Genomic DNA, 51,537 nt, shown 5'->3' with positions numbered 1-51,537 from the left:
ACGATGCCGAGTTCCATCGTCTGCGCGGACTCGCCGTCGATTATATTGAGGAAGCCGAGCGGCTCGAGGCCGAGCGCAAGGGCCGCCTGGACGAGTCCGATGAATTGATCTCGGCCGCGCTGGATGCGGTCGCGAGGGATTACTTCGTGCGTGCCGTTACCCGCGCGAAGACGCGAGGCAAACGCTAGCCGCGGCGCGGCGGCTCACGCCCTTCTTCCTGGCGCCGGATACCTGAAGCTGCTGCGGCCTTGGGACGTCGAGCGCAAGATCCACATTCGCGGACGTTTCTCCGCGTTGACGTCGCTCACCGGAAAACGCCCGGCGTCGATCGTGCCGGATGGACGGACTCTTCAACTTGAAGTCCCAAGACTGGCCCGTGAACGAAATTTCGAAACTGGCAGGCGCTTCCGCAGCGAAGCGTGCGATAAGGCTTGCGGCCGCTGTCGCTCCTGACGTTCAACATGAACACGAATTCTATTTTGGGGGTGCCGAGACGATAGTGGCTTCGTTGTCGCTGTAGGTCTTGCCGGCAACTCTTTGGTAGCGGGACGGGTTTACCGGCCGTTGTCGTTCAACCCGGCCTTCCGCTTTCACTGTAAGAGTCTGCTGGTTGCGGTCGGCATTGCCCGGACCTCGCGGCGAAGGCGGGGTATTACGTCGGCGCCCGGCGCCAGCATCGCGGCTGCGACGGGTTGCCCGCCGCATTGCTTTGCTGCGGAGCAGCAAGATTTCCTAAATTTAATTTGGCCGTGGTTGCGCCAGCCTCGCCGCCCGCGCGTTTGTACACCATCTATTGAAACAAAGTGATTGGGAATGAAACGATGAAGCGCGGAATCACGGTTCTGGCGTGCGTCTGTGCCTTGGGCGCCGCGGTCTATTTTGGCGTCAGCAAGTGGGGCATCCGGCACGACACGGTGAATTGGCTCGATGAAGCGCGGCAGCGGCCGGTCTCCGTCGACCTCGCCGTGCGGCGGGATTACGAGATGAAGGCGGATGACGGCTACTGGAAGTTGCCGGTCGCCATCATCAGCAACGGCAACACCGTCAAGAACACCGAGTATTCGTTCCTGGCCAACGTCTTCGCCGCACGCGGATATCTGGTTGCCAGTATCCAGCAGGATCTGCCGACCGATCCGCCCTTGATGACCAAGGTCGGCATGCCCTATGTCGGCCGGCAGGGGGTGTACGAAAAAGGCGAAGCCAACATCCTGTTTGTGCTCAAGGAATTGAAGAAATTGCAGCCGAATGCCGACTACGGCCACCTGACGCTGGTCGGACATTCCAACGGCGGCGACACCGCCATGTATTTCGCCAAGGAGCACCCCGAGTTGGTGTCGAAAGTTGTCACGCTGGACAATCTGCGCGTGCCCTTCGTGCTCAGCGACAAGATGAAGATCCTCTCATTCCGCTCCAAGGATCCGAACTTCCAAACCGATCCCGGCGTGCTGCCGACCCCGCAACAGGCCAAGACGGACGGTGTCGATATCATTGATACCCAATTTCAGCACACCTGGATGAGCGACCGCGGGCCGGATTCAGCCAAAGAGAGGATTCAGGCCACGCTCGACCAATTTCTGAGCAATGGCAGTGCTAGCGAGCTGGCGCCGGCCGATACCGACAATTTGATCGTTACCAATGCCGGCGCGCCGCTCCCTTGAAACACGCGTCTGCCGGCATGAAGCGGAACGATCGCGGATCTCGTGCTTTGGTCGGAGTTCGAGGGTGGACAAGCTAGCTGGATTCTGGAGAGGCGATGTCTGGAAAATGGGCGGTTCTGGTTCTGGCGATCGGCCTGGCGACGACGCTGCTGAATCTGGCGATTTTGGCCGGGCAAATAGCGACGCCGGCGGCCGCGCGCGGCGCATCCAATGCCAGCAAACTGCTGGACGATGACGATTTCACCGATGGCCTTACCAAGATCATCCGCAGGACCGTTCGCGATTATTGCACCGTCGGCAAGCGAAACGGCATCGACTGTTAGGGCGTTTTCACGCGATGCCATGCTGTCCCGCACGTGACGCGATGTGGATACCGGCTCGTCGCAATAGAATCTCAGCGGAGCAATCCGACGCTTGCCCATATTTTTAGCATCGTCTCATGGAACGGGGAACGCCCGTTTTCATTCTTTCGAGCGCCTGTCGTCAATCTTGCCAGGCGTTTGTTATAACAGGAGACCAAAATGAGAAATCTGTTTATTGCGGCGTGCTGCGCGGCCCTCGTGGGAAGCGTTTCGATTGCATCCGCCCAGAACACGGCGCCTGCCGCTCAGGATTTCATGAAGACCGATAGCCCGATGAACGCCAACGCCAAGATGAAGAAGAGCTCCAAGAAGACGACAAAATCGAAGTCCGGCGACAGCATGAAGAGCGACGCGCCGAAGGACGACATGAAAAAAGACGCGAAGTAGCCTTCCGCGAACCCGAACGATAGCCGCGATGCCTTTGGGGTGTCGCGGTCTTTTCTGTCAGGCCATTGAAACAAGCCGCGCGGGCCCGGTCGGTCGCCGGAGGACGCCGAAACTACAGCCAAAGGATCGGCGGAAAGCTCAACCGCCGCCTTTCCAGTTCCTGGCGCAGACCCGCCGCATATTTCTTGACGCGGTCGCCATTGGCAAAGAAATGCGTGTGGCCGCGCCGCATCGAATCGCGGTCGGCCTCGACTTCCTTGCGCACACTCTCATAGAAGCGCAGGAGGCTCTCGTCACTTAGGGCGGACAGGCTCATCGATCGCCGACGCCCGCGCTGGACGGCTGGGCTCTCCCGGTTCGGTTCGGCATTCGCGCCATGTACTCAGTCTGGAGAGAAGCGGTTTCTGTTGTTGGTGCGAGTTCGTACGCAAGAACGTTGAGAAACTCAATCGACGGCCGCCGCCAGCGGCAAAACCCGCGCGGCAGGATCGGATTATCCCCATTATCTTTCCGCACCTATCATCCCGCCGATCCGGGCGTCGCCATCATCTCCCTATGGCGCTGAGTCGGACGTCGCAATCGCGTGCATCAGCCACATCGTGGCGAAGACCACGAAAAACGAAAAGCCGCGGAATTCGCTGAACGACATGTGAAACAGCCGCAGCAGCCAACCGACCGGAAGGCCGGTCGCCGAGAGCGCCAGAACGGCCAGGAACGCAACCGTGACGGCATGCAGGCCGCTCAGTACCATCATCTTGGAGGTCATTCGGGCCCGCCCTCATCGCATGGTTGTGAATTTGACGTTGCGATGACGATGAATGGCGCTTTCCGGGCTTCCGCGATAAGCGCCGAAATCCTTGCGTTCGGCTTCAGAGAGATTGCGGAGTGCGAACAGCGTGACGCGATGCTCGCGATAGGCGATCGCGGCGGCCACCCAATCATTGATCATCCGCAGGAGGTAGCGGGACAATTTGCCCGCTCCGGCGTGAAATCGTTCCCGCAGGTTTGGACCTGCCGGGCCGAACGCTTCAACAGCCCGCATTTGGTGTAAGACGGCGACGAGCATCGTCACCGCCGTCATCAAGCAGATATTCTTCATGAACAGCGCTTTCCTGGAATCAGTGGCGGGCGAGTCCCGCGCTTGGCGCAGGAACTAATTCCGCGACGGCCGCGTGTCTTGTCTCAAAACGACATCTCATTGGACAAAAAAGACAGCCGCGCCTGTGAGGTGGCTGACCCTGGATCAGACCCTGTCGCCCCTCACCTCACGCGGCGTCAGGCCGTACAGACGGCGAAAGCGGCGATTGAAGTAGGACAGGTCGCCAAAGCCGACGTCGTAGGCGATCGTGCTGATCGCGGCGTGGGTGGAATCGGGCTCGCAAAGCCGCCGGTGAGCCTGCGCGAGTCGCTGCATGACCAGGAACTCCGAGAAGGTGGTGCCGTCCTCCTCGAACAGACGCTGCAGGTACCGCGGAGTCACGCACAGATGCGCGGCAACGCTGCCGACGGAAATATCGCGCCGTTCGCTGTGTTCGACGATATAGGCCTTCGCCAGCTTCAATCGGGCCGCGCGCAGGCCACGCGTCCGCGCGACTTCCTTGAAATCGTTCGCCGCGCCGAGCGTCAGCGCCAGCAAATCCTGGATATGCCGTACCGAAAGACTTGAGAGCTCGGGGTCCAGCGATGCGCCAACCTGGAGCAGCCAGCCGGCGTAGCGCGACAGCAGCCCGAGTGCGCTGCGGTTGCGAGGTATCAAACGCATGGCGGCATCGTCGGCGTCCGCGACGATCGAGCGGAGCATCGCCCGTGGCACCCGCAGGGTGTAGGAGTGCCCCGGACTGGTCCGGTGGAACGATGTGGGCTCGTTGCCCATCATCAGGATGGCTTCCTGCTCCTGCAGAATTTGCTCGCGGCCGCCCGACCGGACGGACGCGACCCCCCTCCGGTTGATGGCGAGCACGGCATCGTCGTTGCCGTCCGCAAGATATATTCCGGTGCGCGAAATTCTTGCCGGCGATGACGAGCCTTCGACCAACTGCAGTCCGGGGAGCGACAGCGATGTCATACAGGCCTGGAATGCAAGGTCTTTGGCCGGCTCCAGATCGACGCGGAGCATGACGTGCCCATAATGTTCACGCCAGTAGGCGATCCGATCCTCTTCGGGGAGGAAATCGGTCGAAAATTCAACAATGCGGGCGCAAGTTTCTGTCATGAAAATTACTCTGATGATTGAAAAGGCGCCGCCGGCTCGCGCCTGGCGCTTTCGTTAATGGTTACCAGTAGCGCCGCGAGTGCCGTTCGGCGTCATCCGTTCAGATGAGGGTTCGGGGGCGCTCGCCTGAAGGGGCGCTGCCGGGCGGTCACTATTGCGTCATCCGCGCTCCGGCGGCCGCGTAACCAGCGGCCGCGAGGGCCTGTCGCTGAGCGCCAAGGATTGGTCGCGGAAGTCCAAGACGCGCGGCCATCCGGATGATTGCTGTGCGCGGCCAGAAACCCAGCTGCGACCCAGCGCAATGTGCGCCCCGGGGTCGGCGCATCGCCATCAAGCAAGGAAACACGTATGAGCCTGACAGGAAAATGCTTTTGCGGCGCGGTAGAACTCGAAGTGACCGGCTCCCCGGAGGCGATGGGCTATTGCCATTGCAGCTCCTGCCGTTCGTGGTCCGGCGGTCCGGTGAACGCCTTCAGTCTTTGGAAGCCCGAGGCGGTGCGGATCACGGCCGGCGCCGAAAACGTTGCGATGTTCCAGAAGACCAAATTGAGCCAGCGGCAATATTGCGCCAAATGCGGCGGGCATCTCATGACCAATCACCCGCCATTCGGCCTGGTCGATGTATTCGCCGCCACCATTCCCGGCCTCGCCTTCGCACCGGGGGTTCACGTCAACTATGCCGACACCGTGCTGCCGATGCGGGACGGCCTGCCCAAACTGAAAGACTTCCCGAAGGAACTCGGGGGATCCGGCGAAATGGTCGCTGAATAGCAAGCCGGCAACAGGGCTCGGGGCGGGAAACCGGCCCGAACTGGCGAGGCGGACCCCGCCCGCATCCGCAAGTTTGTTATGCTCGCGGCCCCCACAGCGACGGCGCCGGCCGCCTTGCTCCTGCCACGTCGCGCGGCGGGTCGAGCAGCCGCTTGTCGAACCTTATGACGCGCCAATCGTCCGACCGGGCGACCGCGAAGCCGGCTTTTCGGGCCAGCGACTTCATCTGATCGTTTGTCTTGAATGTTTCGCCGAACAGACCGAAATACCCGAGACTGACGGCGCGGGATTGCAACGCCGACAATAGCGCCGAGCCAAGCCCCCGGTTTTGCCAGCCATCACATACCGAGATGGCAAACTCGCCCAACCCGGTGTGGTTATCGACGGCGTAGCAGGCCTCGCCGATGACAGCCTCCCGCGCATCGTGCTGCATTTCGGCAATCAGCGTGAAACGATCCGGCTTCCGGTTACGCACCAGGCAGTCGAAGGCGATCCTGGAAAAATCGCTGACCGTCCCCATGAAGCGGTTGTGTCGCGACGAAAACGACAACGCCGCGAAATATTCCGCCAGCCTGTCGACGTCCCGCTCGGCGGCGGTGCGGATATGAAGCCGGCTCGTGCCGTTTCCGGTCATGCCTTCCGACCATGGAATGATGAACATCAAGCTGCCTCCGCTGTCACTGCCCCGACTTCGATCTCCGTTGGACGGCGCTCTGGTCGGCGCGGTTCAAGTGGGCATATTCCTGAAACACCTTTGCCGCTGCGCGCATCCGGGATTCGCGCAAGGCGCGCAGCAGGGCGTGTCCGGCGCGCCTTGGAAGCCATCGCCAGGAAAATCTCCAAAGCGGCCTTCGAAAACGGAATCGAGTCGAACCAGACCTCACCGACAATATGGTCATTGCGATTCTCTCTGACGTGATGTGGAAACCGGAGAACGGGCCGGCGCATCGGAATCATGCAGCGACCGACAACCACGCATACGGGCGATGTGGCAATAGCGCTTGGACGGAAGCGCCAATCATTCGGTCTTGCGCGAAGCAATGGCGCCGCACTGCCGGTAGCAATGACTCAGTGAAAAATCTTGTGGCGCGGCTTTGAACCTGAGCGCGGTTTCCGCGACTAAATCGTTTCGGCGACCAAGATCGGGAACTTGCTTCCGGCCGGGCGGGACCCGAGGCCGGGTCGATGGCACGATCGGCATGCGGGCGCGCAGTGCCATGGTTTCGCAGGGACAGGCCGACTATTCGTCCGGGTCGAAGACCATAGCAGGACCATCGTTCCGATAGCGATCCCCGCTACGATGCGGAATCAGTTGGGTCATGCGGCGCCCATCGGGAAGTTCGATGGTGCGCAAGGTCATCATCTCCAGCGGTCGCTTTTCGGAATGGCGGCTTGCTTGCCGAATTTGCGGCCGCTTCGCCATCCTCGCGGCCGACGCGATCGAAGTCGGTGTTTGGGCGTTGCCCGGCGACACGGCTGGGGCCGGTTGCTTTTCTTGCTTTTCTTCTTCGTGCCTGGCCGGGGCTTCGGCCGGCGGCGGTTCGACCTGCTGCCTGGCTTCCTGGTCGGTTGCGGTCTGAGGCATCTCGGCGTGGGCCGAGCTGTCCTGTTGATCCTGCGCCGGCCCTGCTGTTTGCGCTTTCGCCTCCTGCCGGCTCGCCGCTGCGGGCGGCTCCGGCTGAAGCGACGGCGAAGGCGATGCCGGTTGATCGATCGATACAGCCTGGTCGGCTGAGGCAGCTTCGCCGCGGTCGCGATTGTCGATCCCGGTTCTGCTTGCGACCTCAGGCTTGGCCGAGCTCGCCTCCGCGGCAGCCGGTTCGGGGTGTTCGGCATAATGCGGCGTTGGCGCCTTCGGTGTTGCCTTGGCCACCGCCTTCACCGGCTCCGGCGTCGCGAGCCAATTCAGCGCGCCATAGCCGCCTCCGAGAAGAAGCGCGACCGCAATCAGATAGGCGAACAAGGCGGGCATGCGAGCCTCCACCGGAGAATTGCTTCCCCGCAACAAAGGTTAACGGCCTCGCCGAAGCGAGGCCGTTACAGGCTTGGGGTTAGTCGATCACCTGGACGATCCGGTGCGTCGAAGGATCGACCAGCACGGTCCGATCGTTAACGACCGTATAGCGATATCTGGTCACGCCGTATTCGCGCGGCACTTCGTAATAGGTGACACCGGCCGATGGAAGATCCTCGCCGACGCGAACTTCGTGCTCGTAGCGGTATGACGGAACATGGCGCTCCTCGACATAGCTGCGGAAGCGCGGCCGCGTATCGTCCGCGATGCCGCCTGCCACCGCGCCGACGCCGGCCCCTACCGCAGCTCCGACCGGGCCGCCGACGATTGCGCCGGTAACCGCTCCGGTGGTTGCGCCGGCCGCCGCGCCGTCTTGCGCTTGCGCTGCGAGCGGAAACGAAAGCGCAGCGGCGAGGGTGATGCCTGCAAGCAGTTTGGTGTTCATGATGTCCTCCAGTCCTCTGTGTGTCAGTTGCGATGTGCGGAACGGAGAACGTCAGAACCTGACAGCTGTTCCCCTGCCGGATCGGGTTCCTGGCTGGAACTTTTCGCGCGTTCCCACATTCTCATCACCACTCACTGAGTAGCCTTGACGACGAATGACAATCACCTATCCCGACCCACACTGGAGACTGAAGATGAAATCGAAATATCTCGCCGTGGCATTGCTCGGCAGCGCACTTCTGACCGGCGCGGCCCTCGCTGAAACCGCCACCACCGATCGTTCCAACATCAACACCGCCGTCCACAAGGAAGGCCAGTGGCGGTCTTCCAAGCTGATCGGCGTCAATGTCTACAACGACAACAATGACAAGATCGGCGACATTCAGGAATTGATCGTCGACAAGTCCGGCAAGGTCGAGAACGTCGTGCTCGGCGTCGGCGGCTTTCTCGGCATGGGCGAGCACTATGTCGCGGTGCCGATGGAGAAGCTGAAATGGGTCAATGAACCCGTGCGCACCTCTTCAACGACCGCGCCCGCTGACAAGTCGACGGTTGGCGCCAACAACCGGCCCGCGCGTGCCACGGATGAGAAGTGGTATCCCGATCACGCGGTCTTCAATGCGACCAAGGATCAGCTGAAGGCGATGCCGCAGTTCAAGTACAACTAAGTCGATCGAACGAACCGCCCCGCCAGCGGCGGCGGGGCGGTCCTTGCCATGCAGCGTCGCGGCGTTCGCGAGGCTACGCGGCAACTTTCAGAGCTTTCGTGGCAAGCGCCGGGCGAGCCAGCCGCAGGTGGGCCTTCCATGCCTCGATGGCGACGGCCAGCGAGGTGATGGCCCAAAACACCGGATATTCGTATCCGCCGGTATTCCAGGTCCAGCCGAAGCCCTTCACGACTTGCAGCGAGTAGACCGCGACTCCCAGCAGCGCGGCAGCGCCCACCGCTGCAAAACGCGTGCAGATGCCCAATATCAACGCCACGGCCGCCGCCGTCTCGGCGATCGCCGCGACGTAGACCCAGACCTCCGGCGGGTGAAAACCCGCTTTGGCGAAGAACGCCGCCGTTCCTGCCGAAACGGCGCCGGCCGCGAATTTTCCCATCACGTGGGGAAACATGAACAGCCCGCAAATAATGCGAAGAATATTCAGACCGTTCGTCAGATCGAAATTCTCCGATCTGATTTGAAAATCGTCTTTTGAGATCCACATGCCCACTGCCCCTGTCTGGTCCGGCCATTCCAATCTGGCGGCATCACGGGCGGAGGCTTTGCGGCAGATCAAGCTCGGCGAAAAATCGTCGATCCATGCGGCGTCGTTCGAAAACGAGCCGCTCAGAAGCACCGTCAAGCCGGCGTCGCCAGCTCGCCTTCAGCCCGCTCGCTCGGAATCGGGCTCGCGATTGGGGGCACCGGACATGGCTGGCGACTTAACCGCTGCAGCTCCACCTCCTTGGCGACGGCGGCAACGGAGTTACCCACCTTCTCGACGATGGCTTTCAGTTCATCCGACGGCACACGGAGCCGCCGGGTCCAGGCGCGAAGCTGAGCCGGATCGGCCGTGTTGATCTTGTTGCGGATAGGCGGATATTTGATGCGTTGCATGGCGGCACTTCCCTGACTCGAGGCATCAACGGCACGCGAGGCCCTTCGTTCCCTCACGCCTGAAACCCGCCGCGAACGATCCGCACCTCCCGATACGACAAGGGCCGCCCGAAGGCGGCCCCATCGTCCGACGGTCCAAAGATCAATCGCGCTCGATGATGACCCTGCGGCGGTCGTGATCGATATCCCGGTCATGATCGCCCTTTCTGATGATAACCGTGTCGCGGTCGCGCCGATCGTCGCGGTCGCGAACCACTTCCCGTTCACGAACGACGTCGCGGTCACGATGACCTTCGCCGATGGTCACACCGGCCGGCCCCACGCCGACGCCAATTTCCTCTGCAGATGCCGGCAACGCGGTTCCAATCAGCGCGACAGCTGCGATAACAGCCAAACCCAATTTCATTTCAGTTCTCCATTGCCAAATATGTGACGACAACCTCCCCGAGCATCAAAGGTTCCCGGATTAGAACGCAGGCGGGGTCGCGTCCGGCCTGAAATGTGCGGGGCCTCCAGTTGAGGCAGGTCAAAGCACGCTGCCGCGGCGGCGTTAGCGTTTACAAATGGGTAAGCTCATTTTTAGATGCGTCCAGACCGGAATGAACGTTCAGATGTGGCTGCCCGAAGCGGCGCCGACCGATCGAACGGACAGCTATGAGGCTGTGAGATGCCCGTCCTGCGGCCGGATACACCTGGTCAACAAGATCACCGGCAAGATGTTAAGCGACCATGGAAAGTAACCGACGCGCAGGCCAACACCTTCGATGCTGGGCCAACACCTTCAATAATGGCTGCGCCGATGGGGAACACCGCCCGGTCGGGCCCACAAGCGAGATTTAGCCTTTATCGGGAAAACAATCCTGTACCTTGACTAAAATCAAGCGCAGGCGCCTCGAATGGCGTAGCTAGTGTCAGATCGAAGGAGAGCACCGGATGCCCGCGTATTTCAGACTAGCCCAGGTTTTGGTTGTTGCAGCCGCCGGTCTCGGCGGCTCGGTGGCGCTGGCCGCCGACGCCAATCACGGCGGCGAACTCGCCAAGCGCTGGTGTGCCGCCTGTCACTTGGTCGACAGCACGCAGAACCAGACAAGCACGGACGCTCCCCCGTTCGACGCTATCGCCCACAAGTCGGATTTCACCCCTGAAAAGGTGGCCTTCTTCCTGCTCGACCCACACCCGAAAATGCCGAATTTTCCGCTGAGCCGGAACGAGGCGGCCGATCTCGCTGCCTATATCGGCTCGCTGCGCAAGTATCCCGTCCAATAAGACGTTCTCGGAACAAGGCGCCAAATGCAAATCCCTGCCGGTGATAGCCGACAGGGATCAGCAGAAAAGTCGACGGACGGCGAGTGGCATCACCCGGTGGCCCGTCAAGGACCTGCGCAATGATTAAAATCTACCGCGCAAATCGATGCAAGACTAATTTGTGGGCGGCAAAGAGTGGCGCCGGCGCACCGCGCACGCCCAGATTTAGAGTTTGCCTTTGGTCGCGTCCTTTGCGGCGGACATGAGGCCGCCGGTGATCTGGCGCATATGTTCACCGGCATTGGTGAACTGGCTCTTCAAGAACTCCGACTGGATGCGCATGGCCTCCTGAAGATCGGTCGCGTGAACCAGCTTTCGCGCGTGTTCGAACGCGGCCTTGATATTCTGTTCGGTGAGCGACAGCGCCTGTTTGGACATCTCCGTTCCCGGCGTCGGGATCGACGCGATCGACTTGTTCGCTGCGTCGAAAAACATTCCGAACGCCTTTTCCGCCTGGTCGATGGTCTTTTCGGCCATGTCGCGCAATTCGGCCGGCACTTCCAGTTTCGGTTCGGTCATCTCGCGATCCTCCGGGTTGGACCGACAGTTACCACACTTCCGCAGCGGCGTCTGTGTAGTATTGGCCCCCGATCGGCGTCAGGGTTGTTTGGCCTGTCCTGGCTGATCATCGATCATCGTCGGGATGAACCCAGGGATAGGGCGCGATCTTCCGCTCTCTTGTCAGCCGGATCAGGTGCACCGGCGGCGCGTATCGGGGGGTGGCGCAGGAGCGGCATTTGAGCGCCGCTTCCAGCTTCCAGATCGGCGTATCGCGCGCCCGGCGGATAGTATCGAGCGGCAGGCTGGCGCGGGTCTCGCAGCGGTGGCACATCACCTCCAGCCAGCCATATCCGCCATTGAGGCATTGCGCGATCGTGGGCGACGGCTGCGCCGGGCCGCCAAAGCCTTCCATCTGCTCCGACCACAGCAGACACTCGGCAGCATCCGCCTCGCGGATGGCCTTTTTGGCCTGTTCGCGCGCGTTCTGCGCGTTGATCCGCGCGCCCTGGACGCGATCGCCAAAAATCCGTTGTCGGCTGCGGCCTCCCATCGGGCCATTATCGGCGGCGTTTGCGGGGTTGCGCAATCCACTAGGAATGGAGGCAGGGAACGGGCGCGCACCCCTACCGGATGGCAGAGCTGATCACGTCGAGGAAACCAGGCAACTAGGCGTAGTCGAACAGCGCCATAAATCCGAAGTCCATATGCAACTGTTGATGACAGTGGAACAGGGTTCGGCCAGGATTGTCGGCCACAAAGTCGACTTCCACCTCCTGGTAGCCCCCCACCATCACAACATCCTTCATGATCCCGGCCGTCGTCTTGCCAGCTATGCGGGTCAGTTCGAAGCTATGGCGATGCAGATGCACGGGATGGATGTCGTCGCTGGCATTGCGCATGCGGAGGCGATAGCGTTTCCCTTGGCGCAGATGGAACATCGGCTGCATTTTTTCCATGGAAAACGCCACGTCGTTGATACGCCACTCGTTGAAGCCCTGATTGGCGGCATTGTTTTTGGTGAACGTCATGTCGATCGTTTCATCGGGAGCTTGGACGTTAGGCGCCGCCCGCCCGAAACGGCTGTAGTCCCATTTGAATGAAGGCGGCTTGGTCCATTTCGGCTTTCCCGTCTTGCCGGCGTATTCAATCACGACGCCCATACCCCTTGCGCGGTCATCGTCGGCGAGATCGCCCATTACCCATACTCCGGGATGATTCATCTCGACCACAGCAGAGATTCGCTCTGCAGTCCCCAGCCACAGCATCGGGACCCGTATCGGCGTTGGAACGGGGTTGCCGTCCAATGCGATCACTTCAAACGTGTGTCCCGGTAGCGCAAGGCTGCGGATTTCGGTCGCGCTGCCGTTGACGATATGAAACAGGACGCGCTCGCCCGCATTCACGCGAATTGGGTCGCCATGTCCCAGCATGCGGCCATTGATCGAGAACAGGCTGTAACCGACCTCGAAACCGTGCGGCATTCCTTGAGCCAATGACGCCCGCATCGTGGCCTCGCCAGCCTCTTCGAGCGCCTTGACCCGCGTTGCGGGCGCAAGAAAATCCATGTCCATATCTCCGCCGCGACTGAGTACCGGCTGGAATTCCTTGAGCATCAGGAACACTTCGCGATCGTGGCGGCCGGGGTCGTTTTTCGGATCGATGTAAACTGTGCCTACCTGTCCGCCATATTGTCCGCCGGACAGATCGGCGCCGGGCGTAAGGTGCGTGTGATAGAATCGCAGCCCTGCCGGCCCGGGCGTAAAGGCGATGCGGCGCATGCCATGCGCCGGGATGAAAGGTGTTCCTTCTTCCGATGCGCCATCGACATCGACCGGTATGGTCTGGCCATGCCAGTGCAACTGTTCGGGCGTATCGGTGTCGTTATGGATATCGACAACGACCTGCTGGCCTTCCTTGAAGCGCAGCAGCGGACCGGGAAACTGTCCGTTATAGGTCGTGGTGGAGATGATGCGATCCGGCGCCAATTCAACAAGCCCGTTACCAATCCGGATCGTGTGATCCGCGGCGCCTTGGGCTGCTCCCTGGGGACTGCCGACAGGCTGAGCCTGGGCGAATCTGGAGAGCGCGGCCGAAAGCGCCACCATTCCTCCGCGTTGCAAAAGTTCCCGACGGGCCATCGACATGCTGATTTCCCCGGTTGGCGTTTTCGCTATTGAATTTCATTATCGAACTGCGATAGTCAAGTTCGATCAAATCACAACCAAGGCATCATGCCGGAATGGATCATCGCGACCTCCTCAGCGGCTTCATTCGCCTGCATATTCTCCATCACGCCGCCGAAGGGGAGCTGTATGGCCAGTGGATGATCGAAGAGCTGGCGCGTCATGGTTATCGGTTGAGTCCGGGAACGCTTTATCCATTGCTGCACGGCCTGGAAAAGAAAGGCTACTTGGTCTCACGCATGGAGCGCGAGGGGCGAACAGCCCGAAAGTACTATCGAGCAACCCCTCTCGGCCGCAAGGCCATCAAACTGGCTACCGTGAAGGCAAAAGAGTTGTTTGGCGAAATCGTTCCAGATCCGCGGCAGTCAAAACGAACTGGCAAGAGGTCTGGTCTATGAATGGCTCTTCGGCCGCCGACGCGGAGACAAACGATCGCGAGCCCGTCGCGAAAAATAGCGTGGTCCGCGGTTCGACCGGCGAGGTCTTTCGGGTTTTTCTCAAACTTGGCATCACCTCGTTTGGCGGCCCCATCGCGCACCTCGGCTACTTCCGCGACGAGTTGGTCGTGCGCCGGCGGTGGATTGATGAGGCGGGCTACGCCGATCTGGTGGCACTGTGCCAGTTCCTCCCCGGACCGGCCTCCAGCCAGGTCGGCTTTTCCCTGGGTATCCTGCGCGGCAATGGGCTTCTCGGCGGACTGGCGGCCTGGTTCGCGTTCACGATGCCATCCGCCCTGATCCTTTTCGCCTTTGCGAAAGGCGCAGCGGCATTTACCGGACCGGTTGCCGAGAGTTTTCTGCACGGCCTGAAACTTGTCGCCGTCGCGGTCGTCGCACAGGCCATCTGGGGAATGGCGCGAACCCTTACACCCGATCGGGCACGCGCCGGCATCGCACTTGCCGCGGTAGCGATCGTTGTGTTGTTCGTCGGATCCTTCGGCCAGATCGCAGCGATCGCGCTTGGCGCGTGCGCGGGGCTTTGGCTCTGCCAAGGAGAAGCCGCGCCGGCTTCCGGGCAGCTGGATTTTCCGGTCACCCGGCTGGGCGGTGGCATCGCGCTCGCTCTCTTCGCGGCGCTTCTCTTGATAGCTCCTGCCGTCGCCACCGCGACCGGCTCTCAGGGCCTCGCCCTTTTCAACGCATTCTATCGGTCGGGAGCCCTTGTTTTTGGCGGCGGCCATGTCGTGCTGCCTTTACTTCAGGCTCAAGTCGTAACGCCAGGATGGGTCACCAACGAGGCATTCCTTGCGGGTTATGGACTGGCACAGGCGATGCCGGGACCGCTCTTCACCTTTGCGGCCTATCTTGGGGCCGCGATGGGCCCGCTGCCGAACGGCCTGGCCGGTGCCGCCGTTGCCCTCGTCGCGCTGCTGCTTCCGGGCATGCTGCTCGTCTATGGCATGTTGCCCTTCTGGGATGCGCTGCGCACGCGCCCCGCCGCTCAGGCCGCCATGCGCGGTACCAACGCAGCCGTGGTCGGTATTCTCGGTGCGGCCCTCTATAACCCGGTCTGGACCAGCGCGGTCCTGACGCCGCGCGATTTTGCACTCGCTCTCGGCGGCTTTCTGCTGCTCACCGTTTGGAAGATGCCGCCCTGGATCGTGGTCGCGCTGCTCGCCACCGCTGGCACGCTATCAGGTTTTGCGTGACCTGCCCGGGCGACATCCGTTCGCATTAGCATCAGGCCGCCCGCACGGTGGCGAGGAACTTGTCAACTTCCAGCTTGAGGCGGTTGCTGTCGCTCGACAGGGATTGCGCCGACGACAGCACCTGCGAGGAGGCCGATCCGGTTTCGCTGGCCCCGCGCTGCACATTGGTGATGTTGGAGGAGACCTCCTGCGTTCCTATCGCCGCCTGCTGGACGTTGCGGGAAATTTCCTGCGTCGCCGCGCCTTGCTCTTCCACCGCGGCCGCGATGGTCGAGGAGATCTCCGACAGTTTCTCGATGGTCGCGCTAATTCCCTGGATCGCCCCCACCGAGTCCTGGGTCGCCGCCTGGATGCCGGCGATCTGCTGGCCGATTTCGCCGGTAGCCTTCGCCGTCTGCTGGGCCAGCGCCTTCACTTCCGACGCCACGACGGCGAAGCCGCGGCCGGCGTCGCCGGCGCGCGCCGCCTCGATGGTGGCATTCAGCGCCAGCAGATTGGTCTGCCCCGCGATGGTGTTGATCAGCTCGACCACGTCGCCGATCCGCGCGGCGGCCGCCGACAATTCGCTGACGCGATCGTTGGTCTGGCGGGCCTGCTCGACGGCCTCGCCGGCCATTCGGGCCGATTCCTGCACCTGGCGGCTGATCTCGTTGACCGAGGACGCCATTTCCTCGGTGGCGGAAGCTACCGATTGCACGTTGGTGGACGCTTCCTCGGAAGCCGAAGCGACCGCGACCGAAAGCTGTTGGGCCGAGTCGGCTGTATGCGTCAGCGTTCCCGCGGCGGCCTCGAGTTCGGTCGCGGCGGAAGCGACGGTCTCGATGATGTCACCGACCGCCGTCTCGAAATCGCCGGCGAGCTTGTGCATGTCGGCCTTGCGCTGGATGGCGACGCGCTTTTCCATGTCCTTCTGGGATTCCCGGTCAAAGCCGAGCTTGGCCTGCATCGCCTGCAGGTTGCGCAAGGCGACCCCGATCTCGTCGTCTTGTCCGATGACGACGCGGCTGTTGAACAAGCCCTGCGCGATTTTCGCCATCACGCCGTTCAGCTGCTCGAGCGGCCGACCAATGGCACGTATGGTCTGGATGCCGATCCATCCGCCCAACAGCAGGCCAATCACCAGGAGGGCGATTGAGAGGCCCAGGACCACGACATATTGGCGCTCGGCTCCCTCATATAGCGTCTTGGCTTCCTTCACCTGAATGGCAACCAGTCTGTCCATGTCCTCCTTGGCCAGAGCGAACAGTTGGTTGGCCGTGCCGGCAAGCAGCGCGTCCAGTTCGTCATATTTGCGGTCGGCAAGCAGCGCGAGTCCGGACTTGATCGCCTTCTCCACGTAGTTCTTGCGCTTCGGCGCGAAGTCATCGGCCACCATCTTCTCTTCGGGCGTCAGTGAGGTCGCCATATATTCGGCCCATGTCTTGGAAATGGCCTCGACATTGCCGGCAACGATGCCGGCGACATCCCCCGGCGGCTTGCCGGCCCGCGACTTGGCGAGCGCGTCATACAGCGCGATCGTATTGCCCTTCATGCGGTCGTTGATGTCGAACAGCTGCGCCAGCGGCACCGCACGATCCTCATAGACCGACTTCATCTGCGTATTGCTGTCCCGCGTCGCCAGGATGCCGGCCACGCCGACGACCATCATGAAAACAGCCTGAACCGCCATCAGTGTGACCATGCGTGCTTTCAATGTGCCGGTGAACAGCGCCAGCCGGTCCGCCAGCGAGCGGCGGCGGATCACGCCGGCCGTCAGTGTATAGGCCTGCGCCTTGTTGGCGCGGAACAGCGCATAGACGCGCTCGGCCTCTTCGCGCTGATCGGACGGAAGTTTGGAGCGGATCGACATGTACCCAGTGACCTGGCCGCCTTCCCAGATCGGGGTTGCGCTCGCCAGCACCCAGTAGAAATCGCCATTCTTGCGGCGGTTCTTTACCGCGCCGGCCCAAGGCTTGCCGGCCTTGAGCGTCTCCCAGAGATTGCCGAAAGCTTCCGGCGGCATGTCGGGATGGCGGATGATGTTATGCGGCTGCCCCATCAATTCCTGCTCGGTGAAGCCCGACGCATCGACAAACTGGTCGTTGAAATAGGTCAGCTTGCCCTTGATGTCCGTCTTTGAGACGATCAGGGTTTCGTCGGTGATCGGGTACTCGACATTGGTGACCGGAAGATTGGTGCGCATGGTCCTGACTCCTGTGAACGTGAAATTTCGTGCCTGACGATGGAAATGCCTGCCGCGCTTTCGGCGCCGCTCAGAGCTTGAATGTCATCTCGCGAGCGAGCTGAAGCAGTCGCTCGATCATCGCGATATGTTCGTCGAAGTTTTTTCTTGCCGTGGGGTCCGGCAGCCTTGCCGCGACTTCGCGCGCGTGCTGCGCGGCGAGATCAAGCATCAGCACGGCGTTGCCGATTTCCCCCTTGGCTTTCGATTGCAGGCCAACGATGCGGGAGGCGAGCGCGGCAATATCGGTATTGGTGTTTGCCGCCGGCGGCTGCGCCGTCGATTCAGAGCAGCGTGACTCTCTCTTCCGAAACTCCAGAACGTTCAGCATCGTTGCTCCGCCGACAAATTGTGCTGCTCGATCACGAGCGGTCGACGTAGAATAGTTGAATCAAGTTATGGAAAAATTAGACCAATCAACGACGGTACACCTGATTACCGCCACAACTCGCAAGAGGTGATTAAGTATAGCCGCACGTAAGGTGTAACGAGAATCGCTGGCGCCGGTGAAAACCGAGACGCCAGCCGCTACCCACTCTTGCTTGTCGAAGGGACTTCCGCGCTAAGCCGCCCGCACCGTGGCGAGAAACTTGTCAACTTCGAGCTTGAGGCGGTTGCTGTCGCCCGACAGCGACCGCGCGGCCGAAAGCACCTGCGACGAGGACAACTCGGTCTCGGCGGCGCCACGCTGCACATCGGTGACATTGGATGAGACCTGCTGGGTGCCGTGCGCGGCCTGCTGCACGTTGCGGGAAATCTCCTGGGTCGCCGCGCCCTGCTCTTCCACCGCCGCCGCAATAGCCGAGGAGATCTCGGACAGTTTTTCGATGGTGCCGCTGATCTCCTTGATAGCGCCGACCGACTCCTGCGTCGCCGCCTGGATGCCCGTGACCTGCTGGCCGATTTCGCCGGTGGCCTTCGCGGTCTGCTCCGCCAGTGCCTTCACTTCGGACGCCACGACGGCAAAACCGCGGCCGGCCTCGCCGGCACGTGCCGCTTCGATGGTGGCATTGAGTGCGAGCAGGTTGGTCTGCCCGGCGATGGTGTTGATGAGTTCGACGACATCGCCGATACGCGCGGCCGCCTTTGACAATTCGCTGACGCGGTCGTTGGTCCTGCGGGCCTGATCGACGGCCTCGCCGGCCATCCGCGCGGATTCCTGTACCTGGCGGCTTATTTCGTTGACCGACGACGCCATCTCCTCCGTCGCCGAGGCTACCGATTGCACGTTGGTCGAGGCTTCTTCGGACGCCGCAGCAACCGTCGTCGCGAGTTCTTCCGCGCGTTCCGCGGTCGAACTGAGCGCACCGGCCGAAACCTCGAGCTGCGATGAGGCCACCGACACCGTCTCGATGATGGCGCCGACCGCGCCTTCGAAGTCGTCAGCTATCTTGTGCATGTCCGCCTTGCGCCGGACGATGGCACGCGTCTCCGCCTCCCTCCCTTCGGCCTCCAGCGCCTGACGGGCAACCGCATTGCTCTTGAAGACCTCGACGGCCTTCGCCATCTCGCCGACTTCGTCATGGCGGTCGAGGCCGGCCACCTTGACGTCGAGCCTGCCGCGCGCGAGAGCATTCATCGTGGTCGTCATTTGCCGCAGCGGCCCGGTAATGCGGCGGGCGACGATGATCGACACCGCAAGCGTCAGCAGCAGGACCAGCCCGGCCGCGATCAGCGCGCGCTGAGTCGAAGCCCAGCTCTGCGCCCTGAGGTCGTCGATGTAGACCCCTGTGCCGATGACCCAACCCCATGGAGCAAAGCCGGTCACATAGGACAGCTTCGGCTGCGGCTTGTCGAAGCCCGGCTTTGGCCACTCGTAGGGAATGAAGCCCGCCCCGTCCTTTTTTACGACGTTGACCATGTCAACGAACAGGGGCTTTCCGTTCGGATCCTTGAAGGTCGAGATATCGTTGCCGTTCATCTCCGGCTTCATCGGATGCATCACCATGCGCGGCTGCATGTCGTTGACCCAGAAATAATCGTCGTTGCCGTATCGCAGCGCCGCGACCCGCGCCAGCGCCCGCTTCTGCGCGTCGGCGACCGCGACGCCGCTTGTCTGCACCGCCGCATATTCTTCCTTGACGACGCCGAGCGCCAGTTCGGTCAGATGCCGCAGTTCGATCTGCTTCTGCTGATCGAGGCCCGACGTCAGTTCGCGCGAGTCGAGAAGCGCAATTCCGACGACGCCGATGAAGCTGAGGCCGATCAGGGCATAGATCTTGCGGCCGACGGTCATCTTGAACCGGCGCATCAACGAATCCGCCAGCGAACGACGACGAATGAGACCCGCCGTGACGGTGTATTTTTGCGCCTTCTTGGCGCGTATCAGCGCGTACACCTGCTCGGCTTCCGCGCGTTGCTCGGCGGGCAGCTTCGTGCGGATCGACATGTAGCCGGTTATCTGACCGTTTTCCCAGATTGGCGTGGCGCTGGCCCGGACCCAGTAAAAATCTCCGTTCTTGCGACGGTTCTTGACGGCGCCGGCCCACGGCATGCCTGCCTTGATCGTGGTCCAGAAATCCTCGAACGCTTCCGGCGGCATGTCGGGATGGCGAACGATGTTGTGCGGCTGTCCCATCAATTCCGCCTCCGTGAAGCCGGAGGCATCCACGAACTGCTTGTTGAAATAAGCCAGCTTGCCCTTGGAATCGGTCTTCGAAACGATCATGGCGTCGTCGTCGAGCGGATAGTCGACATTGGTGACCGGAAGGTTGGTGCGCATTGTCGTATCTCCCAAGAGAATTCCGAATAAGCAGGCTCGCTGAAGCGATCCTTGTCAGGCGGCCCGCACGGTGTTGAGGAACTTGTCGACTTCCAGCTTCAGGCGGTTGCTTTCGCTCGACAGCGATTGCGCCGAGGACAGCACCTGCGAGGAGGCCGAGCCGGTCTCGCTGGCGCCGCGCTGCACGTCGGTGATGTGGGTCGAGACCTGCTGGGTGCCTTGCGCCGCCTGCTGGACGTTGCGGGAAATTTCCTGCGTCGCCGCGCCCTGCTCTTCGACCGCAGCCGCGATGGTCGAGGAAATCTCGGACAATCTCTCGATGGTGCCGCTGATTTCCTTGATCGCCCCGACCGACTCCTGCGTTGCCGCCTGGATGCCCGAGATCTGCTGGCCGATCTCGCCGGTCGCCTTCGCGGTCTGTTCAGCCAAAGCCTTCACCTCGGACGCCACCACCGCAAAGCCGCGGCCGGCGTCGCCGGCACGCGCCGCTTCGATCGTGGCATTCAAGGCAAGCAGATTGGTCTGACCGGCGATCGTATTGATCAGTTCGACGACGTCGCCGATCCGCGCTGCCGCCTTCGACAACTCGCTGACGCGGTCGTTGGTCTTGCGAGCCTGATCAACGGCCTCGCCCGCCATCCTGGCCGATTCCTGCACCTGCCGGCTGATCTCGTTGACGGAGGACGCCATTTCTTCGGTCGCCGAGGCCACCGATTGCACGTTGGTGGAGGCCTCCTCGGAGGCGGCAGCGACCATGGTGGTCAATTCCTGCGCGCGAGCCGCGGTCGAGGTCAGCGTGGCGGCGGAGGCTTCGAGTTCCGTCGAGGCCGACGACACGGTTTCGACGATCTCGCCGACCGCGCCTTCGAAGGTGTCGGCGAGCCTGATCATGTCGGCCTTGCGCTGCTTGGCGGCGATCTGGTCCTGCGTGGCCTTGGCTTCGGCCTCCTCGCGCGCCCTCTCTTCGGCCTTGACCTTGAAGGTCTCGACCGCCTGCGCCATGTCGCCCACTTCGTCCTTGCGTTCGAGCCCGGGAAGCACCACGCCGAAGTTGCCGCCGGCGAGTTCCTTCATGCCGGAGGTCAGTCCCGACAGCGGGCCGATGATGCCGCGTGCGATCAGGAACGCGATCAAAAGCCCGAGCAGCACGGCAGCGCCCGCCACGATTTCCTGCATGGTGACGGTGCCGTTGATACGCTCTTCGGTATCCGCGGTCGTCTTTGTGAAATTCTTCTCGATCGTTTCCTTAATGGAGTCGATCTTGCCGACCGCGCTGACGGTCAGGGGGGTGACAGCCTTGTAGTACAGTTCGTCCCCGAGCAGAAGGCTGGGTGCGGTCTTGTCGAATGCCTCCGAATATTTGGTGACACCCATCTTGACCGTCGCCAGCAGCGCCGCAAGGTCCGCCGGCAGCGCGGCCTTTTCGAGTTCCGCTATCTCCTGCTGGGCTTTTCCGGTGTTGGTTTTGAACGTGGCGATACCCTTGGCATCGCGGGTCGCCAGCGTCCGCCAGTTGGCGACGCGAACCAGAAGCACCTTGGCCTCGAGCGCGGCCGCCTCACGAGCGAAATCCGTCTTCTCCGCGGCGTCGACGAATTTCTGGACGTCGGCTGCCATCTTGTCGCCGTCCGTGAACAGCAAAGCGCGGCCGGCCACCATCTGATTGACGGCGTCGCCGAGAGCGACGCGTTTGACCTTCAGTTCCTCTACGTCCTTGGCAATATCCCTGTAGGATGCCCGGCGCTCCTCTGAGACAGTAGTTTTCATGGCCGCTTCCAGCAGCTCGGTCGATTTCTTTAGCCGCGTCTCGGCTTCCACGAACGACTTCTCGTCGTGATCAAACGTGTAGCGGAGGATGGCGCGGCGAATGGCCTGAAGTTGTGTATCGATTTCACCGGCCCGGATCGAGTTGCTGGATTGCAGCGTCATGGTGGCGACTTGCGCGCGAATCTCTCCCAACTGCCACACCGCGAAGCCCGCCAGGCCCGCGCAAAACAGCAGCAGCGCGCCAAAACCGGCATAGAGCCGGCCGCCAATTCGAAGATTGAGAAACGACATGGTGTCAGTCCTTGCAGATGAAGCGGGTTGAAGCTGGCGAGGCGAGAGCGGCGAGGAGGTCGAGGAACCGACCCCGCCACTGCTGGTATTCGTGAAACTTGTGATTCCATGCCCTGACGATGGAATGCTTGCCGCGCTTTCAGCGCCGCTCAGAGCTTCAGTGCCATATCCCGGGCGATTTGAAGCAATCGTTCGATGGTCGCGACATGCTCGTCGAAGTCTTTCCTGGCGGACTGGCCGCACATCCGCTTCTCGATCTCGCGCGCATGCCGCGCGGCGAGGTCGAGCATAAGAACGGCGCTGTCGATTTCTCCCCGCGCTTGCGAATGCAGGCCGACGATGCGGGAAGCCAGTTCTGCGATGCCCGTGTTCGCGCTCGCCGGCTCGCTCTGACGCGCCGGTTCACGCGGCCGCGACAATTTGTCCCGAAAATCGATTACGTTCAGCATCACGCGGTCTGTGGATCTCTCGGCAGCGCAGAATCAGGCGCCCTCGAAATCAAACTAGTTTAATCAAGTTAGCGATGCATTAGACCCGGCGGTGACAGTCCAGCCGATTTCCGCCACAACCGAAAAGACTTGATAAAGGATGGCGCTTTTAGATCAGCTATTTGCGGTATCAGGAGACAGTAGCGACAGCTCCGAGGCCGCGTAGACATCAGCCCTTGGCGTAACTCGACCATCGCTGTCACTAAGCGACTATTGCGGAAGGCGTCATTGAACGTCGCTGCAATTCGCAATTGGTTGCAATCCCAACCGATAGAGTTCAAGCATCATACTACCACTGCGCACCAAAGGACAGATTCTCTCACGCATGCCGTCCCGATCAACGCTGAGTAACTATCCGGTTTTGCAATCACGCGACCCGGAGCTCGTTCGAGATCGTTTGTCTGCGGATTTCGGCGCGACCAGGCTCGAGCCTGGAGCGGATCGCGACGGTTTCGCCGCTCGCATCAATCACCTGCAACTCGGCGGTCTTGGATTGTCCTATTGCGAATACGCCACCGACGTCTCGCTGGAGTTCGGTGAAGCGTCCTTTGTCCGGCAGATCTTCAATATCAGCGGTTCGGGGCAATACGAGGCAGGCGGTCATTCCGGTGATATCACGCCGGGATCGTGGAGTTCCATTTTGCCCGCGCAGGCGCCGCTCAAGCTGGACCTCAAGCGCGGCTATCGACAGCTCGTGCTGCGAATCGAGTTCGATGCGCTGTTGCGCAATCTCAGCGCCCTGCTGGGTCAGGATGTCGACACGCTGGCATTCGACAACACCAGCGATCGGCAGCCGGCGATGGAGGCCCTGCGCCGCAGGATTTTTCAGTTCGCGACCGATTTCAACGAGCGCGGCGCTTTCTTCTCGGACCTCGCGACGGCCGAAGTCCAGCGCATGGTGATCATGAAATTCCTGATGTGTCACCGGCACAATTATACGCATCTGCTGATGCGGGAACCGCTGCCGTCCGCACCATCGACGGTCAGGGCGGTGGAGGAGTTCATCGAAGCCAACTGGGACAAGCCGATCGATATCCAGGCGATGAGCGCGGTCGCCAAGGTCAGCGCCAGAAGCCTGTTCCGGCAGTTCCAGAGGGACCGCGGCTACTCTCCGGCGGATTTTGCGAAGCGGATACGGCTCGACCATGCACGCGCAATGCTCGAGCAATCCGGAGAAGAGGCGTCGGTGACCCAGATCGCGCTCAGGTGCGGATTCCAGAATCCCGGTCATTTTGCCCGCGACTTCCGGCTCGCCTTCGGCGAACTGCCATCCGAAATCCTGAGGAAATCGGCCAGACGGCCGAAATCCTGAATATGCGACTGCTCGGCGCGGTGGAATCCTGATGCGTGACGAAGACAGACGAGACTGTCCGACGAAGTGATCCTTACACATCTCGGCTCGGCGGTCTTGCTTTGCTGGGATGAGTTGCCGTTCAACGCGCAGACCAGGATCCTGAATCAAACGAACGATATGATCGGGCTCACGCCAATCCCCGATATTCGCAACCAGATCGTCAAATTGCTGTTGCGGCGCTCAAGGATATAAGGCGACCGCTTGCGGCAGATTGCGGTTCAGCCCGCAAAGCGGTTCCGGTATTCCGAAGGCGATATCCCGATGTGACGCATGAAGGCCCGCCGCATCCGTTCATCGTCGCCGAAGCCGGCCCGCTCCGCCACCTCGACCACGCCGCGGGTTTCACTGCTTTCGAGCAACAGCCGCGCCGTCTCCACCCGCAGCGCCTCCACGCCGCTGGCCGGCGTCATTCCGGTGCGGCTGGCATAGGCGCGCGCGAAGGTTCGCGGACTCATGCCGGCCTTCGCGGCCAGCGTTTCCACCTTGAGGTCGCCTGTGATGTTTTCGATGATCCAGGCGTGCAGCGCGGAAAAGCGCCCCTCGACGTCGGACGCCTGCGCGGCCAGCACGGTCGAGAACTGGCTCTGGCCGCCCGGTCGCTTGAGAAACACCACCAGCCGCCGCGCGATGTCGAGCGCGGTGGTATGGCCGAAATCCTCCTCGATCATGGCCAGTGCAAGGTCGATGCCGGCGCTGACGCCGGCCGATGACCACACCCGCCCGTCCTTGACGAAAATCGCATTCGGCTCGACGCGAACTGAGGGAAAGGCATCCGCCAGTCTCGGACAATAACGCCAATGCGTCGCGGCGCGCTTGCCGTCGAGCGCGCCGCTCCAGGCCAGCACGAAGGCGCCAAGGCACACCGACGCGACCCGCCGCGCCTTTGGCAGCGTCTCGACGATCCATTGCATCATGGCCGTGTCCTGCCGCAACTTCCAGATGCCCGGGCCGCCCGGGATAACCAGCGTGTCAACCTGGTTCGGCCGGACGCTTTCGATCGGCGCGGTGTCGATCATCATCCCGACGTCGGTCGGCACGAGACCGCCCGAGGTCGACAGGTACGACAACGAATAGCACGCGCCCGGCAGTTCGATTTCCTGCAACTCCGCGAAAACCTGCGCCGGACCGGAGATATCGAGCAAAGTCACGCCGGGAAAGGCCACGATCGCCACCCGCCTCGCGGAGGCTTGGTCGGGCAATTTCGGCCGCCGGGGTTTGGCAGATTTCGAGGGCATATTGTCCTTTAAGCCATTAAAGGCGCGCCTGTATAGATCACCCAGGAAAGCGGGGTGACGAGCATGTCGCTAGAGCTGAACCGCCAATACGGCACGATCAAATCGCCGTGGGCCGAATACGCCATCTACAGCTTTCCGGACGCCTCCCTTGTCAGCCGCGGGGAAAGGCGGCCCCTGATGGATGCGATGAACGGCATCATCGCGGTCAACTGGAAGGCGACAGAGCCGCATTGGACGGCGGAAGCCTCCCCGTTCGACAGCAAGTTCAGCCTCATCCTGGTCTACGCCAGCTCCGGATTGGTCGCCTTTTCGGTCTACCGCAAGCTCGAGCTCGCGGCCGGCCCGGCCATCTATCGCAGCGGCACCGAAGTGCTTCCGGCCCATCAGGGTCGCGGCCTGTACGGCTTCTTCACCACCGAAGTCCTGAGGTCTTCGGGCGCGGCCGATACGCCCGAGACCGGGATCCTCTACGGATGGCGGACGCGCAATCCCATCGTCTGGGCGGCCAACGCCAATATCTGCGAAAAGGTCACGCCCTCCCTGCTCGGCGACACCCAGGACCCCGCACTGCAGGCGGCTTGCGTCGAGATGTGTGCGCTGCTCTATCCCGGAAAACACCTCGAATTCCCCGGCATGGTCATGCGCGGCGCCTACGGCCACATCAAGCATCACCGGCAGGCCTATCACGGCACCGCGTCGCTGGTAGATGCGGCGATGTCCCGCCTGATCCCGGACTCGGCGGACGCCCTGTTCTCGGTCGGTTACGCGAGGGTGTGATGGCGATCATGGAGCAGCACCGGGGATTCGCGCCCGCCATGCGCTCCGCCGATCGCGCCTATCTGGCCTGGGCTGCGGTCGCCATCGCCTATGCGATCGCGTTCCTGCAGCGGGTGTCGCCGCAGTCGATCACCCAGAATTTCATGGCGGACTTCTCGACCGACGCCGCCGGCGTCGCGATGCTCGCCTCGAGTTATTTCTGGGGCTACACTTTGATGCAGATCCCGGCGGGCCTTCTGGTCGACCGCTACGGCGTCAAGCGCGTGGTGCTGGTCAGCATGGCGGCGTCTTCGCTGGGAAGTGCCGCGTTTGCGCTGGCGCCGAACCTGCTCGACGTCTTTGCCGCCAGGCTGGTTGTCGCCTGCGGCGATGCGCTGGTGTTCACCGCGCTCTTGAAACTCGTCGCGCTGAGCTTCAAGGACGAACGGTTCGGCATCATGTCGGGCATTTCGCAGGTGTCGGGCTATGTCGGCGGCGTGATCGCAACGACGCCGCTGGCCGCGGCGGTGAGCGGGTTCGGCTGGCGCGCCTGCTTCGTCTTCATCGCCTGCGTGGGCGTTGCCAACCTTTGCTTTGCCTCGCTCGTCCTCAAGACCGATCCGGTGGCGCACAGCAGCAAGACCCTGCGCGGCGTTCTGGCCGCCAGCCGCCAGTCGCTGTCACAACTGGCAAACTGGGGATGCGCGATGAGCTTTGCATCCCACTTCGCCGTGGTGACGACGCTGTCGGGCGTATGGGGAATTCCGATGGTGGCGCATTTCTTCAATATCTCGCCGTCGGCGGCGAGCACGCCGCTGCTGGCCTTCATGGTCTGCAATGCAATCGGCTCGATCGTCCTTGGCCACGCGGCCGATCGCGCGGCGACGGCGCTCGACACCGCGCTGATCCGCATCTGCCTGCTGCGGATGCTGCTGATCGCGATGCTGCTGCCGCCGGTCGCCCATGCGCTGGGCTTCCTCTATGTCACGATCGTGTTCGCAGTACTCGGACTTGTCGCCGGCGGCACCGTGCCGCTGGTGCTGAAATGCACCAAGCGGCTCTACACCGCCGAGTTGATCGGCGTCGGCGCGTCGGTCAACACCACCGCCGCCGGAATCTTCGCGGGCGCCGCGCAACCCGTGATCGGGCTCGCCATGGTCGGCGTTAGCCGGCTCGCCGGGAGCGGCGTCGAGCACGGCGCTGCCTCGATCAGCGATGCGGGCTTTGGCACCCTTGTTGGAATTCTGCTCCTGATGTCGCTGCCGGGCATTGCCGGCCCGTGGCTGATGAGGAGCAAATTGATGGTCCGTGAGTAGCGTTAACGCCCGGAGTGAGAGGGGACAGTATGTCGCGCTTGTATTTGAGAAAAGGCGAAGTCGGCTCGAACTACGCTGTGAGCTCGTGGCAAAGCGTATTGTTCTCCGAGTTTGAAGCGCAGATGAGCAGCGAGGCGAGACCCTTCCCCTGCATCTTCGGCGTGACGGGCTACCGGCTCGATCAGCTGCGCTATCTGTTTCTCGATCCCTTCGACGTCGAGGTTCTCGGCGACCAGCTCGCGCAATTCGTCGCCGAATCCCGGTCGCACGGGCCGAACACGTCCCTGGTCGTGTTTACCCGGCCGCGGCCGGTGCAGACGATGGATGCCTATTACCGGAAATTCTGGCTCATGCTTGACCAGCTGGCGCGGCTCGACAAGAGTCCCTGGCCCGAGACGATCCCGGAACAGATCGATCATCCGATGTGGGAGTTTTCGTTCTCCGGTGAGCCTATCTTCGTCGTGTGCAGCACGCCCGCGCATGTGATGCGGCAAAGCCGCCGCTCCAGCTCCTTCATGCTGACGTTCCAGCCGCGATGGGTGTTCGAAAAGATCCTCGGCACGGAAAAGGCTGCGGCGGCGGCGTTCGCGGAGGTGCGCAAGCGCCTGATCCCTTACGACTCCACCGCCCCCTCGCCGCTGCTCGGCCGCTACGGTGCCCAGGACGGGCGCGAGTACCAGCAATACTTCCTGCACGATGACAATCAGGCGGAAAGCGGATGCCCGTTCGCCAAGCTCGCGCAGGCCAAGACCCCTCGGATATCAGCCAGGGAGGAAGCGGCATGACCGAGATCATCGCAAGCACGAAGACGGAATTTGCGATCGACCCCGACATCCTGGAATTGCTTCCGGACCAGGGCTGCGTGGAATTGCAGCGCGACGCCGCGGGCAAGGTGCATCATTTCCACACCCACCCCGTGGATGAGATCCTGGTGATCATCAAGGGCGCGCTGAAGTTCTGGTGCGAGGATGGAATGCGGATCGTAGGTCCCGGCGACACCATCAAGCTGCCGGCCGGTACGCTTCACCAATCCGAGGCACTGGAAGGCGGCGCCATCTATGCGATTGCGACGCGGCCGCCGGCCGTCGCTTCGACCGGCAATTGAAACAGGGAGTACGCCGCTGTCAGGACAACGGGTAGTCGGGGGAAGCTTGCGCGTCGGTCGCGAGGCGTTCGACCAGTTCGATGACTTCGGACCGTTGGCTCGGTGCAAGTTTGAGGAAGGCCTTCAACAGCCGCAGGCTTTCGACAGTTTCGCTCGATGGAGCTCCGAGCTTCTTGTGCAGCTCTGCAACAAATGTGGGATTTTTCATCTCGCACCTTTGATAGGGAACGGTAATGTCATTTCTAGGCAAACGTGAGGGCTTAGCCCAAAAGGTCGATACCGCAGCGATAGAGGCTGAGCGTCTCGGTCTGACGACGGCTACTTTGATACTTCGAATGGCACGCCTGGAAATTGACCGGGCCGAACCCGACGAGGTTGAAAGTATGCCAAGGAACAACTCCGTGGGCAAGCCTAACTGAGCGGCCGAAAAACGACTCGGCTGGACAAATCGCGCCAAAATGCGCCGGGCGCGGTGGATTGGTCGCGCCCAAGCGCCAAACATGAGCCAAAAGCGGCAGCCCACGCTCCGCTTGTGGGCACCGCGACCCAGGCGACGAGGAACATCCCACTCGCCGTGCCGAACGGATTTGCGGCCACCGTGCCGCTTCCTGTTTCATATCGCGGAATACCGGCGGATTGCCGGCTCGCTTATCCGCGAGCGCACGGCATCGGCGAGCCAATTGTCACGTGACCGCATGCCACATGCCGCGCGCCCGGCAACGGAACTAAATTGATCGAGGTCAAGGCGGCGCGGCGGGTCTGTGTTTTCCTGCAGGAACGTACGGGAGCATCGCGGCCGATCAGATTCGGAGCCAGTTTCCTTTAGCGTCAGGGCGCATGCTCTTTTACTCCTCCTAACCGGGCACCTGCTCTTTCCCTTCCATCAAACCCTGCGGTCAAATCCATGCGAGTCTATTATTTTGACATGAAGGATGGAATTCCAACCAGGGACAGAAAGGGAATCGAGTTTCCTTCAGCGGCCGCTGCAATCGCGCACAGCAAGGAGCTCGCCCGGCGGCTTCGCGACGAACCGCGGCTAATAGATCCAGCGCTTGCAATCGTGGTCGTCGATGAATCCGGCACGGAGGTTCATCGCGAGCCGGTCTATCCGGACGCTGCCAAACCCGGCATGTCGACCCGCAAGATCGAGAATTTCAACAGGATCGACTGAGGAGCACCTCACGAACGACGGCTTGGGCGCCCGGCTTTCGCGGGAATTCACCGCCCCACCGTATCCGTGCGATGAACTTGCTGGGCGCGCGCTTTGTCTCGCGGCTGCTCTTGTCCCTTCTCATCGCGCACGATGCCCTGGTCGGGACCGTGTGGCGGCTTGGGCTCGGGCTTTGCCATGCCCTTTTGTCCACCATGTTTGCCGCCTTGATCCTGGACGCCTTCCAGGTCGTTCTCTCGGGGCATGCGATCAAATCCTGTTTTGCAATTGAGCGGCTCGAACTTTTCCAGCAGCTTTTCCATGGTCGCTAACGCATTCCGCTGCCGGCGGGTTCCATCGCAATATCGCGCCGTAGTGAGCATCCGATCCGGAACCGAGCCTTCCAAGCTTGCTTGCACTCACAGCCCTCGTCGTCGCCTCGCTCTTGGGGGCGACAGCGGTCGCCTCGGCACAGACGCAGCCCGCTCCCGGCGCATCCGGCGAAGGCAATATGGCGCCCGCCGCCGCCGCGCCGAAGATGAAGTCCGGCAAAATGAAAACCAGCAGGATGAAATCCGGCACCACCACCGGAATGAGCTCCAGCGCCCGCAAGAGCCATAAGGCCGACAAGAGCGACATGAACAACATGAGCAAGTAAACGCAACCGCGTTGACGGGCGAAGGCGCCCGTCGGACGCACGGGCCGCGGTGTGAACCGGGGCCCGTTTTGTCGTGGCGATCCGCCGAACGCCGATCAATGCACACGGTGGTGGTCGTTTCGCGAATGATGCTATTGCAATGTTGCAAGGACAGGAGATCGGAAGCGGCAGGACCGCCTGGCTGGCAACATCAAAATCGCGATTTCATTTCCTGCGCGGCCGGACCAAAACCTGTCTCACATTTTAGTGACCTTTTCGACCAAATGATTCTTGGTCAGGCCCGAAATAAACCATCCCCATCGCTGTTCTTATCATAACGCAAGCGTCAGGAGAGTTCTCGCGATGGCCAAGGCTGCTATGCCCAAGGCTGCCATGTCCAAGGCTGCCCTGGTCTCCCTGGCGACATCGGTGCCCCCAAACGTGTTGTTGCAGAAGGATGTTCTGGCCGCGGCATGGGACGGTTTCGGCGCCCGCTTTCCCGAATTCGAACGCTTCTCCAGCATTTTTTCCAATACCGGCATCATCAAGCGCCACGCCGTAAGACCTTTCGACTGGTATCTCGAGCCGCGCGGCTGGCCGGAGCGCACGGAAGCCTTTCTCGAAGGCGCCGAGGTGCTGTTCGTCGACGTCGCCGAAAAAGCGCTGGCAAGCGCCCATCTCTCCGGCAGCGACATCGACACCGTCGTGACGGTCTGCTCCACCGGGATCGCCACGCCGAGCGTGGAGGCGCGGGTTGCCCGCCGAATGGGTTTCCGGTCCGACGTCGCGCGCGTGCCGGTGTTCGGTCTCGGCTGCGCGGGCGGAGCCTCGGGGCTTTCGATCGCCTCGCGCCTTGCCCAGGCGCGGCCGGGCAGCAACGTACTGCTGGTGACGATTGAGCTCTGCTCGCTCGCGCTTCGCCATGACGAACTCACCAAAGCCAACATTGTCGCCGTCAGCCTGTTCGGCGATGGCGCGGCCGCGGTCGTGCTGCGCGCGGGCGACGGCGGCGCGACGGAGGTCGAGAATGCCGGTGAGCACCTTTGGCCGGATACGCTCGGCATCATGGGCTGGAGCGTCGATCCTGAGGGGTTCGGCGTAATATTCCGCCGCACCATCCCCGATTTCGTCCGCGCCCATCTCAATCCGGCCGTGGTGCGGATTCTGGCTGACATGCAGCTGACGATGGCGGACATCGACCGGTTCATCTGCCATCCCGGGGGCGCCAAGGTCGTCAATGCGCTGGAGACAGCGCTCGCGCTCGATCAGGGCACCCTCGACTGCGAACGCCAGGTGATAGCGGACTACGGCAATATGTCGTCGCCCACGATCCTGTTCGTGCTTGAACAAGCCGTTGCAAAGGGGTTGCCGGCGCGCTCGTTGCTGACGGCGCTCGGCCCCGGCTTCACCGCAAGCTGCGTCGCGCTGCGGCACGCCGCGTGACGTCTGCCGAGCTCATTCTCGCCCTCGTCACGCTGCAGCGGGCCGCGGAGCTCGTCATCTCCAGCCGCAATACAAGCAAGCTCAGGGCTCGCGGTGCGATCGAGGTGGCGCCGGGGCATTATCCCTTGATCGTCGCGGTGCATGCGGCCTGGCTGATATCGCTGTGGATTTTCGGACACGATCGCCCGCTGAACATCGTTGCCCTGCTCATTTATGTCGTCCTGCAGGGCGTTCGTATCTGGGTGATGTGGACGCTCGGCGCGCGCTGGACGACGCGGATCATCATTCTGCCGGGAGAGCCGCTGGTCAGGTGCGGACCTTACCGGTTGCTGCCGCACCCCAATTATGCCGTGGTGGCCGGCGAGATCGCGCTGCTGCCGCTGGTTCTTGGCCTTGCTTGGCTATCCCTGATCTTCACGGTTCTCAACGCCGCGGTTCTCGCCATACGCATCCGCGCCGAAAACCGCGCGTTGGAGCAGACGATGATGGCGCGCGGCGCCTGATGAGCGAACGGGCGACCAAGACGCTTCAGGCAAGCGCCGCCACCTGGCTGGGCTTCGCCTTGATGTGCCTCGGCATGTTCATGGCGATCCTCGACATTCAGGTGGTCGCGACATCGCTGCCGACGATCCAGGACGCGCTGGCGATATCGCGGGAGGGGATGAGCTGGATCCAGACGGCGTATCTGATCGCCGAGATCATCGCCATCCCGCTCACGGGCTGGCTGACGCGCATATTGACGTTGCGATGGCTGTTCGTGACGGCGATCGGGCTCTTTACGCTGGCCTCCGTCGGCTGTGCGATCAGCGGCGATTTCCCTGTCCTGATCGGCTTCCGCGTGCTTCAGGGGTTTGCCGGCGGCGTGTTGATCCCGGCCGTCTTCTCCGCGGTCTTTCTGCTGTTTCCGATCCGCCTGCATCCGGCGGCGACGACGATGGCCGGCATCATGGCGGTGCTGGCGCCCACGGTCGGGCCTGTGGTCGGCGGCTGGATCACGGAGACCTGGTCCTGGCATTGGCTGTTCCTGATCAATGTCGCTCCCGGAATCATCGCCGCGGCCGCGACCCCTTTCCTGCTGCCGCGCACGCAACCTCGCTTCGACGATCTCGCCACGCTCGATGGAATTTCGCTCGCGCTGATGGCGATCGCGCTTGCTTGCCTGGAGCTCGGCCTGAAACAGGCCCCGCATGACGGCTGGCTCGCTCCGCAATGTTCGCTGCTGTTTTCCGTCAGCGCGGCTGCGACAGCCATATTCGCGGTTAGAACGCTGAAAGCGGCGCATCCCGTGGTCGATCTGTCGACCTTGCGAATGCGCTCCTTTGCGATCGGCTGCGCCTTGAGTTTTTGTCTCGGCGTCGGATTGTTCGGCTCGGTCTATCTGATGCCGGTCTTCCTCGCCTATGTCCGGCGTCACGACGCCTTCGAGATCGGCACCATCATGCTCGTCACCGGCGTCGCGCAACTCGTGACCGCACCGATTGCCGGCAGCCTGGAAAGCCGGGTCGATCCGCGCTGGCTTTCGGCTCTGGGCTTCGCGCTGTTCGCGCTTGGCCTGGGCTGCAGCGCCTTCCAGAGCCGCCTCGCCGATTTCGACGAGATGTTCTGGCCGCAAATCCTGCGCGGCGCGGCAATCATGTTCTGCCTGCTGCCGCCGACCCGGCTGGCGCTGGGCGCACTGTCCGAAGCAGCGGTGCCCGACGCCAGCGGCCTGTTCAATCTGATGCGGAATCTCGGCGGCGCGATCGGCATCGCATTGATCGATACCATTCTCTATGGCCGCACCGGCGGGCACGCCGAAGCCCTGCGCGACCGGCTGATCGCAGGCGACATCACGGCGGCGCGTGCGATCGGGCTTGACCTGGACTTGTTCCTGCACCGGCCGCCGGACGTGTCCGACGCCACGGTCGAAGCCTATGTCCGCCCGCTCGTCGAACGAGCGGCATTCGCGCTCAGCGCCAACGAAGCCTGGGCGCTGCTCGCCTTCGTGGCACTGGCTGGCCTCTTGCTGATTCCGTTCGCGGGCCCGCCGCAACACAGCGGTACCGGAATGGCGAACATTGACCGGTGAGCCGTCAGCAGACCGACTCGCCGCTGCACGTAAAGCGTGTTTCCGCTTGTCAAGCATCCCCGCTCAGGCAATTCTGGAAGCGATCGGCGGTCGGCCAGATTTGCCGGTCACGGAAGTCCGGACGCCAGTGATCCGGACACGACAGGGAGGTTCGTGATGCTGACACGACGAGACTTTGCAGGTTTTGCGTCCTGCGCACTCTGCGCGGTAACAGGTTTCATTGCGACCGATGCGTCGGCGCAAACGACGGCGCCCGCGGCGACGCCGGGGGTCACACGAAAGATACTGTCGCAGACTGACGGCCCGACCCCCGGATATGTGACCATCATCGTGGAAGCGGAGATCGAGGCGGGCGTCACCGTCGCCCGGCATACCCATCCGGGAATCGAATCCGCCTATGTCATCGAAGGCGGCCTGGACCTGCCGATCGAGGGACAGCCGACCCGCGCCCTGAAGCCGGGCGACGGCTTCGTGGTGCCGCCCAACACGCCTCATGCGGGCGGCAAGAACGGTGACAAGAAGACGAAGATCGCGAGCACCTACGTCGTGGAGAAGGGCAAGCCGCTCGCATCTCCCGCCTGATCCCGATCAGGCAGGCACCACCGCTATTTCGACGCCGAATCCTTCGACAATAGCGCGATCGCCTCCTGCACGGTCGTCATGAACTGCGCGGGGAAGATGATGGTGGAATTCTTCTCGACCGAGATTTCCGCCATCGTCTGCAGGGTGCGCAACTGCAGCGCCACCGGATGCTGCGTGATGATGTCGGCGGCCTGGCCGAGCTTCACCGCCGCCTGGTATTCGCCTTCGGCGGCGACGATCTTGGCGCGGCGCTCGCGTTCGGCCTCGGCTTCCTTGGCCATCGCCCGCTGCATATTCTCCGGCAGCGTGATGTCCTTGATCTCGACCGCCGTGACCTGGGTGCCCCAGGGCTCGGTGTGCAGATCGATGACGTTCTTGATCTGGTCGTTGATGCTGGCGGTGTCGGACAACAGCTGATCGAGGCTGAAGCGCCCGACGACATTGCGCACGGTGGTCTGGCTGATCTGGTTGATCGCGTTGTAGACGTTCTCGATGGCGATCACGGCCTTTTCCGGATCGGTGATGTGATAATAGGCGACCGCCGCGATATCGATCGAGACGTTGTCCTTGGTGATGATCTTTTGCGACGGAATCTGCATGGTGACCGTGCGCAGCGATACCCGCACCATCTGCTGGATCGGAACGAAGATCAGCGTCAGGCCGGGGCCGCGCACGCCGGCAAATCTGCCGAGCAGGAACACCACCCCGCGCTCGTATTGCTTGAGCACGCGAAGCGAAACGGCGGCATAGAGCAGGCCCAGCAGCACAATAAAGGAAATGAAGCCCATGGCGCCCTCACCGGTTGTTGCCGAAGACTAGCACTTTACGGTCGGCTCGCCAGTGCCGAATGCGGGCGCAGCAGCCCCGCCGCTTTCACGGACGTCATGTCGCCGTCATCGATTCTGATTTACCCGTGGCCTTTGCGCCTCACGCAGGCGGCTGAGACTACTCATCACTGCTGCTTTTCCCAGAACGACAGCAGGCCCTGGGACGCCGAGCCGCCGATCACGCAGGGGATGCCGATCGCGACCTGGCCCAGCGCCGCCGCCGAGACGCAGCCGAGCGCGACCGCGCCGACGCCGACCTGGCCCCAGAAGTCGAGGTTGCGCCGCGAATCCGAGCCCTTGGTCTTGAGCTCCTCCACCGCGGCGAGTGCATCCTTGCGCACCGCGCCGAGTTGCACGGTGTCGGCGGCATCGACCACTTCAGTCAGCGGCACCTTGACCGCTTCCGGCTGGGTTGCCAGTTCGCCACGGAGAAACTCGCGCAATCCGGTATCGCGGACCGCATAGCTCGCCAGCGTATAGCGCGCCATGCTGCCGATCGTCAGCTTGTCGACGGTGTCGCGGCTCTTGCTCCAGGGCAGCATCTCCATGATACGCAGGATCGGCAGATGCGAGCCGGTCGCGAAGTAATATCCCCACAGCGTATCCAAAAGATCCTGATTGCCGGCGAAGGTCTGGACCATCTTCACTTTCTTGTCGTCCTTGGCGAACGGATTCTTGGTGAAGACACCGCGCAATTTGTCGAGCATGCCCGGTCTTGTCTCCTCCAGCGGGATGTTGGCAAGCGTCGGCAGCGCGCCGGCGAGATAGGCGTCGATCATCACCTTGCGCCCAGGCATCTTCGGCGCAACCTTGCGCAGCAGATTGCGCCATTCCGGCAACCCTGAATAGGCGATGGCGCGGACGATCACCCATTCATCTTCCGGCGCTACCGGAAAGAAGCTGTTGACGAGCTGCTCTGCCTTGGCTGGGTTCGATCCGATCGCGCCGGCGATGAAGCCGAGATAGATGCCGGAATTCTCCGGCTCCTTGAACGTCTGCGCGTGAAACAACACGCGCACCGCCGCCGGCACATGCGCGTAATCCGGCCTTGCCCGATAATTGTAGATCCATTGCTGGATCACGTTGAGCGAGGCGCTCGGGTCGATGTCCGGCGTGACCGCCGCATTCGCGGGCGCGATCAGAACAAGCACGGTAGTGACGAAAGCGGCGTAGCGCATGTGATGCTCCCAGAAAGCGCGTTCGTGACTTGCGAAGCTTAGCAAGCCACGGACGTTTCAGCACTTATGGCTAGGAAGCATTTGAAGCGGCTCTAGGACATTTTCGGGACGCGGGGTTCGCCGCTGCGTCGAAATTATGGCAAACCGTTAACCCCGAAGCCCGCAACTGACCTTATCCCAGTCATTCTTTCGCCCGGCGCCGGCACTTCCATCGCCCCCCGTCGAATGGGAGACAGCCGAAACGATGATGGATGACAGCACGCCGGGCGGGCGATGCCACCGGCCGATCGCAGCGGCCGCGCTGCTGGTCGCCGCGCTCGGGATTTTTTCGGCGCAAGCCGTCGCGGCAGAGGTCATCGATGTCCAGGGCAACCGCCGGATCGACGCCGAGACGGTCCGCTCCTACTTTCACGCCGCGCCCGACGGTCGGTTCGACGAAGCGGCGCGCGATGCGGCGCTGAAGGCGCTGTTGGGCACCGGCCTGTTCGACAATGTCACGATCGAGCGTGCCGGCGAACGGCTGGTCGTGCATCTCCATGAAGCGCCGGTTCTCGACCGCGTCGCCTTCGAAGGCAACAAGAAGATCAAGGACAAGGAGCTCATCGCGGTCATCGAATCCAGGCCGCGCGGCACGCTGCAGCGCGCCGTGGTGCAGTCCGACGTCGGCCGCATCCTGGAAGCCTACCGGCATGCCGGGCGCGACGATGTCGGCGTGGCGCCCAAAATCATCAATCGCGGCAATGATCGCGTCGACCTCGTCTATGAGGTGATGGAGGGCGGGAAGACCACCGTGCGGCAGATCAACTTCGCGGGCAACACGGTTTTCGGCAAGCGGCAGCTCGCTGCCGTGATCAAGACTTCCGCCACCAACCTGCTGAGCTTCCTGACCGGCGGCGACGAGTACGATCCCGACCGCATCGCTGGCGATCGCGAGCAGTTGCGGCTGTACTACCGCAGCAAGGGCTATGCGGATGCCAGCGTGACCTCGGCCGAGGCCGAATACGATCCGGCGCTGCACGGCTTTACGCTGACCTTTGCGATTGACGAGGGACCGCTCTATCATTTCGGCGACATCAGCGTCGCCTGCAACGTGCCCGGGGTGGACAGCGACAAGCTCCGCCGCGCGCTGGCGGCGCGGCAGGGTGCATTATTCGACGGCCGGGCGCTGGACAAGACCACCGATGGGCTGGCGGTCGAGCTTTCAAAACTCGGCTTTCCCTTCGCGCAGGCCACCCCGCGCATCACCCGCGACGCGGCGACACGACGGATCGACGTCGCTTTCACCATCGATCAGGGGCCGCGGACCTATGTCGAACGCATCGATATCCACGGCAATACCCGCACCAAGAGCTATGTGATCCGGCGCGAATTCGACATCGCCGAAGGCGATGCATACAGCAAGACGCTGATCGATCGCGCCGAGCGGCGGCTGAAGAACCTGAACTATTTCAAGACGGTCAAGATCACGCGCCAGCCGGGCTCGGCGTCGGACCGCGTCGTGGTCGTTGTCGATGTGGAGGAACAATCGACCGGCGAGTTCAACATTGCCGGCGGTTACTCGACGACCGACGGCCTGCTCGCCGAGGTCAAGCTGGGCGATCGCAGTTTCCTGGGAAGCGGCAGGTCGGTCAACGGCTCGGTGACCTACGGCCAATATGCGCGCGGCATCGACCTGTCGGCATCCGAGCCCTATTTCCTCGGCAGCCGCGTCGCGGCCGGCATCGAACTCTACGGCCGGCAAAATCAGTCGAGCCCCTACCAGTCCTACGGCAGCGATATCTATGGCGCGACCCTGCAGCTGGGCACGCCGGTCACCGAAGAGATCGGCGTGCAGTACCGCTATTCGCTCTATAACCAGAACGTCACCTTCGATCCGACCTCGACCGCGGCGGCGCCGTCGCTGCCGGTGCGAGAGGCCGCGGCGGCCGGCCCGCAATGGGTCTCCTCGGTCGGCAGCACCGTCACCTACAACACGCTGGACAACACCAGGAGTCCTACCAGCGGATTCAATTCGCAGCTCAGGCAGGATCTCGCCGGCCTCGGCGGCGATGTGAAGTTCCTGCGCACCAGCGAGGACGTGCGCTATTATCACCCGATCAACGACGACGTGACCGCGCTGGTGCGCGGGCAAGGCGGCTACATCACCGGCTGGGGCGGCCAGCAGGCGCCGCTGCTCAACAGCTTCTTCGGCGGCCCGACCATGGTGCGTGGTTTTGCGCCCAACGGTTTTGGGCCGCGTGACCTCACGCCCGGCACCACCATGGATAATGTCGGCGGCAGCATGTATTGGGCCACGACGGCGCAACTGCAGAGCAACATCCCCGGCGTGCCGCAGGAGTACGGCCTCAAGGCGACCGGCTTCGTCGATGCCGGCAGCGTGTTCCGCTATAACGGGCCGACGACATTTCCGGGCTCCGCGCAATCGATGCAGCTCGCCAACTACAATGTGGTGCGCTCCTCGGTGGGCGCCGGCCTGACCTGGGCCTCGCCGTTCGGGAACCTGACGGTCGACTACGCGGTGCCGCTGACCAAGGCCGCCTACGACGTGGTGCAGCCGCTTCGCTTCAGCGCCGGCGGGTTCTGATCAGTCGCGCACGCCGCGCCGAACCGAAAACCGGACGATCAGCGCCACGGCCACACCGATTGCGACGGGCCGTTGGTCGCGGCCGGCCGGCTATTGGTTCATCCAAACCGGTTTCCAGTTCATCTCGAATTGCAGGCAATTCCGAGGACCATTGATAACCTTGAAGAAGGCTGGCTTTCGCATTTAGTCTCCGAAAAGCTTAGTCATATTGAACCTAATCTACGGGCCACCAGGGGATTGCGCCGTGTCGGTCAAGGAGTTTCTCGGTCAGCAAGCTGTCAATGTTGCCGTCGGCGGACATTACACGCTTGCGAACTGGTTCGACTCGCAGGGAAAGCCGCGCACCTTCGCGTGCCGCACCAGCCGCGTTTCGCCGTTCCGGATGATGGTCGCCGTGCCCGTCATCGGCAAGGTCGGCGATCGCATCTCCTCCTATTTCGGCGATTTCGGCAAACTCGAAGGCCACATCAGCGACACCGCCGCCGGCAGCTTCCTGCTCGAACTCGCCATGACCACGTCCATGCGCGAGAAGCTCGCAACCAAGCTCTCCTGGCTGGACAAGAGGCAGAAAGATCCAGCGGTTCGCGAAACCAGGACACACGCGCGCATCATCCCGCCGAACTCGCATTCGACCCTGACCTTCGCCGACGAGTCTACCCGCAGTTGCTTCATCATCGACATGTCGGCGTCCGGCGCCGCGGTCTCGGCTGATGTCCAGCCGCAGATCGGAATGCCGCTGGCAGTCGGGGCCTGTGTCGGCCGCGTCGTCAGGCTTTTGCCCCACGGCTTCGCGGTCAAGTTCGTCGAACAGCAGAACCGCAACGAGCTCGAGCGGCTCATCGTGCGGCCCGCGCCTCTGCGTTCCGCCGGCGTCGCCGAACCCCCCGCGCGACGCGCCGGCCGGTCCGCAGCCTGACCACCTCGGCCGCCAGATCAGCGCGGGCAGAATCGCCGCGATGATGAGTATCCCGCACCACGAACCGAGCGCGTGACTTCGTCCGCACGGCAAAGCATTTCATCGGAAATTCCCGCACCCCGCGCCAGGGAATCCCGATGATGGGTGCCCATCCATTCCTTGGACTCAAATCAATGCGGGCGCTTGCCTGCTGATACTTGCCGGAATGCTGTTCGATGTGGTTGCGGCCAATGAAAACCCCGCCGGATCGGTTCCGGCGGGGAGTTTTGACGCCCCCTGAGAGGGCGGCAGGACGAACTTACTTCAACGAGGAGTTGATCGACGTGAACTTGTCGTTGAGGTTGGTGCCCAGACCGTTCACCACGGCGATAATCGCGAGTGCGATGCCAGCTGCGATCAGTCCGTATTCAATCGCGGTCGCGCCGGACTGGTCCGACAAGAAATTAAAGAAAGTGCGCTTCAAGCCTGCCTCCTGTGGGTTCCGTTGGAACGGTTCAATGCAGGTAGGAGTACTCACGAGCATCTAAGCTTCGCTAAACCGGCGCGGATCAATTTACCTACAATTGTTCCATCGCGGGAACTGGACAGGCTTCGACCGGCTCCATCATGATAGGTGTCGCAGGAACCCTCAGACGTCGCCCTGCATCTTTTCTGCAGCACAGCGCGCGGGTTGTCGCAGATGCGGGTGCTCCAAGAGGTCCCGGCGATCGCTGTTGATACCGATCCTTCACCATGCCGTCGTTTTGAGCAGATGCATTCGGGCGGTGTTCGCCGACGGATTACCGAGGAGCGGCCAAAGCCTGCTCCGTCGGTTGCCGAACCCGGCCGCGTTACCTTCTAGTAAGGATAGTACCGATAAAAGCGGCGGCCATAATAGGGACCGTAGCCGTAGACGGGCGGTCCATAGACGGGCGGCGGTCCGTAATAGCCGCCTCCATAGCCATAGTAATCGTAATAGGCATCGCGCCGTTGCTGGGCGGCGATCGCGGCCCCCATCGTCCCGATCATCATCCCCATGATCGCGAGCCCCGCGGCGTTGCCGCCACGACGGTAGTGACGGCGGCGGGCACTGATATCGGTGGCGCCGCCGGACGGTGCGGCCGCCGAGACGCCCTTTTCGGCCGGACCCAACGAGCCGGCGGCCGCCATCGGCGGCTCTGCCAGGGTGAAAGCCAGCACGGCGACAACAGCCGCGACGACGCCGCGGCCGGTCGAGGAAAGCAAACCTTTACGCCTGAACATCGCAAGATCCCTCATCGGTTACGGTATGCGTAGAAGATCACCCCTCGCCCGACGCCTTGATAGCGGCTGGACGGAATAAGTGGTTGATTTGGGTCAACACCATTTCGCCCTTGGCCGCTTCGCGATGCTACGCTGGCTCCGGGATCGCGAAAGCCGCGGTCCTTTTCCGGAGTGAACGGCATGAAATCGAAATCGATGGCCCGGCTGGGGCTAAGCCTGTTGCTGTGTCTCGGCGTGGGCACCCTGGAAGGGCTGGAGACGCGGCCGGAGATTCCAGCCTGGTACGCCGGACTTGCAAAGCCTTCCTGGACGCCGCCGCCGCTGGCTTTTCCGATCGCCTGGACAGTTCTCTATGTTCTGATGGCTTTCAGCTTCTGGCGGCTCTGGGATCTGCAAACGCGGTCCGCCGCGCGCACCACAGCGATGACCTGGTTTCTGATCCAGCTTGCGCTCAATGCGCTATGGTCGCCGGTGTTTTTCGGCTGGCACGGCACCAGAGCCGCGCTCGTGATCATCATCGCCCTGTTGGTCGCCATCGCCGCCGCGATGGTGGCAGCATCGCGCGTCGAGCGCCTCGCTGCCTGGCTGCTGGCGCCATATCTGCTCTGGGTCGCCTACGCGACCAGCATCAACATCGGGGTTGTGGCGATGAACTAAGGCGCGGCATGTGGAAGCCAGCGCGGCGGGATGTTCGCGATCCAAAAATGCGTTGACGACAAAGACCGGAAGGCCTGTCTTGTCGCGATCATCGCGTCACCAATGGTCGGCGCCGAATACGTCGGGGGTAATTTCAATTTTGCGATCGCCGCTCGGTCGCAAACCCGTAGATCAGCGCCAGCCGGTCGAGGCACTCCCGAAAACGCCGCGCGAAATAGTCGATCCAGCGCTGACCGAGCAATCCGCGGCGCTGCCCGATCTGCTCCATCGTCATGCCGAGGATCAACACCTCATGCACCAGCGCCGAGCCGTCGGCGCCAAGTTCGCGCTCGGCGCGGTTGAGCCGCAGCACGGCCTGGCGCTGGCGTTCGGTGATCGGCTCCCGCGCCCGCCCGCCGTCGACATATTCCCGGGTCGGATCGACCGCCTGCGGCCCACGCTCGGCTTTCTCCCAATCCTCCTGAAACGCACGCCCGCCCTGAAACTGTGCTTCGTCGATCTGACGGCGCGAATGCAGCTTGCCCAGCGGATCGTTGCGCAGCGAACGCAGCGTGACGATCTTTTCTCCCGGCTCCAGGGCCAGGGGATCGTCGACTTCAACCGTCGCCACTTCGGCGTTGCGCGGCAAATCCTTCGATCGCCGGTCATGAACTTTTGCCAATCGGTGGTGCTTGCTGCGTTTGGCTCGCGCCATCTTGGATTACTCCTTGCATGAACAGGTTGAAAAACGCCGCCGATATTCACGGGCTAGGTCGTCCGCCTGGCGACATAGGCGGCCAGATCGGGGCTGACGGCGATGGCGGGTTTCTCCGATGCTTGCTTGCCGGAATCGCCTGGCGCCGTGCGCGCCTGAAGAAGACTCTGGTGTGAGTGTGAGTGGTCGGCGTTTGCCTGAGCCACGCCCGACGACGGCGCGGCAATTGCTCGCGGCGGCATGCGCCCGGAGCGCGATGCATTTTCCAGCTTCATGCGCGCCAGTGCCGACCCGATGCCGCCCTTTTGCCCGGCAATCGCCCGTTTCTGCGAAACGTGCAGCATCCTCTGAAGCTCGGCGTCGATCCGCTTGTGCTTCCAGCCCTCATAGAAGAAATCCTGCAAGGTCGGGCGATACTCGCACCAGGTCTTGAGCGGCAATTTTGTTATTTTGGAAAGCTGCCGGTCGTTGTCGGGCAATTCGCCCTTGCGCCAGTAATGCATCATCAGCAGAAGGTAAGCCCCGTGCTGCGCCGTGGTCAGGTGGCCGGTGTCGCCGAGATAATCGCCGACATAAAGCGGCATCCAGGGACGGTTCATCTGGCACGGCCTTCGTTCGGCCACGCCGTCATTGCGGCGCGCAGCAATGCCGCCAATTGCTTGCCGCGAAGTGAAGCGGCCGGATGCCGCCGGAGCAACGCGCTCAAATGCGCGATGCGGTGGCGCCGCGGCAGCGGCCTCATTCTGACAAGGATGACCGCAATGGGCGTATTCATGCCACCTCCACCAGCCGAATTGAAACCGTCCCGCCCGCCCGCTCCAACCGGATGTCGGGATTGCGCGTCAGATGAAAATGCGGCGCGCAGTAGCTCAAACCCTCCCGCTGCGGGTGGCCGCAGAAGGTGATGGCTTCGCCCTCCTCGTCGCCGCCGTAGGGGTACCGGCAGTCGCCGGGTTCGAGATCGAACAGCGAAAGGTGGCGCGGCGCGACCTCGACGCATCGCAGTTTTGCCGTCTCCGTCCGTTCAAAGACCGGCATCGGCCGCATGAATTCGGGAACATGACGCTCGCGCGGCTGCTGCAGCCGCGACGCCCTGGCTTTCCGCGGCCGCTTCGGCCAGCGCTGAAGGCTATCCGTCGACCGGTCGGGGCCTGGATAACCCAGGCGTTTGGCGCGGCCGATCACCGCGCTGCGGGAATAAGCGGTTCCGAACTTCGTGTTGAGCGCGTCGGCGATTTCGGAATAGGACATGCCGCTTGTGAGATATTCGCGCAGCGCCGCCGAATGTTTCGCGTCCCAGCTGGATTGCATCGCCGCTCACCCCGATGTTTCCGTTATGTTCTTAATTTCTGATATTCCGAAATGAAAGTCAAGCCTGTTTCGGATAATCGGAATTGCTTTTATTTCGGAAATTCGGAAAAGATGGTGCCATGCTGGATGTCAGGATGATCGAGCGGGGGCTGCAAAGGCCGGGCAAGACCAAGGGCGGTCTGGCGGCGGCGATGGGCGTGCGCCCCGGCGCGGTATCGGAAATCCTTTCCGATATCCGCCAGATCAAGGCCACCGAAATCCAGCCGATCATCGATTATCTGGAACTGAATTCGGTGCCGATCATGGGCCGCGTCGGCGCCGGAGCGACCATCGAGCCGGAACACGAGCAGGTGCCGCCGGAAGGCCTGGGCGAGGTCGAATTGCCCTTCCCCATCGCAGAGGAAACCATCGCCTTTGAGGTGGCGGGTGATTCCATGCTGCCCAAATACGAAAATGGCGACATTATCGTGGTCTACCGGGAGCAGCGCCATCCGGTCTCGAGCTTCTACGGCGAGGAGGCCGCGGTCAGACTGAAGACGGGCGAGCGCTATCTGAAGACCGTCGAACGGGGAAAGTCCCCAACGCTCGTCAACCTCACCAGTTTCAATGCCAAGCCGATCAACGGGGTGAAGCTGGAATGGATCGGGGAGATCTGCGTGACGCTGCCGAGGGGCCAGATCGAGCGTTTGCGGGCCAAGGCCGCGGTGCGGGCGCGCAAGGCGGCCAAAACGCAGGGCGGGCGCACATCTGAAAAGTAGAGGACTGGAAAAGGCGGCCCGGGCCGATTCGCGCCCGGCGCGGCGCCGCCGTACCAAGACGGCACCCAATTTCTGTTTTTCCGAATTTTCCGCTTGACTGACTTCCGATTTCCAGAAATAATGCACCGCATCCGAAGGCCTCGTTTCGGGGGCAGCAGAGCCGGCGCATGCAATATTTCGTCGTGATGATCGATTATGGCCGGCGCGGGCGCGAGGCCATCGTCGATCCCGAGATCACCAGGCGCGAGGTCGTCTCGCGCGTGGCGTCCGGCGAATACAAGAACATCAGCTTCATCCACGAGATCGCCGGTTCGGCCGTCGACGATATCACCGCCGAGATACTGGCGGAAGCTGCGTTGCCGGAAATCCCGATCACCGGCGCCGACCTGCAGGCCGGCCGCTTCGATCATGCCCGGGATCTGCGCAAGGCGGAGACGGGGTGATGGGACGTAGCCGGAACGGACGGCCGGTCTGCGCGTCGGCTGTCCGGCAGCCGGGCGAACTCCGCCCGCGCAGCCTTCAGGACTGGGTACGGCGGAGGGTGCCGGCCACGGCAAGCGAACTGGCGGAAGCTGGTTGCATCCCCTGCTCCGGACGGCGCTTCAGAAATTCGAAGAGATCGCCGAGCGGCATCGGACGGCCGATGAAATAGCCCTGCGCCGCGTCGCACCCCAAAAGCGCCAGCAGCGAGAGCGCCGTCTCGGTTTCAACCCCCTCGGCGATGACCCGCATGCCGAGACTGTGGCCGAGATCGATCGTCGAACGAACCATCATGGAATCCCGTTGCGAGTCAGCGATATCGAGCACAAAGGCCTTGTCGATTTTCAGCTCGGTCGCCGGAAGGTTCTTGAGATAGGCCAGGGACGACAAGCCCGAGCCATAATCGTCGATCGCGACGCTGACTCCGGCCGCGCGATAGCGGCCCAGGCTCCGCATGGCGAGTTCCGGGTTTTCCATGGCGGCCGTTTCGGTCACCTCAAGGCAGAAACGGTTGGCTGCGCCGCCGATGATCGCCAGGACCTTGTCCGCGAAGTGTTGCTCATGCAGCAGCCGTCCCGATAAATTGACCGACACCGAAATATCATGACCGGCCCGCTGGAGCGCCGCCTGGTCATCGACCGCGCGAGTTAGCACCCATTCGGTCAGTGCCTGGATATGGCCGGTTTCCTCCGCCATGGGCACGAAGAGGTCGGGTCCCAGTGGCCCGCGGCGGTGGTTGGGCCAGCGCACCAGCGCCTCCACGCCGGTGATCGTGCCGGAGCGGAGGTCGAGTTTGGGCTGGTAGGCGACAGCCAATTCGCCGGCATCGATGGCCAGCAGCATCTCGCTCATCAGCGAGAGATTGCTTGCCGGGTTGCCGTAGACGTCGCTGTCGAACACGCCGATCCTCAACCTTGACGCGCGCGCCTGATCGAGGGCGATGTTGGCGCGTTCAACTATGGAGGCAACCAGTTCATGTCCGGCGCCATGAGAGGCCAGTCCGACCGTGAGGCTGACGTCGATCCGGTTTTCTCCCAGATGCAGAGGTGCATTGAGGCTGGATTGAAATGCCGCCGCGTGGGTACAGGCCTGTTGCAAACTCCTCGCCCGAAAGGCAAGACCGAGTTCGGCCGTCGAAAGCCGCACGATCTGACCTTCCGGGTGCTGTTCGGCGAGCCTTCTGGCCACCTCCCTGATCAAGCCGGCGAAAAGCTCATAGCCGATGGCGCCCCGGAGCTGGGTGAAGCGATCGATACCGAGCGCCGCCACTACCAGGATCGTACTGCTGTCCGACGCCAGCATAGCCGCGATGTCCTGCTCCAGCGCAGTGCGGTTCGGCAGACCGCTCTCGGGATCGTGCAGCGTCAGATATGTCATGTGCCGCTCGCGTCGCTCGGTGTCGATCAGCGTCCGCGACATCGACCAGATCTTCAGCACAACCACCATGTTCAGGGCGGATGCGAAGATCATCACGAAGCCATAGATGATCGGCTCCCCGGCAGCGTGCGCGAACAGCGGCGCAGAGAGGAAATAGAGCCCGGGCGGCACGATCGAGGCGATCAGCGCCGGCCGTGAACCCGAATTCACCATCGCACCGTTCATGATTGTGCCGGACCAGACCAGAGAGGCGCATACGAGCCCCCACGGCCCGGCCAACGTCGCCAGCAGCAGGCCAATGGCGCCGAAGACCAAAGTTCCGGCGGAGATTGCCGCCAGCACGGCGCGAGTCCGTCTAGGCGTGAGATCGGCGGCGGTGGATACGTCGCGAAACGCCCGGTGTTCGCCGACCTGTACGGCCAAATAGGCCGCGAGCCAGATCAGCGTGATCCGCCAGCCGGTCAACGCCTGGCTTCCGCCCGCGGAAACGACGGCAAGGCCGATGCGGAATCCGAGTTGCTCGCGGCGCGCGACGAGAACGCGGGCCAGCGCCGCGGCCGAGCTTTCCATCGGTTCCATGCCTTAGAAGAGACCAGATGGGCTAATGCCGGATAAAGCTTGACCCCGTAGTATTACCTATCTGCGGGCCGGCTCGCGCCTTACTCGTTCGCCAGCCGAGGCTTGAGGCTCCGCGGAAACTGGAATCGCTCAGCGTGCCGGCGGTCGGCCCGCGCCCGCCGCATCGACCTTGGATTCCGCTCGCGCGAGTGCGCCGGCGGACGAACCCGCACGGCATCGCATTGAAAGGGAGGCGATTTCATCCTCCACCTTGTGGTGCCACATCTCCGCTTCGGCAAGCAGCCGCCAGCTGTCATGCGGATGAAACACAGCACTTTGACGGCAAAGGGATTCCATTGCGCGGTAGCGAACGAGATCCTTCATATCGCGCCTCCAGCGCCCTGCCCGAATTATTTAAGACCGTTTTCAAGACAGAGTCATTACGATTCTGAAAAGAGTTCGTAAGCCGGATCTGGAACCTGACTTCACGGCGTTGCCCCCGCTGCGTGTGCGCTCTTTGGACCGATCGGCGGAATTTCCGCGTCTCGCGCGAAAGTTATCCGGGCCTTGGCGGCGCTCGGAATCCCGCCCGGAAATCGTGCTAATGGGTCACGACGCGCGATCGAGCACGCGCCAGCCCCCGGCGGAAGAGACCATGCGACAGTTTCGGAATTGCGTAACGAATGCTTGCCTATTTGTCGTGACCACCGCGTGTGTTGTCCCCGCATTGGCTCAATCGGAACCGCTGAAGGGCGCGGCAGCCTTTGGCGACTGGCACGCCGACAGGCCGGGCGTGAGCCGGCTGATCAGACCTGAAGACTTGCCGAAGCCCGGAGCCACGCCCTCTTCCGCCAAATTCCCGCAAATCGTGCGCCGTCCGCTTTCCCTTTTCCCGCAGGTCCCTGCCGGGTTCACGATCGAGCTGTTTGCCGACGGATTGAGCGGACCGCGCCAGATGCGCGTGGCGCCCAACGGCGACATCTTCATTTCGGAGACCGGCCCCGGGAGAATTCGTGTCTTGCGTGCTGCGGACGGAAGCTCAAAGCCTTCTTCGAACGAGATCTACGCAAACGGGCTTCATCAGCCGTTCGGCATGGCTTTCTTTCCAAGCGGCAACAATCCGCAATGGGTCTACGTCGCCGAAACCGATCGCGTCGTGCGTTTCGCTTACAATTCAGGTGATCTCACAGCCTCGCAAAAGCCCGAAACCGTGGTCGCGCAATTGGCGCACGGCTTCGGCCATTCGACGCGGGACATCGCCTTTACCGCGGGCGACAACCGGATGCTGGTATCGGTCGGCTCGGAAAGCAACGCCGCGGAAGGCATGCGAGAGCCCCCGGGAGGATTGCCGTCCTGGATCGACAAACACCGCCTGGGAGCAAGCTGGGGCAGCGAGACCGACCGCGCCGACGTGCTGGCGTTCGATCCCGATGGAAAAAACCCGGGCGTCTTTGCCACCGGCATCCGCAACTGCGTAGGCCTTGCCGTTCATCCCAAGACCGGCGACGCCTACTGCTCGACCAATGAGCGCGACGGTCTGGGAGACAATCTGGTGCCGGACTACGTCACGCGGGTGCGAGAAGGCGCGTTCTACGGCTGGCCCTGGTACTATATCGGCGGCAATGAAGATCCGCACCATTCCGGCCAGCGCCCAGATTTGAAGGAGAAGGTGACCATTCCCGATGTGCTGCTGCAGCCGCATTCGGCGTCGCTGGGGCTCACCTTCTATGCGGGTAATGCATTTCCCGCCGAATATAGCGGCGACGGGTTTGCGGCCGAGCACGGCTCGTGGAACAGGTCCAAACGCACCGGCTACAAGGTCATTCGGATCCGCATCAAGGACGGCGTGCCCACCGGCGAATATGAAGACTTCGTCACCGGATTCATGGTCAGCGATTCCGAGGTGTGGGGGCGGCCCGTTGGCGTGGCCGTTGCACACGATGGCGCCCTTCTCATCTCGGAAGACGGCAACGGCACGATCTGGCGCGTGACGCACTGAAGCCGGCCGTCAATAAATCCCGACGTCGATCGGCGTCTCGCCCGTAATGTCTTTCAAGCGCCCGGCATAGGCGGCCAACAGCTTGGTTCTCTGGTCCTGCTGCAATCGCACTGGACCGTAAACGATCTGCGGCGCCAGCACCTCGAAGCCGACGAACTGCAGCATGCCGCGCTGGACCGGTCTCAAAATGGCGTTGATATCGCCGTTGAAGCCGCCCTTGACATAGGCCGGCGCCGGACCGCCCGTGGTCAGCGACAGCATCGCGCGTTTGCCTTTGAAAACGCCATCGGCGTAGATCCTGTCGCCGCCATAGGTCCGTCCCATCGCGAACACGCGGTCGACCCAGCCCTTGAGGATTCCCGGCAGGCCGAACCACCACAGCGGAAACTGCCAGATCATCAGGTCGCACCACTCGATCTTCTGGATTTCTTCTTCGATGTCCTCGGCAAAACCGTAGGTTTCGGTCGCGTTCATCTCCTCGATCTGCTGCTTGAAATAATCCGGATCCTTGGCGCCCAGGAAGTTGTGCCTGCCCGAGACCGGGTCGAAAGCCATGGCATGAAGATCCGACGTCCTGACCTCATGGCCGGCCGCCGACAGCGTCTCGACCGCCGTCCGAAACATGGCGCCGTTGAAACTCTGATGCTCGGGATGCGCGAGGACGACGAGGATTTTCATGAGGCATGGCCCTGATGTTGCTCTTTCAGCATGGTCGCAAAAATCTTCGCGAAGGTATGGACATCGCCCGGCCATCTCGCCGAGACGTAATTGCGATCCCGGACCACAAAAGCCGGCGTCTCGTCCTCCATGGTGTCGCGCACCAGGCCAGAGGTCTTGCGGCGATACTGTGGATCATCCTTGGGCACATCGCGGAAATCTTCGGGGCGCGCCAGCGCGCGCGTCACCTCCTGCTGCACCGACATATAACCCTTGGGCTGGCCGGCCTGCTCCAGATAGGTCCGGTAATAATTCGGATCCCAGAACCGCGTGAAGCGCGCGACCGACCAGGCGCTGTTTTCGAACGCCCAGGTCAGAGCGGTGGTCCGATATCCCGAGAGCACCGAGCGTCCGGTCTTTTTCGAAATGCTGCGCGCCGCCAGGAGCACGCCGTGGCAGATGGCCGCCACCGGTTTTCCCGCGTCGAAAAAGCTGACGACAATGTTGTGCAGGATATCGCTTTCGAGATAATCGCGCATGCCCCGCGCCCGATGTCCGCCGGGCAACAGCAGCCCATCATAGACGGCCGCATCGATCGTCGCCCAGCGCCGCGGCGCGAGGTAGTCAGGATTGGCAAGCATCTCGGCGTAGGCCTTGCGCGCGTCGCGGTTGGCCCGCATCAAAAGTCCGATCAGCGGCAGCTTGCGCAACAGCGGAATGGCGCCCCAGGGATCGAGGCCCTGCCCCGTCAGCATCATTTCGTCGGCGACCGCAGGCCGCCCGTCCGGGGTGGCAAAGTGGACGCTGTGTCCGGCGTCGACCAGTACCCGCCAGCACACCGCGGCTTCGCTCGGATCGAAATCCCGCGCCGGCAACAGGACAAGAACACGCGCCATCGACTTATCCCTCGCCTCGCCGGCAAAACCGCAACCCATGCGCATTTAATCGGTATTCCGCACCAGCGCCAGAACCGGCTATACCGGACCGATAAGAAGCATCCGGAGACAATCCATGAACGGGAAACCGCCCAATCTGCCGCTTTCCGGCATTACCGTCGTCTCGCTGGAGCAGGCGATCGCCGCACCGCTCGCCAGCCGGCATCTCGCCGACTGGGGCGCGCGGGTGATCAAGATCGAGCGGCCCGGCAAGGGCGACTTCTGCCGCGACTATGATTACGTGATGAACGGCATGTCCAGCCAGTTCGCCTGGACCAACCGCTCCAAGGAAAGCCTCGCGCTCGACGTCAAGAGCAGCGAGGGCAAGCGCGTGCTCGAGGCGCTGCTGCCGCAGGCGGACGTGTTCCTGCAAAATCTCGCGCCGGGTGCGGCGAAGCGGCTCGGCCTCGATGCCGCGACGCTGGCGGCGCGCTTCCCGCGCTTGATCGCCTGCGACATTTCCGGCTATGGCAGCGGCGGCCCCTATAGCGAGAAAAAAGCCTACGACCTGCTGGTTCAGTGCGAAGCCGGATTTCTCTCGGTCAACGGCACCGAGGAACAGCCGGCCAAATGCGGCATCGCCGTCGTCGATACCTCGACGGGCATGTACATCGTCAACGGCGTGCTGATGGCGCTGTTCAATCGCGAGCGCACCGGCAAGGGCATGGCGTTCGAGGTCTCGCTGTTCGACTCCATGACCGAGTGGATGAGCTATCCCGCCTACTACACCGACGGCGCCGGCAAGCCGCTGGTGCGCACCGGCACGCGTCATGCCACCATCGCGCCCTACGGGCCGTTTCGCTGCGGTGACGGCCGCATCGTGTTTTTTGGCATCCAGAACGAGCGGGAATGGATCGCGCTGTGCGCGCAGGTGCTGGAGGATGCGGCGCTGGCGGGCGATCCCCGCTTTTGCACCAACCCGCAGCGCATGCAGAACCGCGATGCACTGGAAGCGCTGATCGAACAGCATTTTGCAAAGTTCTCCGCCGATCAGGTGCTGCAGCGGCTCGACGACGCCGCCATCGCCAACGCCAACATGAACACGGTCGAGGCCTTCCTCCGGCATCCGCAGCTTCATGCCCGCCACCGCGTGCAGAAAGTGGGATCGCCGAACGGGCCGCTGATGAGCTTCCTGCCCGC

General features: G+C 62.5%; 59 protein-coding genes and 1 pseudogene. 26 read left to right on the top strand and 34 right to left on the bottom strand.

The window, feature by feature from the left end:
• The 4 genes from QZ213_RS00615 to QZ213_RS00600 form a co-directional block, all read left to right on the top strand.
• Window positions 1–188 (top strand): hypothetical protein (locus QZ213_RS00615; protein ID WP_291684096.1); only part of this gene is annotated, 188 nt, incomplete at its 5' end.
• Window positions 189–821: 633 nt separating this feature from the next.
• Window positions 822–1,658 carry an alpha/beta fold hydrolase gene (locus QZ213_RS00610; RefSeq protein WP_291684095.1) on the top strand — a complete coding sequence of 279 codons (837 nt, stop codon included), beginning with the start codon at window positions 822–824 and terminating at the stop codon, window positions 1,656–1,658.
• 95 nt (window positions 1,659–1,753) lie between these two features.
• Window positions 1,754–1,981 (top strand): hypothetical protein, encoded by a 228-nt coding sequence (locus tag QZ213_RS00605; protein WP_291684094.1) that lies wholly within the window; start codon window positions 1,754–1,756, stop codon window positions 1,979–1,981.
• Window positions 1,982–2,179: 198 nt separating this feature from the next.
• Window positions 2,180–2,407: a hypothetical protein gene (locus QZ213_RS00600; RefSeq protein WP_291684093.1), complete on the top strand. Its 228-nt coding sequence runs from the start codon at window positions 2,180–2,182 to the stop codon at window positions 2,405–2,407.
• 112 nt (window positions 2,408–2,519) lie between these two features.
• On the opposite strand, the gene QZ213_RS00595 is transcribed toward QZ213_RS00600, so the two are convergent.
• The 4 genes from QZ213_RS00595 to QZ213_RS00580 all read right to left on the bottom strand — a co-directional run bounded on the left by QZ213_RS00595 (window position 2,520) and on the right by QZ213_RS00580 (window position 4,619).
• Window positions 2,520–2,723 carry a hypothetical protein gene (locus QZ213_RS00595; protein ID WP_291684092.1) on the bottom strand — a complete coding sequence of 68 codons (204 nt, stop codon included), beginning with the start codon at window positions 2,721–2,723 and terminating at the stop codon, window positions 2,520–2,522.
• A 237-nt stretch (window positions 2,724–2,960) separates the two neighbouring features.
• A complete protein-coding gene (locus QZ213_RS00590; RefSeq protein WP_291684091.1) occupies window positions 2,961–3,173 on the bottom strand; it encodes a hypothetical protein in 213 nt (70 codons plus the stop codon).
• 12 nt (window positions 3,174–3,185) lie between these two features.
• Window positions 3,186–3,506, bottom strand: a complete 321-nt coding sequence (locus tag QZ213_RS00585; protein WP_291684090.1) for a hypothetical protein — start codon at window positions 3,504–3,506, stop codon at window positions 3,186–3,188.
• Window positions 3,507–3,650: 144 nt separating this feature from the next.
• Window positions 3,651–4,619, bottom strand: coding sequence for an AraC family transcriptional regulator (locus QZ213_RS00580; RefSeq protein WP_291684089.1), 969 nt, complete (start codon window positions 4,617–4,619; stop codon window positions 3,651–3,653).
• Between the two features lie 348 nt (window positions 4,620–4,967).
• Here QZ213_RS00580 and QZ213_RS00575 point away from each other — a divergent pair, with 348 nt between their 5' ends.
• Complete coding sequence (locus QZ213_RS00575) at window positions 4,968–5,390, top strand: GFA family protein (RefSeq protein WP_291684088.1); 423 nt, start codon at window positions 4,968–4,970, stop codon at window positions 5,388–5,390.
• 76 nt (window positions 5,391–5,466) lie between these two features.
• Here the strand turns inward: QZ213_RS00575 and QZ213_RS00570 are convergent, their stop codons facing one another.
• From QZ213_RS00570 to QZ213_RS00560, 3 genes are all read right to left on the bottom strand, one after another.
• Window positions 5,467–6,051: a GNAT family N-acetyltransferase gene (locus QZ213_RS00570; protein WP_291684087.1), complete on the bottom strand. Its 585-nt coding sequence runs from the start codon at window positions 6,049–6,051 to the stop codon at window positions 5,467–5,469.
• A 579-nt stretch (window positions 6,052–6,630) separates the two neighbouring features.
• Window positions 6,631–7,353, bottom strand: coding sequence for a hypothetical protein (locus tag QZ213_RS00565; RefSeq protein ID WP_291684086.1), 723 nt, complete (start codon window positions 7,351–7,353; stop codon window positions 6,631–6,633).
• An 88-nt stretch (window positions 7,354–7,441) separates the two neighbouring features.
• Entirely contained in the window at window positions 7,442–7,849 is a 408-nt protein-coding gene (locus tag QZ213_RS00560; protein WP_291684085.1) for a DUF1236 domain-containing protein, read from the bottom strand.
• 193 nt (window positions 7,850–8,042) lie between these two features.
• Here QZ213_RS00560 and QZ213_RS00555 point away from each other — a divergent pair, with 193 nt between their 5' ends.
• Window positions 8,043–8,516 carry a PRC-barrel domain-containing protein gene (locus tag QZ213_RS00555; RefSeq protein WP_291684084.1) on the top strand — a complete coding sequence of 158 codons (474 nt, stop codon included), beginning with the start codon at window positions 8,043–8,045 and terminating at the stop codon, window positions 8,514–8,516.
• Between the two features lie 73 nt (window positions 8,517–8,589).
• Here QZ213_RS00555 and QZ213_RS00550 read toward each other — a convergent pair whose 3' ends face one another.
• From QZ213_RS00550 to QZ213_RS00540, 3 genes are all read right to left on the bottom strand, one after another.
• Window positions 8,590–9,060 carry a DoxX family protein gene (locus QZ213_RS00550; protein ID WP_291684101.1) on the bottom strand — a complete coding sequence of 157 codons (471 nt, stop codon included), beginning with the start codon at window positions 9,058–9,060 and terminating at the stop codon, window positions 8,590–8,592.
• A 134-nt stretch (window positions 9,061–9,194) separates the two neighbouring features.
• Window positions 9,195–9,452, bottom strand: coding sequence for a DUF3606 domain-containing protein (locus tag QZ213_RS00545; RefSeq protein WP_291684083.1), 258 nt, complete (start codon window positions 9,450–9,452; stop codon window positions 9,195–9,197).
• Between the two features lie 142 nt (window positions 9,453–9,594).
• A complete protein-coding gene (locus tag QZ213_RS00540; protein ID WP_291684082.1) occupies window positions 9,595–9,858 on the bottom strand; it encodes a hypothetical protein in 264 nt (87 codons plus the stop codon).
• Window positions 9,859–10,385: 527 nt separating this feature from the next.
• Here QZ213_RS00540 and QZ213_RS00535 point away from each other — a divergent pair.
• Complete coding sequence (locus QZ213_RS00535; protein ID WP_291684081.1) at window positions 10,386–10,718, top strand: cytochrome c; 333 nt, start codon at window positions 10,386–10,388, stop codon at window positions 10,716–10,718.
• A 204-nt stretch (window positions 10,719–10,922) separates the two neighbouring features.
• On the opposite strand, the gene QZ213_RS00530 is transcribed toward QZ213_RS00535, so the two are convergent.
• The 3 genes from QZ213_RS00530 to QZ213_RS00520 form a co-directional block, all read right to left on the bottom strand.
• Complete coding sequence (locus tag QZ213_RS00530; protein ID WP_291684080.1) at window positions 10,923–11,276, bottom strand: phasin; 354 nt, start codon at window positions 11,274–11,276, stop codon at window positions 10,923–10,925.
• A gap of 106 nt (window positions 11,277–11,382) precedes the next feature.
• Window positions 11,383–11,808 (bottom strand): hypothetical protein, encoded by a 426-nt coding sequence (locus QZ213_RS00525; RefSeq protein WP_291684100.1) that lies wholly within the window; start codon window positions 11,806–11,808, stop codon window positions 11,383–11,385.
• A gap of 115 nt (window positions 11,809–11,923) precedes the next feature.
• On the bottom strand, window positions 11,924–13,402 hold the full coding sequence (locus QZ213_RS00520) for a multicopper oxidase domain-containing protein (protein WP_291684079.1): 1,479 nt from the start codon (window positions 13,400–13,402) through the stop codon (window positions 11,924–11,926).
• Between the two features lie 95 nt (window positions 13,403–13,497).
• On the opposite strand from QZ213_RS00520, the gene QZ213_RS00515 reads away from it, so the two are divergent.
• Both QZ213_RS00515 and chrA read left to right on the top strand, forming a co-directional pair.
• Window positions 13,498–13,839: a PadR family transcriptional regulator gene (locus tag QZ213_RS00515; protein WP_291684078.1), complete on the top strand. Its 342-nt coding sequence runs from the start codon at window positions 13,498–13,500 to the stop codon at window positions 13,837–13,839.
• The gene (chrA, locus tag QZ213_RS00510) at window positions 13,836–15,089 is read left to right on the top strand and encodes a chromate efflux transporter (protein ID WP_291684077.1); all 1,254 of its coding nucleotides are present in this window, start codon (window positions 13,836–13,838) and stop codon (window positions 15,087–15,089) included. The genes QZ213_RS00515 and chrA overlap by 4 nt, the downstream gene beginning before the upstream one ends.
• A gap of 31 nt (window positions 15,090–15,120) precedes the next feature.
• Here the strand turns inward: chrA and QZ213_RS00505 are convergent, their stop codons facing one another.
• From QZ213_RS00505 to QZ213_RS00480, 6 genes and pseudogenes are all read right to left on the bottom strand, one after another.
• Window positions 15,121–17,271 (bottom strand): methyl-accepting chemotaxis protein, encoded by a 2,151-nt coding sequence (locus QZ213_RS00505; protein WP_291684076.1) that lies wholly within the window; start codon window positions 17,269–17,271, stop codon window positions 15,121–15,123.
• Window positions 17,272–17,341: 70 nt separating this feature from the next.
• Complete coding sequence (locus QZ213_RS00500) at window positions 17,342–17,641, bottom strand: hypothetical protein (RefSeq protein WP_291684075.1); 300 nt, start codon at window positions 17,639–17,641, stop codon at window positions 17,342–17,344.
• 231 nt (window positions 17,642–17,872) lie between these two features.
• The gene (locus QZ213_RS00495) at window positions 17,873–19,561 is read right to left on the bottom strand and encodes a cache domain-containing protein (RefSeq protein ID WP_291684099.1); all 1,689 of its coding nucleotides are present in this window, start codon (window positions 19,559–19,561) and stop codon (window positions 17,873–17,875) included.
• A 135-nt stretch (window positions 19,562–19,696) separates the two neighbouring features.
• A pseudogene (locus QZ213_RS00490) lies at window positions 19,697–19,978 on the bottom strand (PAS domain-containing protein); the annotation flags it as partial.
• A 108-nt stretch (window positions 19,979–20,086) separates the two neighbouring features.
• The gene (locus QZ213_RS00485; RefSeq protein WP_291684074.1) at window positions 20,087–22,090 is read right to left on the bottom strand and encodes a methyl-accepting chemotaxis protein; all 2,004 of its coding nucleotides are present in this window, start codon (window positions 22,088–22,090) and stop codon (window positions 20,087–20,089) included.
• A 149-nt stretch (window positions 22,091–22,239) separates the two neighbouring features.
• Window positions 22,240–22,539, bottom strand: coding sequence for a hypothetical protein (locus QZ213_RS00480; protein ID WP_291684073.1), 300 nt, complete (start codon window positions 22,537–22,539; stop codon window positions 22,240–22,242).
• Window positions 22,540–22,975: 436 nt separating this feature from the next.
• On the opposite strand from QZ213_RS00480, the gene QZ213_RS00475 reads away from it, so the two are divergent.
• On the top strand, window positions 22,976–23,890 hold the full coding sequence (locus QZ213_RS00475) for a helix-turn-helix domain-containing protein (protein WP_291684072.1): 915 nt from the start codon (window positions 22,976–22,978) through the stop codon (window positions 23,888–23,890).
• A gap of 260 nt (window positions 23,891–24,150) precedes the next feature.
• Here QZ213_RS00475 and QZ213_RS00470 read toward each other — a convergent pair whose 3' ends face one another.
• The gene (locus tag QZ213_RS00470) at window positions 24,151–25,167 is read right to left on the bottom strand and encodes a GlxA family transcriptional regulator (RefSeq protein WP_291684071.1); all 1,017 of its coding nucleotides are present in this window, start codon (window positions 25,165–25,167) and stop codon (window positions 24,151–24,153) included.
• Between the two features lie 63 nt (window positions 25,168–25,230).
• Between QZ213_RS00470 and QZ213_RS00465 the strand changes: the two genes are divergently transcribed.
• Genes QZ213_RS00465 through QZ213_RS00450 form a run of 4 tightly spaced genes read left to right on the top strand, consistent with a single transcriptional unit; the run spans window position 25,231 to window position 28,344 of the window.
• On the top strand, window positions 25,231–25,944 hold the full coding sequence (locus QZ213_RS00465) for a hypothetical protein (RefSeq protein ID WP_291684098.1): 714 nt from the start codon (window positions 25,231–25,233) through the stop codon (window positions 25,942–25,944).
• On the top strand, window positions 25,944–27,239 hold the full coding sequence (locus QZ213_RS00460) for an MFS transporter (RefSeq protein ID WP_291684070.1): 1,296 nt from the start codon (window positions 25,944–25,946) through the stop codon (window positions 27,237–27,239). The genes QZ213_RS00465 and QZ213_RS00460 overlap by 1 nt, the downstream gene beginning before the upstream one ends.
• Window positions 27,240–27,268: 29 nt before the next feature.
• Window positions 27,269–28,024: a YqcI/YcgG family protein gene (locus QZ213_RS00455; protein WP_291684069.1), complete on the top strand. Its 756-nt coding sequence runs from the start codon at window positions 27,269–27,271 to the stop codon at window positions 28,022–28,024.
• Entirely contained in the window at window positions 28,021–28,344 is a 324-nt protein-coding gene (locus QZ213_RS00450; protein ID WP_291684068.1) for a cupin domain-containing protein, read from the top strand. Before QZ213_RS00455 ends, QZ213_RS00450 begins: the two co-directional genes overlap by 4 nt.
• 19 nt (window positions 28,345–28,363) lie before the next feature.
• On the opposite strand, the gene QZ213_RS00445 is transcribed toward QZ213_RS00450, so the two are convergent.
• A complete protein-coding gene (locus QZ213_RS00445; protein WP_291684067.1) occupies window positions 28,364–28,552 on the bottom strand; it encodes a hypothetical protein in 189 nt (62 codons plus the stop codon).
• A gap of 1,010 nt (window positions 28,553–29,562) precedes the next feature.
• Entirely contained in the window at window positions 29,563–29,817 is a 255-nt protein-coding gene (locus tag QZ213_RS00435) for a hypothetical protein (protein WP_291684065.1), read from the bottom strand.
• Window positions 29,818–29,903: 86 nt separating this feature from the next.
• Between QZ213_RS00435 and QZ213_RS00430 the strand changes: the two genes are divergently transcribed.
• From QZ213_RS00430 to QZ213_RS00410, 5 genes are all read left to right on the top strand, one after another.
• Entirely contained in the window at window positions 29,904–30,152 is a 249-nt protein-coding gene (locus QZ213_RS00430) for a hypothetical protein (RefSeq protein WP_291684064.1), read from the top strand.
• A gap of 342 nt (window positions 30,153–30,494) precedes the next feature.
• Complete coding sequence (locus QZ213_RS00425) at window positions 30,495–31,574, top strand: type III polyketide synthase (protein ID WP_291684063.1); 1,080 nt, start codon at window positions 30,495–30,497, stop codon at window positions 31,572–31,574.
• Window positions 31,571–32,077, top strand: coding sequence for an isoprenylcysteine carboxylmethyltransferase family protein (locus QZ213_RS00420; RefSeq protein ID WP_291684062.1), 507 nt, complete (start codon window positions 31,571–31,573; stop codon window positions 32,075–32,077). Before QZ213_RS00425 ends, QZ213_RS00420 begins: the two co-directional genes overlap by 4 nt.
• The gene (locus tag QZ213_RS00415) at window positions 32,077–33,642 is read left to right on the top strand and encodes a DHA2 family efflux MFS transporter permease subunit (protein WP_291684061.1); all 1,566 of its coding nucleotides are present in this window, start codon (window positions 32,077–32,079) and stop codon (window positions 33,640–33,642) included. The genes QZ213_RS00420 and QZ213_RS00415 overlap by 1 nt, the downstream gene beginning before the upstream one ends.
• A gap of 156 nt (window positions 33,643–33,798) precedes the next feature.
• Entirely contained in the window at window positions 33,799–34,224 is a 426-nt protein-coding gene (locus QZ213_RS00410) for a cupin domain-containing protein (protein WP_291684060.1), read from the top strand.
• 23 nt (window positions 34,225–34,247) lie between these two features.
• On the opposite strand, the gene QZ213_RS00405 is transcribed toward QZ213_RS00410, so the two are convergent.
• Window positions 34,248–35,012, bottom strand: coding sequence for an SPFH domain-containing protein (locus tag QZ213_RS00405; RefSeq protein WP_291684059.1), 765 nt, complete (start codon window positions 35,010–35,012; stop codon window positions 34,248–34,250).
• Window positions 35,013–35,176: 164 nt separating this feature from the next.
• Window positions 35,177–36,229: a hypothetical protein gene (locus tag QZ213_RS00400; RefSeq protein WP_291684058.1), complete on the bottom strand. Its 1,053-nt coding sequence runs from the start codon at window positions 36,227–36,229 to the stop codon at window positions 35,177–35,179.
• Window positions 36,230–36,473: 244 nt separating this feature from the next.
• Between QZ213_RS00400 and bamA the strand changes: the two genes are divergently transcribed.
• Together bamA and QZ213_RS00390 are read left to right on the top strand one after the other, a co-directional pair.
• Window positions 36,474–38,813: an outer membrane protein assembly factor BamA gene (gene bamA, locus QZ213_RS00395; RefSeq protein WP_365884880.1), complete on the top strand. Its 2,340-nt coding sequence runs from the start codon at window positions 36,474–36,476 to the stop codon at window positions 38,811–38,813.
• A 244-nt stretch (window positions 38,814–39,057) separates the two neighbouring features.
• The gene (locus tag QZ213_RS00390; protein ID WP_291684057.1) at window positions 39,058–39,729 is read left to right on the top strand and encodes a PilZ domain-containing protein; all 672 of its coding nucleotides are present in this window, start codon (window positions 39,058–39,060) and stop codon (window positions 39,727–39,729) included.
• A gap of 298 nt (window positions 39,730–40,027) precedes the next feature.
• Here QZ213_RS00390 and QZ213_RS00385 read toward each other — a convergent pair whose 3' ends face one another.
• Window positions 40,028–40,192, bottom strand: coding sequence for a Flp family type IVb pilin (locus QZ213_RS00385; protein WP_291684056.1), 165 nt, complete (start codon window positions 40,190–40,192; stop codon window positions 40,028–40,030).
• Between the two features lie 374 nt (window positions 40,193–40,566).
• Window positions 40,567–40,971 (bottom strand): hypothetical protein, encoded by a 405-nt coding sequence (locus QZ213_RS00380; RefSeq protein WP_291684055.1) that lies wholly within the window; start codon window positions 40,969–40,971, stop codon window positions 40,567–40,569.
• A gap of 180 nt (window positions 40,972–41,151) precedes the next feature.
• On the opposite strand from QZ213_RS00380, the gene QZ213_RS00375 reads away from it, so the two are divergent.
• A complete protein-coding gene (locus QZ213_RS00375) occupies window positions 41,152–41,628 on the top strand; it encodes a TspO/MBR family protein (protein WP_291684054.1) in 477 nt (158 codons plus the stop codon).
• A 133-nt stretch (window positions 41,629–41,761) separates the two neighbouring features.
• On the opposite strand, the gene QZ213_RS00370 is transcribed toward QZ213_RS00375, so the two are convergent.
• From QZ213_RS00370 to QZ213_RS00355, 4 genes are read right to left on the bottom strand one after another with little or no spacing between them, the layout of a single operon-like run.
• Window positions 41,762–42,322 carry a DUF6456 domain-containing protein gene (locus tag QZ213_RS00370; RefSeq protein WP_291684053.1) on the bottom strand — a complete coding sequence of 187 codons (561 nt, stop codon included), beginning with the start codon at window positions 42,320–42,322 and terminating at the stop codon, window positions 41,762–41,764.
• 53 nt (window positions 42,323–42,375) lie between these two features.
• Entirely contained in the window at window positions 42,376–42,921 is a 546-nt protein-coding gene (locus QZ213_RS00365) for a DUF1376 domain-containing protein (RefSeq protein ID WP_291684052.1), read from the bottom strand.
• Window positions 42,918–43,097 carry a hypothetical protein gene (locus tag QZ213_RS00360; protein ID WP_291684051.1) on the bottom strand — a complete coding sequence of 60 codons (180 nt, stop codon included), beginning with the start codon at window positions 43,095–43,097 and terminating at the stop codon, window positions 42,918–42,920. Before QZ213_RS00360 ends, QZ213_RS00365 begins: the two co-directional genes overlap by 4 nt.
• Window positions 43,094–43,633, bottom strand: a complete 540-nt coding sequence (locus QZ213_RS00355; protein ID WP_291684050.1) for a GcrA family cell cycle regulator — start codon at window positions 43,631–43,633, stop codon at window positions 43,094–43,096. The genes QZ213_RS00360 and QZ213_RS00355 overlap by 4 nt, the downstream gene beginning before the upstream one ends.
• A 119-nt stretch (window positions 43,634–43,752) precedes the next feature.
• Here QZ213_RS00355 and QZ213_RS00350 point away from each other — a divergent pair, with 119 nt between their 5' ends.
• Both QZ213_RS00350 and QZ213_RS00345 read left to right on the top strand, forming a co-directional pair.
• The gene (locus QZ213_RS00350) at window positions 43,753–44,391 is read left to right on the top strand and encodes a S24 family peptidase (protein WP_291684049.1); all 639 of its coding nucleotides are present in this window, start codon (window positions 43,753–43,755) and stop codon (window positions 44,389–44,391) included.
• A gap of 167 nt (window positions 44,392–44,558) precedes the next feature.
• Window positions 44,559–44,834 carry a hypothetical protein gene (locus tag QZ213_RS00345; protein ID WP_291684048.1) on the top strand — a complete coding sequence of 92 codons (276 nt, stop codon included), beginning with the start codon at window positions 44,559–44,561 and terminating at the stop codon, window positions 44,832–44,834.
• Between the two features lie 76 nt (window positions 44,835–44,910).
• Here QZ213_RS00345 and QZ213_RS00340 read toward each other — a convergent pair whose 3' ends face one another.
• Together QZ213_RS00340 and QZ213_RS00335 are read right to left on the bottom strand one after the other, a co-directional pair.
• Window positions 44,911–46,713, bottom strand: a complete 1,803-nt coding sequence (locus QZ213_RS00340) for a GGDEF domain-containing phosphodiesterase (RefSeq protein ID WP_291684047.1) — start codon at window positions 46,711–46,713, stop codon at window positions 44,911–44,913.
• A gap of 243 nt (window positions 46,714–46,956) precedes the next feature.
• A complete protein-coding gene (locus QZ213_RS00335; RefSeq protein WP_291684046.1) occupies window positions 46,957–47,190 on the bottom strand; it encodes a hypothetical protein in 234 nt (77 codons plus the stop codon).
• 316 nt (window positions 47,191–47,506) lie between these two features.
• Here QZ213_RS00335 and QZ213_RS00330 point away from each other — a divergent pair, with 316 nt between their 5' ends.
• Window positions 47,507–48,805 carry a PQQ-dependent sugar dehydrogenase gene (locus QZ213_RS00330; RefSeq protein WP_291684045.1) on the top strand — a complete coding sequence of 433 codons (1,299 nt, stop codon included), beginning with the start codon at window positions 47,507–47,509 and terminating at the stop codon, window positions 48,803–48,805.
• A 9-nt stretch (window positions 48,806–48,814) separates the two neighbouring features.
• Here QZ213_RS00330 and QZ213_RS00325 read toward each other — a convergent pair whose 3' ends face one another.
• Together QZ213_RS00325 and QZ213_RS00320 are read right to left on the bottom strand one after the other, a co-directional pair.
• The gene (locus QZ213_RS00325; protein WP_291684044.1) at window positions 48,815–49,483 is read right to left on the bottom strand and encodes an NAD(P)H-dependent oxidoreductase; all 669 of its coding nucleotides are present in this window, start codon (window positions 49,481–49,483) and stop codon (window positions 48,815–48,817) included.
• Window positions 49,480–50,358 (bottom strand): type 1 glutamine amidotransferase domain-containing protein, encoded by an 879-nt coding sequence (locus tag QZ213_RS00320; protein WP_291684043.1) that lies wholly within the window; start codon window positions 50,356–50,358, stop codon window positions 49,480–49,482. The genes QZ213_RS00325 and QZ213_RS00320 overlap by 4 nt, the downstream gene beginning before the upstream one ends.
• A gap of 115 nt (window positions 50,359–50,473) precedes the next feature.
• On the opposite strand from QZ213_RS00320, the gene QZ213_RS00315 reads away from it, so the two are divergent.
• A partial coding sequence (locus QZ213_RS00315) for a CaiB/BaiF CoA-transferase family protein (protein WP_291684042.1) occupies window positions 50,474–51,537 on the top strand: 1,064 nt, incomplete at its 3' end.

Source organism: Bradyrhizobium sp., from assembly GCF_017881085.1.
Taxonomy (GTDB): domain Bacteria; phylum Pseudomonadota; class Alphaproteobacteria; order Rhizobiales; family Xanthobacteraceae; genus Bradyrhizobium.
Note: the sequence above shows the minus strand (reverse complement) of the source record. Positions and strands in the feature narration are given on the sequence as shown.

What these genes read in the sequence shown, in the direction of transcription:
- QZ213_RS00425 (WP_291684063.1), top strand. Translation starts at nt 30,495, where the DNA reads ATGGCCAAGGCTGCTATGCCCAAGGCTGCCATGTCCAAGGCTGCCCTG.
- QZ213_RS00525 (WP_291684100.1), bottom strand. Translation starts at nt 11,808, where the DNA reads ATGGGAGGCCGCAGCCGACAACGGATTTTTGGCGATCGCGTCCAGGGC.
- QZ213_RS00365 (WP_291684052.1), bottom strand. Translation starts at nt 42,921, where the DNA reads ATGAACCGTCCCTGGATGCCGCTTTATGTCGGCGATTATCTCGGCGAC.
- QZ213_RS00350 (WP_291684049.1), top strand. Translation starts at nt 43,753, where the DNA reads ATGCTGGATGTCAGGATGATCGAGCGGGGGCTGCAAAGGCCGGGCAAG.
- QZ213_RS00370 (WP_291684053.1), bottom strand. Translation starts at nt 42,322, where the DNA reads ATGGCGCGAGCCAAACGCAGCAAGCACCACCGATTGGCAAAAGTTCAT.
- QZ213_RS00500 (WP_291684075.1), bottom strand. Translation starts at nt 17,641, where the DNA reads ATGCTGAACGTTCTGGAGTTTCGGAAGAGAGAGTCACGCTGCTCTGAA.
- QZ213_RS00520 (WP_291684079.1), bottom strand. Translation starts at nt 13,402, where the DNA reads ATGTCGATGGCCCGTCGGGAACTTTTGCAACGCGGAGGAATGGTGGCG.
- QZ213_RS00495 (WP_291684099.1), bottom strand. Translation starts at nt 19,561, where the DNA reads ATGCGCCGGTTCAAGATGACCGTCGGCCGCAAGATCTATGCCCTGATC.
- chrA (WP_291684077.1), top strand. Translation starts at nt 13,836, where the DNA reads ATGAATGGCTCTTCGGCCGCCGACGCGGAGACAAACGATCGCGAGCCC.
- QZ213_RS00375 (WP_291684054.1), top strand. Translation starts at nt 41,152, where the DNA reads ATGAAATCGAAATCGATGGCCCGGCTGGGGCTAAGCCTGTTGCTGTGT.
- QZ213_RS00545 (WP_291684083.1), bottom strand. Translation starts at nt 9,452, where the DNA reads ATGCAACGCATCAAATATCCGCCTATCCGCAACAAGATCAACACGGCC.
- QZ213_RS00595 (WP_291684092.1), bottom strand. Translation starts at nt 2,723, where the DNA reads ATGAGCCTGTCCGCCCTAAGTGACGAGAGCCTCCTGCGCTTCTATGAG.
- QZ213_RS00570 (WP_291684087.1), bottom strand. Translation starts at nt 6,051, where the DNA reads ATGTTCATCATTCCATGGTCGGAAGGCATGACCGGAAACGGCACGAGC.
- QZ213_RS00590 (WP_291684091.1), bottom strand. Translation starts at nt 3,173, where the DNA reads ATGACCTCCAAGATGATGGTACTGAGCGGCCTGCATGCCGTCACGGTT.
- QZ213_RS00445 (WP_291684067.1), bottom strand. Translation starts at nt 28,552, where the DNA reads ATGAAAAATCCCACATTTGTTGCAGAGCTGCACAAGAAGCTCGGAGCT.
- QZ213_RS00575 (WP_291684088.1), top strand. Translation starts at nt 4,968, where the DNA reads ATGAGCCTGACAGGAAAATGCTTTTGCGGCGCGGTAGAACTCGAAGTG.
- QZ213_RS00605 (WP_291684094.1), top strand. Translation starts at nt 1,754, where the DNA reads ATGTCTGGAAAATGGGCGGTTCTGGTTCTGGCGATCGGCCTGGCGACG.
- bamA (WP_365884880.1), top strand. Translation starts at nt 36,474, where the DNA reads ATGATGGATGACAGCACGCCGGGCGGGCGATGCCACCGGCCGATCGCA.
- QZ213_RS00550 (WP_291684101.1), bottom strand. Translation starts at nt 9,060, where the DNA reads ATGTGGATCTCAAAAGACGATTTTCAAATCAGATCGGAGAATTTCGAT.
- QZ213_RS00515 (WP_291684078.1), top strand. Translation starts at nt 13,498, where the DNA reads ATGGATCATCGCGACCTCCTCAGCGGCTTCATTCGCCTGCATATTCTC.
- QZ213_RS00465 (WP_291684098.1), top strand. Translation starts at nt 25,231, where the DNA reads ATGTCGCTAGAGCTGAACCGCCAATACGGCACGATCAAATCGCCGTGG.
- QZ213_RS00610 (WP_291684095.1), top strand. Translation starts at nt 822, where the DNA reads ATGAAGCGCGGAATCACGGTTCTGGCGTGCGTCTGTGCCTTGGGCGCC.
- QZ213_RS00380 (WP_291684055.1), bottom strand. Translation starts at nt 40,971, where the DNA reads ATGTTCAGGCGTAAAGGTTTGCTTTCCTCGACCGGCCGCGGCGTCGTC.
- QZ213_RS00450 (WP_291684068.1), top strand. Translation starts at nt 28,021, where the DNA reads ATGACCGAGATCATCGCAAGCACGAAGACGGAATTTGCGATCGACCCC.
- QZ213_RS00505 (WP_291684076.1), bottom strand. Translation starts at nt 17,271, where the DNA reads ATGCGCACCAATCTTCCGGTCACCAATGTCGAGTACCCGATCACCGAC.
- QZ213_RS00480 (WP_291684073.1), bottom strand. Translation starts at nt 22,539, where the DNA reads ATGCTGAACGTAATCGATTTTCGGGACAAATTGTCGCGGCCGCGTGAA.
- QZ213_RS00470 (WP_291684071.1), bottom strand. Translation starts at nt 25,167, where the DNA reads ATGCCCTCGAAATCTGCCAAACCCCGGCGGCCGAAATTGCCCGACCAA.
- QZ213_RS00345 (WP_291684048.1), top strand. Translation starts at nt 44,559, where the DNA reads ATGCAATATTTCGTCGTGATGATCGATTATGGCCGGCGCGGGCGCGAG.
- QZ213_RS00400 (WP_291684058.1), bottom strand. Translation starts at nt 36,229, where the DNA reads ATGCGCTACGCCGCTTTCGTCACTACCGTGCTTGTTCTGATCGCGCCC.
- QZ213_RS00415 (WP_291684061.1), top strand. Translation starts at nt 32,077, where the DNA reads ATGAGCGAACGGGCGACCAAGACGCTTCAGGCAAGCGCCGCCACCTGG.
- QZ213_RS00580 (WP_291684089.1), bottom strand. Translation starts at nt 4,619, where the DNA reads ATGACAGAAACTTGCGCCCGCATTGTTGAATTTTCGACCGATTTCCTC.
- QZ213_RS00585 (WP_291684090.1), bottom strand. Translation starts at nt 3,506, where the DNA reads ATGAAGAATATCTGCTTGATGACGGCGGTGACGATGCTCGTCGCCGTC.
- QZ213_RS00320 (WP_291684043.1), bottom strand. Translation starts at nt 50,358, where the DNA reads ATGGCGCGTGTTCTTGTCCTGTTGCCGGCGCGGGATTTCGATCCGAGC.
- QZ213_RS00535 (WP_291684081.1), top strand. Translation starts at nt 10,386, where the DNA reads ATGCCCGCGTATTTCAGACTAGCCCAGGTTTTGGTTGTTGCAGCCGCC.
- QZ213_RS00355 (WP_291684050.1), bottom strand. Translation starts at nt 43,633, where the DNA reads ATGCAATCCAGCTGGGACGCGAAACATTCGGCGGCGCTGCGCGAATAT.
- QZ213_RS00405 (WP_291684059.1), bottom strand. Translation starts at nt 35,012, where the DNA reads ATGGGCTTCATTTCCTTTATTGTGCTGCTGGGCCTGCTCTATGCCGCC.
- QZ213_RS00540 (WP_291684082.1), bottom strand. Translation starts at nt 9,858, where the DNA reads ATGAAATTGGGTTTGGCTGTTATCGCAGCTGTCGCGCTGATTGGAACC.
- QZ213_RS00435 (WP_291684065.1), bottom strand. Translation starts at nt 29,817, where the DNA reads ATGGAAAAGCTGCTGGAAAAGTTCGAGCCGCTCAATTGCAAAACAGGA.
- QZ213_RS00555 (WP_291684084.1), top strand. Translation starts at nt 8,043, where the DNA reads ATGAAATCGAAATATCTCGCCGTGGCATTGCTCGGCAGCGCACTTCTG.
- QZ213_RS00455 (WP_291684069.1), top strand. Translation starts at nt 27,269, where the DNA reads ATGTCGCGCTTGTATTTGAGAAAAGGCGAAGTCGGCTCGAACTACGCT.
- QZ213_RS00600 (WP_291684093.1), top strand. Translation starts at nt 2,180, where the DNA reads ATGAGAAATCTGTTTATTGCGGCGTGCTGCGCGGCCCTCGTGGGAAGC.
- QZ213_RS00560 (WP_291684085.1), bottom strand. Translation starts at nt 7,849, where the DNA reads ATGAACACCAAACTGCTTGCAGGCATCACCCTCGCCGCTGCGCTTTCG.
- QZ213_RS00485 (WP_291684074.1), bottom strand. Translation starts at nt 22,090, where the DNA reads ATGTCGTTTCTCAATCTTCGAATTGGCGGCCGGCTCTATGCCGGTTTT.
- QZ213_RS00325 (WP_291684044.1), bottom strand. Translation starts at nt 49,483, where the DNA reads ATGAAAATCCTCGTCGTCCTCGCGCATCCCGAGCATCAGAGTTTCAAC.
- QZ213_RS00360 (WP_291684051.1), bottom strand. Translation starts at nt 43,097, where the DNA reads ATGAATACGCCCATTGCGGTCATCCTTGTCAGAATGAGGCCGCTGCCG.
- QZ213_RS00335 (WP_291684046.1), bottom strand. Translation starts at nt 47,190, where the DNA reads ATGAAGGATCTCGTTCGCTACCGCGCAATGGAATCCCTTTGCCGTCAA.
- QZ213_RS00460 (WP_291684070.1), top strand. Translation starts at nt 25,944, where the DNA reads ATGGCGATCATGGAGCAGCACCGGGGATTCGCGCCCGCCATGCGCTCC.
- QZ213_RS00530 (WP_291684080.1), bottom strand. Translation starts at nt 11,276, where the DNA reads ATGACCGAACCGAAACTGGAAGTGCCGGCCGAATTGCGCGACATGGCC.
- QZ213_RS00410 (WP_291684060.1), top strand. Translation starts at nt 33,799, where the DNA reads ATGCTGACACGACGAGACTTTGCAGGTTTTGCGTCCTGCGCACTCTGC.